The sequence below is a fragment of the Bacillus sp. FSL W8-0848 genome (assembly GCF_038007805.1).
Taxonomy (GTDB): domain Bacteria; phylum Bacillota; class Bacilli; order Bacillales; family Bacillaceae; genus Bacillus; species Bacillus glycinifermentans.
The window spans coordinates 3,383,558-3,441,228 of record NZ_JBBOYB010000001.1 but is presented as its reverse complement, the minus strand read 5'-3'; the positions used below and the strand labels follow the sequence as shown (position 1 = coordinate 3,441,228).

54 protein-coding genes (2 of these 54 running past the window's edge) are annotated in these 57,671 nt (G+C 43.4%); 47 read left to right on the top strand and 7 right to left on the bottom strand.

The window, feature by feature from the left end; all coding sequences use genetic code 11:
- Both NSQ39_RS18215 and NSQ39_RS18210 read right to left on the bottom strand, forming a co-directional pair.
- Positions 1 to 1,127 carry the 5' portion of a CDP-glycerol--glycerophosphate glycerophosphotransferase gene (locus NSQ39_RS18215; protein WP_046130108.1) on the bottom strand. 37 nt of this gene lie to the left of the window's left edge, so the window shows 1,127 of its 1,164 coding nt (coding positions 1–1,127); the start codon lies at positions 1,125 to 1,127; its stop codon lies beyond the left edge, outside the window.
- A 19-nt stretch (positions 1,128 to 1,146) separates the two neighbouring features.
- Positions 1,147 to 1,926 carry a WecB/TagA/CpsF family glycosyltransferase gene (locus NSQ39_RS18210; RefSeq protein ID WP_046130172.1) on the bottom strand — a complete coding sequence of 260 codons (780 nt, stop codon included), beginning with the start codon at positions 1,924 to 1,926 and terminating at the stop codon, positions 1,147 to 1,149.
- Positions 1,927 to 2,330: 404 nt separating this feature from the next.
- Between NSQ39_RS18210 and tagD the strand changes: the two genes are divergently transcribed.
- The 4 genes from tagD to NSQ39_RS18190 all read left to right on the top strand — a co-directional run bounded on the left by tagD (position 2,331) and on the right by NSQ39_RS18190 (position 9,505).
- Positions 2,331 to 2,720 carry a glycerol-3-phosphate cytidylyltransferase gene (tagD, locus tag NSQ39_RS18205; protein WP_023857183.1) on the top strand — a complete coding sequence of 130 codons (390 nt, stop codon included), beginning with the start codon at positions 2,331 to 2,333 and terminating at the stop codon, positions 2,718 to 2,720.
- 126 nt (positions 2,721 to 2,846) lie between these two features.
- A complete protein-coding gene (locus NSQ39_RS18200) occupies positions 2,847 to 4,388 on the top strand; it encodes a glycosyltransferase family 2 protein (protein ID WP_046130107.1) in 1,542 nt (513 codons plus the stop codon).
- Between the two features lie 48 nt (positions 4,389 to 4,436).
- Positions 4,437 to 6,572 carry a CDP-glycerol glycerophosphotransferase family protein gene (locus NSQ39_RS18195; protein ID WP_175075799.1) on the top strand — a complete coding sequence of 712 codons (2,136 nt, stop codon included), beginning with the start codon at positions 4,437 to 4,439 and terminating at the stop codon, positions 6,570 to 6,572.
- Positions 6,573 to 6,835: 263 nt separating this feature from the next.
- Positions 6,836 to 9,505 carry a glycosyltransferase gene (locus tag NSQ39_RS18190; RefSeq protein ID WP_216899229.1) on the top strand — a complete coding sequence of 890 codons (2,670 nt, stop codon included), beginning with the start codon at positions 6,836 to 6,838 and terminating at the stop codon, positions 9,503 to 9,505.
- 83 nt (positions 9,506 to 9,588) lie between these two features.
- Here the strand turns inward: NSQ39_RS18190 and NSQ39_RS18185 are convergent, their stop codons facing one another.
- The gene (locus NSQ39_RS18185) at positions 9,589 to 10,542 is read right to left on the bottom strand and encodes a hypothetical protein (RefSeq protein ID WP_236809611.1); all 954 of its coding nucleotides are present in this window, start codon (positions 10,540 to 10,542) and stop codon (positions 9,589 to 9,591) included.
- Positions 10,543 to 11,257: 715 nt separating this feature from the next.
- Here NSQ39_RS18185 and NSQ39_RS18180 point away from each other — a divergent pair.
- Both NSQ39_RS18180 and tagH read left to right on the top strand, forming a co-directional pair.
- On the top strand, positions 11,258 to 12,073 hold the full coding sequence (locus NSQ39_RS18180; protein WP_046130105.1) for an ABC transporter permease: 816 nt from the start codon (positions 11,258 to 11,260) through the stop codon (positions 12,071 to 12,073).
- Between the two features lie 20 nt (positions 12,074 to 12,093).
- Complete coding sequence (gene tagH, locus NSQ39_RS18175; protein WP_046130104.1) at positions 12,094 to 13,674, top strand: teichoic acids export ABC transporter ATP-binding subunit TagH; 1,581 nt, start codon at positions 12,094 to 12,096, stop codon at positions 13,672 to 13,674.
- Between the two features lie 51 nt (positions 13,675 to 13,725).
- Here the strand turns inward: tagH and galU are convergent, their stop codons facing one another.
- On the bottom strand, positions 13,726 to 14,604 hold the full coding sequence (gene galU / locus NSQ39_RS18170) for a UTP--glucose-1-phosphate uridylyltransferase GalU (RefSeq protein ID WP_046130168.1): 879 nt from the start codon (positions 14,602 to 14,604) through the stop codon (positions 13,726 to 13,728).
- A 222-nt stretch (positions 14,605 to 14,826) separates the two neighbouring features.
- On the opposite strand from galU, the gene wecB reads away from it, so the two are divergent.
- Complete coding sequence (wecB, locus tag NSQ39_RS18165) at positions 14,827 to 15,969, top strand: non-hydrolyzing UDP-N-acetylglucosamine 2-epimerase (RefSeq protein ID WP_046130103.1); 1,143 nt, start codon at positions 14,827 to 14,829, stop codon at positions 15,967 to 15,969.
- Between the two features lie 37 nt (positions 15,970 to 16,006).
- Here wecB and tagU read toward each other — a convergent pair whose 3' ends face one another.
- Complete coding sequence (gene tagU, locus NSQ39_RS18160; protein WP_046130102.1) at positions 16,007 to 16,933, bottom strand: polyisoprenyl-teichoic acid--peptidoglycan teichoic acid transferase TagU; 927 nt, start codon at positions 16,931 to 16,933, stop codon at positions 16,007 to 16,009.
- Positions 16,934 to 17,127: 194 nt separating this feature from the next.
- On the opposite strand from tagU, the gene NSQ39_RS18155 reads away from it, so the two are divergent.
- The 13 genes from NSQ39_RS18155 to NSQ39_RS18095 all read left to right on the top strand — a co-directional run bounded on the left by NSQ39_RS18155 (position 17,128) and on the right by NSQ39_RS18095 (position 32,553).
- Complete coding sequence (locus NSQ39_RS18155; RefSeq protein ID WP_216899233.1) at positions 17,128 to 17,445, top strand: hypothetical protein; 318 nt, start codon at positions 17,128 to 17,130, stop codon at positions 17,443 to 17,445.
- 35 nt (positions 17,446 to 17,480) lie between these two features.
- Positions 17,481 to 19,598, top strand: a complete 2,118-nt coding sequence (locus NSQ39_RS18150; RefSeq protein ID WP_046130100.1) for a SpoIID/LytB domain-containing protein — start codon at positions 17,481 to 17,483, stop codon at positions 19,596 to 19,598.
- A 91-nt stretch (positions 19,599 to 19,689) separates the two neighbouring features.
- Entirely contained in the window at positions 19,690 to 21,177 is a 1,488-nt protein-coding gene (locus NSQ39_RS18145) for an N-acetylmuramoyl-L-alanine amidase (protein WP_216899235.1), read from the top strand.
- Between the two features lie 243 nt (positions 21,178 to 21,420).
- Complete coding sequence (locus NSQ39_RS18140) at positions 21,421 to 22,074, top strand: sugar transferase (RefSeq protein ID WP_373688030.1); 654 nt, start codon at positions 21,421 to 21,423, stop codon at positions 22,072 to 22,074.
- Positions 22,075 to 22,097: 23 nt separating this feature from the next.
- Positions 22,098 to 23,546 (top strand): teichuronic acid biosynthesis protein TuaB, encoded by a 1,449-nt coding sequence (gene tuaB / locus NSQ39_RS18135; protein WP_175075795.1) that lies wholly within the window; start codon positions 22,098 to 22,100, stop codon positions 23,544 to 23,546.
- A gap of 2 nt (positions 23,547 to 23,548) precedes the next feature.
- The gene (gene tuaC / locus NSQ39_RS18130; RefSeq protein ID WP_046130166.1) at positions 23,549 to 24,730 is read left to right on the top strand and encodes a teichuronic acid biosynthesis protein TuaC; all 1,182 of its coding nucleotides are present in this window, start codon (positions 23,549 to 23,551) and stop codon (positions 24,728 to 24,730) included.
- A gap of 123 nt (positions 24,731 to 24,853) precedes the next feature.
- The gene (tuaD, locus tag NSQ39_RS18125; protein ID WP_175075794.1) at positions 24,854 to 26,185 is read left to right on the top strand and encodes a UDP-glucose 6-dehydrogenase TuaD; all 1,332 of its coding nucleotides are present in this window, start codon (positions 24,854 to 24,856) and stop codon (positions 26,183 to 26,185) included.
- A gap of 17 nt (positions 26,186 to 26,202) precedes the next feature.
- The gene (locus NSQ39_RS18120) at positions 26,203 to 27,132 is read left to right on the top strand and encodes an NAD-dependent epimerase/dehydratase family protein (RefSeq protein WP_046130096.1); all 930 of its coding nucleotides are present in this window, start codon (positions 26,203 to 26,205) and stop codon (positions 27,130 to 27,132) included.
- Between the two features lie 66 nt (positions 27,133 to 27,198).
- Positions 27,199 to 28,656 (top strand): teichuronic acid biosynthesis protein TuaE, encoded by a 1,458-nt coding sequence (gene tuaE / locus NSQ39_RS18115; RefSeq protein WP_046130095.1) that lies wholly within the window; start codon positions 27,199 to 27,201, stop codon positions 28,654 to 28,656.
- A 27-nt stretch (positions 28,657 to 28,683) separates the two neighbouring features.
- Entirely contained in the window at positions 28,684 to 29,361 is a 678-nt protein-coding gene (gene tuaF, locus NSQ39_RS18110) for a teichuronic acid biosynthesis protein TuaF (RefSeq protein WP_231947400.1), read from the top strand.
- 29 nt (positions 29,362 to 29,390) lie between these two features.
- A complete protein-coding gene (tuaG, locus tag NSQ39_RS18105; protein ID WP_046130094.1) occupies positions 29,391 to 30,149 on the top strand; it encodes a teichuronic acid biosynthesis protein TuaG in 759 nt (252 codons plus the stop codon).
- An 18-nt stretch (positions 30,150 to 30,167) separates the two neighbouring features.
- The gene (tuaH, locus tag NSQ39_RS18100; RefSeq protein WP_046130093.1) at positions 30,168 to 31,346 is read left to right on the top strand and encodes a teichuronic acid biosynthesis protein TuaH; all 1,179 of its coding nucleotides are present in this window, start codon (positions 30,168 to 30,170) and stop codon (positions 31,344 to 31,346) included.
- A gap of 142 nt (positions 31,347 to 31,488) precedes the next feature.
- The gene (locus NSQ39_RS18095) at positions 31,489 to 32,553 is read left to right on the top strand and encodes a glycosyltransferase family 4 protein (RefSeq protein ID WP_175075793.1); all 1,065 of its coding nucleotides are present in this window, start codon (positions 31,489 to 31,491) and stop codon (positions 32,551 to 32,553) included.
- 51 nt (positions 32,554 to 32,604) lie between these two features.
- On the opposite strand, the gene NSQ39_RS18090 is transcribed toward NSQ39_RS18095, so the two are convergent.
- Positions 32,605 to 33,696, bottom strand: coding sequence for an LCP family protein (locus tag NSQ39_RS18090; protein WP_046130091.1), 1,092 nt, complete (start codon positions 33,694 to 33,696; stop codon positions 32,605 to 32,607).
- A 14-nt stretch (positions 33,697 to 33,710) separates the two neighbouring features.
- Positions 33,711 to 34,349 (bottom strand): YigZ family protein, encoded by a 639-nt coding sequence (locus NSQ39_RS18085; protein WP_046130090.1) that lies wholly within the window; start codon positions 34,347 to 34,349, stop codon positions 33,711 to 33,713.
- A 219-nt stretch (positions 34,350 to 34,568) separates the two neighbouring features.
- Between NSQ39_RS18085 and NSQ39_RS18080 the strand changes: the two genes are divergently transcribed.
- From NSQ39_RS18080 to cccB, 27 genes are all read left to right on the top strand, one after another.
- Positions 34,569 to 35,726 carry a sensor histidine kinase gene (locus NSQ39_RS18080; RefSeq protein WP_046130089.1) on the top strand — a complete coding sequence of 386 codons (1,158 nt, stop codon included), beginning with the start codon at positions 34,569 to 34,571 and terminating at the stop codon, positions 35,724 to 35,726.
- Between the two features lie 82 nt (positions 35,727 to 35,808).
- Positions 35,809 to 36,498 carry a two-component system response regulator DegU gene (gene degU / locus NSQ39_RS18075; protein ID WP_046130088.1) on the top strand — a complete coding sequence of 230 codons (690 nt, stop codon included), beginning with the start codon at positions 35,809 to 35,811 and terminating at the stop codon, positions 36,496 to 36,498.
- A gap of 120 nt (positions 36,499 to 36,618) precedes the next feature.
- Complete coding sequence (locus NSQ39_RS18070; protein WP_175075792.1) at positions 36,619 to 37,461, top strand: DegV family protein; 843 nt, start codon at positions 36,619 to 36,621, stop codon at positions 37,459 to 37,461.
- Positions 37,462 to 37,579: 118 nt separating this feature from the next.
- Positions 37,580 to 38,989: a DEAD/DEAH box helicase gene (locus NSQ39_RS18065; protein WP_046130086.1), complete on the top strand. Its 1,410-nt coding sequence runs from the start codon at positions 37,580 to 37,582 to the stop codon at positions 38,987 to 38,989.
- 55 nt (positions 38,990 to 39,044) lie between these two features.
- The gene (locus tag NSQ39_RS18060; protein ID WP_046130085.1) at positions 39,045 to 39,347 is read left to right on the top strand and encodes a late competence development ComFB family protein; all 303 of its coding nucleotides are present in this window, start codon (positions 39,045 to 39,047) and stop codon (positions 39,345 to 39,347) included.
- The gene (locus tag NSQ39_RS18055) at positions 39,299 to 40,024 is read left to right on the top strand and encodes a ComF family protein (RefSeq protein ID WP_254416533.1); all 726 of its coding nucleotides are present in this window, start codon (positions 39,299 to 39,301) and stop codon (positions 40,022 to 40,024) included. Before NSQ39_RS18060 ends, NSQ39_RS18055 begins: the two co-directional genes overlap by 49 nt.
- Positions 40,025 to 40,081: 57 nt before the next feature.
- Complete coding sequence (locus tag NSQ39_RS18050) at positions 40,082 to 40,501, top strand: TIGR03826 family flagellar region protein (RefSeq protein ID WP_046130084.1); 420 nt, start codon at positions 40,082 to 40,084, stop codon at positions 40,499 to 40,501.
- Between the two features lie 79 nt (positions 40,502 to 40,580).
- A complete protein-coding gene (gene flgM / locus NSQ39_RS18045; protein ID WP_046130083.1) occupies positions 40,581 to 40,847 on the top strand; it encodes a flagellar biosynthesis anti-sigma factor FlgM in 267 nt (88 codons plus the stop codon).
- 21 nt (positions 40,848 to 40,868) lie between these two features.
- Complete coding sequence (locus tag NSQ39_RS18040) at positions 40,869 to 41,345, top strand: flagellar protein FlgN (protein ID WP_046130082.1); 477 nt, start codon at positions 40,869 to 40,871, stop codon at positions 41,343 to 41,345.
- A 17-nt stretch (positions 41,346 to 41,362) separates the two neighbouring features.
- Positions 41,363 to 42,886 (top strand): flagellar hook-associated protein FlgK, encoded by a 1,524-nt coding sequence (gene flgK, locus NSQ39_RS18035; protein ID WP_046130081.1) that lies wholly within the window; start codon positions 41,363 to 41,365, stop codon positions 42,884 to 42,886.
- A gap of 9 nt (positions 42,887 to 42,895) precedes the next feature.
- Positions 42,896 to 43,813 carry a flagellar hook-associated protein FlgL gene (gene flgL, locus NSQ39_RS18030; RefSeq protein WP_046130164.1) on the top strand — a complete coding sequence of 306 codons (918 nt, stop codon included), beginning with the start codon at positions 42,896 to 42,898 and terminating at the stop codon, positions 43,811 to 43,813.
- Between the two features lie 44 nt (positions 43,814 to 43,857).
- The gene (locus NSQ39_RS18025) at positions 43,858 to 44,424 is read left to right on the top strand and encodes a DUF6470 family protein (protein WP_216899237.1); all 567 of its coding nucleotides are present in this window, start codon (positions 43,858 to 43,860) and stop codon (positions 44,422 to 44,424) included.
- A gap of 21 nt (positions 44,425 to 44,445) precedes the next feature.
- Entirely contained in the window at positions 44,446 to 44,877 is a 432-nt protein-coding gene (fliW, locus tag NSQ39_RS18020; protein WP_046130079.1) for a flagellar assembly protein FliW, read from the top strand.
- Positions 44,871 to 45,095 (top strand): carbon storage regulator CsrA, encoded by a 225-nt coding sequence (gene csrA, locus NSQ39_RS18015; RefSeq protein WP_216899239.1) that lies wholly within the window; start codon positions 44,871 to 44,873, stop codon positions 45,093 to 45,095. Before fliW ends, csrA begins: the two co-directional genes overlap by 7 nt.
- 130 nt (positions 45,096 to 45,225) lie before the next feature.
- Positions 45,226 to 46,113, top strand: a complete 888-nt coding sequence (hag, locus tag NSQ39_RS18010) for a flagellin Hag (protein WP_046130077.1) — start codon at positions 45,226 to 45,228, stop codon at positions 46,111 to 46,113.
- Between the two features lie 279 nt (positions 46,114 to 46,392).
- A complete protein-coding gene (gene hag / locus NSQ39_RS18005) occupies positions 46,393 to 47,271 on the top strand; it encodes a flagellin Hag (RefSeq protein ID WP_065894695.1) in 879 nt (292 codons plus the stop codon).
- A gap of 278 nt (positions 47,272 to 47,549) precedes the next feature.
- Positions 47,550 to 48,437 (top strand): flagellin Hag, encoded by an 888-nt coding sequence (hag, locus tag NSQ39_RS18000; RefSeq protein WP_065894693.1) that lies wholly within the window; start codon positions 47,550 to 47,552, stop codon positions 48,435 to 48,437.
- Between the two features lie 186 nt (positions 48,438 to 48,623).
- Positions 48,624 to 48,962: a flagellar protein FlaG gene (flaG, locus tag NSQ39_RS17995; RefSeq protein ID WP_046129455.1), complete on the top strand. Its 339-nt coding sequence runs from the start codon at positions 48,624 to 48,626 to the stop codon at positions 48,960 to 48,962.
- Between the two features lie 16 nt (positions 48,963 to 48,978).
- A complete protein-coding gene (locus NSQ39_RS17990) occupies positions 48,979 to 50,463 on the top strand; it encodes a flagellar hook-associated protein 2 (RefSeq protein WP_046129456.1) in 1,485 nt (494 codons plus the stop codon).
- 21 nt (positions 50,464 to 50,484) lie between these two features.
- On the top strand, positions 50,485 to 50,886 hold the full coding sequence (fliS, locus tag NSQ39_RS17985) for a flagellar export chaperone FliS (protein WP_046129457.1): 402 nt from the start codon (positions 50,485 to 50,487) through the stop codon (positions 50,884 to 50,886).
- The gene (locus tag NSQ39_RS17980; protein ID WP_046129458.1) at positions 50,886 to 51,227 is read left to right on the top strand and encodes a flagellar protein FliT; all 342 of its coding nucleotides are present in this window, start codon (positions 50,886 to 50,888) and stop codon (positions 51,225 to 51,227) included. Before fliS ends, NSQ39_RS17980 begins: the two co-directional genes overlap by 1 nt.
- Before the next feature lie 9 nt (positions 51,228 to 51,236).
- Positions 51,237 to 51,614 carry a hypothetical protein gene (locus NSQ39_RS17975; RefSeq protein ID WP_046129459.1) on the top strand — a complete coding sequence of 126 codons (378 nt, stop codon included), beginning with the start codon at positions 51,237 to 51,239 and terminating at the stop codon, positions 51,612 to 51,614.
- A gap of 293 nt (positions 51,615 to 51,907) precedes the next feature.
- A complete protein-coding gene (gene hpf / locus NSQ39_RS17970) occupies positions 51,908 to 52,468 on the top strand; it encodes a ribosome hibernation-promoting factor, HPF/YfiA family (RefSeq protein WP_046129460.1) in 561 nt (186 codons plus the stop codon).
- A gap of 167 nt (positions 52,469 to 52,635) precedes the next feature.
- Entirely contained in the window at positions 52,636 to 55,161 is a 2,526-nt protein-coding gene (gene secA / locus NSQ39_RS17965) for a preprotein translocase subunit SecA (RefSeq protein ID WP_046129461.1), read from the top strand.
- A gap of 61 nt (positions 55,162 to 55,222) precedes the next feature.
- A protein-coding gene (gene prfB / locus NSQ39_RS17960) for a peptide chain release factor 2 (protein WP_099047125.1) occupies positions 55,223 to 56,324 on the top strand; the annotation gives its coding sequence in 2 pieces (ribosomal slippage) (positions 55,223 to 55,294 and positions 55,296 to 56,324; 1,101 coding nt in all).
- Between the two features lie 213 nt (positions 56,325 to 56,537).
- Positions 56,538 to 57,392, top strand: coding sequence for a YitT family protein (locus NSQ39_RS17955; protein WP_046129463.1), 855 nt, complete (start codon positions 56,538 to 56,540; stop codon positions 57,390 to 57,392).
- A 46-nt stretch (positions 57,393 to 57,438) separates the two neighbouring features.
- Positions 57,439 to 57,671, top strand: the 5' portion of a protein-coding gene (gene cccB / locus NSQ39_RS17950; RefSeq protein ID WP_046129464.1) for a cytochrome c551. 91 nt of this gene lie beyond the right edge of the window; only the first 233 of its 324 coding nucleotides appear in the window; its start codon is at positions 57,439 to 57,441; its stop codon lies off the right edge, out of view.

Below are 57,671 nucleotides of genomic sequence, written 5' to 3'. Positions count from 1 at the left end.
TGTTGTTCGATAAACTCGAGCAGCTTCCTGCTGGCATCGCCTTTTGAATACTCATTCCACTCATTTGAAAACCGTTTAACCTCTTCATGCGCATGGTGAAGGTTCTTTAATTCCTCAAGAAGCATGCCGCGGGTGATGCAGGCTTTCCCAGGGATCACCGCTTCATAGTCATCAATCAGTCCCCGCTTTTCATCATACTCCTTTAAATCATACGTATAAAAAAGCATCGGTTTATCCAGCAGGGCGTATTCGAAAGGGATCGAGGAATAATCCGATATCAGCACGTCGCTTGCATGCAGAAGATCCTTTAACGGAAGGTCTGAAACGTCCTTGATCATGCCTTCATATTCCTCAAGCCCTACATGTTCGCGGACAGCCGGGTGCAGCTTGACCCAAAGCAAAAATTCTCCCTTTAATTCTTCAGAGAGGTGCTCTTTTGAGAAAGGGAGTTTTACGCTTGTCATATTATAGTCTCTGTATGTCGGCGCATAAAGGATGACCTTTTGGCCCGAAGTTTCCAAAGGGCGTGTCTCAATTTTAAAATACTGATCAGTCAGGGGAACGCCTGTCCGCAATATCTGCTCATCCTTTACACCGAATGAGCGCCTGAAAATGTCTGCCATCTTCTCCGATCCGACAGCGATATAGTCAAATGAGGCGTATACTTTTTTAAACCTCTTCATATCTGCGGGCGTTCTGCGGCGGTTTCCGATATCCTCAAGGCCGAACTTCTTCAGCGCGCCGTTTGCATGCCAAATCTGGATGCACTTCGTCTGCGGCCGTTTGCAAAGCACGCTCGTCAGCAAAAAATAATTATCCGTAATCACGCATTTGCTTTTGAACATGCTGTAAACGGCCCGCATCAAATGAAAAGGATTTTTTTCATTTATGACGCATGATGAAACAGACGGGTATTCATTAGCAAGAGAAACCGCATGCCGGGTATACAGCACTTCCAATTCAAACGGACAGCCTGAGTCCTCATATTCATTTAGGAGCGCTCTTGCGTTATCCTGGAAGGAAACGAGAAGAACGGCTCTGTTTCGGGGCTTCACCCTTGCCAGCATAAAGCTGATCACCGAAAGGAAGCCGGAATAAAACATGACGAGCAAAGATCGTATATTCATGATTCAGCCTAATCTCTTTCTATGCATCGATTTGTTTTGACCGCTCTTTTACCTGTTCAGGATAGTAGCTCTGTTTTTGAACCTTTTCTTCTTTCAGAACAGTAAAAGCATATTTCGGGATATTGAGCATCCGTTTCCATCTTGAAGGGTTTGTCAAAAGCCGGTACAGCCATTCAAGGTTCAAGCGAATCAGGAAGTTCGGCGCGCGTTTTACCGTGCCGCTGAAAACGTCGAAACTTCCGCCAAGCCCGATTGCAATGGCCTGCGGAAACAGATGCTTATATTCATAAATAAACCTTTCCTGATGCGGATAGCCGAGAGCTACGAACACCATGTCAGGCTTGGCCTTCGCGATGCGTTTGGCCACCGCTTCTTTGTCCTTGGCATAGCCGTCTGAATAACCGACAATGCTGATGCCCGGGTATTCAGAAGAGATGCGGTCCACGACCGCTTGATTGACTTCTTTCTTCGCACCGTATAAAAAGATTCTTTTCTGTTTTTCGTTGGCGATCTTCAGCAGGTTGACAAACACATCATATCCCGCAATTCGTGATTTTAACCGGTTATTCGTCAGCTTTGACATCATCACGACGCCGATGCCGTCGGGCAGTATAAAATCCGCTGCTGACAAAACGTCGCAGTAGCTGCTGTCTTTCGCAGCTGCATATCCGATTTCTGGGTTGACGGTGGCGATATAAGCACCGACCCGCTGATTAATGTATGACTTCTCAAGATGATGCAAAAAGCCGGATAAATCGGCGTTTACATATGACAGGTTATAAATTCGCTCTGTTTGCAACATCGTCTCCTCCTTCCGATATAAAAGTCCAATTTATATTTAAACGAAATGAAAATGTCTAAGAAAAAAACAGCCCAAAAATTCCATCGGTCTAACGTATATTTTAACATAGATGATTCATAAAAGCTTAACAATATCTTTACAGCAGATTAAGATTTTTTACGCTGTCTTCAGACATCAGACGAAACGGGATGAATCTTAAAACAAAATTTGGAATTCCATTTGCTATTTACAATGCTTAACGTTTAATATGCAATGTGCTATAATAAATGATCAGTGAAGACATGCGGAAAAATTGTCTTTTTTTAGTGAAGAGTATACGTGTTTTTCGGATAGAGAAATTTCGGAAAGTTAATCATAGTTGCTTTTGAACGTTATAGATTAGGAAGGAGAGTACATTTAACATGAAGAAAGTCATCACATACGGAACGTTCGATTTATTGCATTGGGGACATATCAAATTATTGGAACGCGCCAAACAGTTGGGCGATTATCTTGTCGTAGCGATTTCTACGGACGAGTTCAACCTTCAAAAACAGAAAAAAGCTTATCATAGCTATGAGCACCGCAAGCTCATCCTGGAAACCATCCGCTACGTCGATGAAGTCATCCCGGAAAAAAGCTGGGATCAGAAAGTCCAGGATGTCATCGACCATGATATTGACGTTTTTGTCATGGGGGATGACTGGGAAGGAAAATTTGATTTCTTAAAAGAACACTGTGAGGTCGTCTATCTGCCGAGAACAGAAGGAATTTCGACGACAAAGATCAAAGAGGAAATCGCCGGCCTGTAATGGAAAGAGAAATAGAGTTCTTTCAAGAAGTACTTTTCCTGAAAAAGGAAAAGTACTTCTTGTAATTTTGAGCTTGTTTAGCTATATTTGTATTGCACAAATTCCTATGGATAGAGGAGAAAATAAATGAATATAAATCGTTTATTTAACTTTAAACGAACTGAAAAAGAGGAAGATATTCTTCAAAAACATGGTTTTCAGGTATTAAATAGAGATGCTTTAGAAGAGAAAAAAGAAGTGGCAGTAGTCGTTCCCGTCTACAATGCGGAAAAGTATCTCAAAGAAACGGTAGACTCGGTCATCAGACAAAATTTCGGTTTTCATCGCATATCTTTAATCTTGGTTGATGACTGTTCAACAGATCGTTCAAGGGAAATCCTGAACGAATATGCAGACCTTTATGGAAACATCACGGTCGTTCTTCTGGAAACCAATACCGGAACGCCGGCCCATCCGAGAAACCTGGGAATCGAATTGGCAAATGCGAAATACATCACGTTTCTTGATGCAGACGACTGGTTTGCCCCGAATGGAATTCTAAGTTTATATAAAATACTAGAAGAGAGTCAAGTCAACTACGCGGTAGGGAAAACCATACAGGTTGAAGCAGGCGGTCAAAAAATAATCGGCAAATATGAATCTGTGAAGAAAAGACTGAATGTTTCTCCGCTTTCGATTCCGCACATTTTTTATCATCTTGGCCCGCGCGCTAGAATGATGCGCCTCGATTTTATCAAGGAAAACAAGATCAGGTTTCCTGAAATGAAATTTGCGGAGGACAAGCAGTTTTTCATGGATGTTTTATTTAATTGCCGTGAAATTTCAACCACAACAGACCCTGTCTACTATCTGAACCGGCTGGATGAAAATAACGGTTCACTGACGAAACAGACAAATATTATAGAAAAAACAGACTCAAACATAGCCGTCATGAAATACGTTTTGAGTAAAAAACTGGACAAAGATATAGAGAAAATGGCTATCAACCGCCTGGTCGAATTCGATGCCATTACCCGTCTTTTTGACAGGCACCACTTCTTAAAGAGCGAAAGCAAAGAAGAGTATTATGAAAAGTTCAAAGAAATTCTGGGGATCTTAAAGAAAACAAAATACGATATTTCCGAAACGTTTTTCAAGCCGATGCATAAAATCGCCTTTGATCTATTGAAAGAAAAACGGTATGACGAGATCGAACAATTATTCCGCTGGTCGAAAAAGGAGCCTAATAAAAAAATCGTCATTAAAGGTGATACAGCTTACTATGAAGGCCCTTTAAAAGATGAAGCATATAAACTGATCGAAATACCGCTGTATGCAGAGGTAAACAGCCACGAATTTAACGATGATGTATTTGTCATGAATTTTTCCGCTTACGGCAAACAAAGAGTCAATATAAACGGGATACAGTTTCAGCACAGGGAAAAAGCCAATATTGATCATGATTTCAACGTGACTGCAGAAGATGACGGTTCCTACAGCCTGAAGCTGACCATTCAACAATTGGCTGACCTGCGCGCAGGTGGATATGTCATGTATCTTGTGTATAATGATTATGAAAGAATTAATTTAATAAAGGATACAGATGTTAAATCTGAGAAAGACATCAATCAAAAAACGTATATTTTTTATAAAACCGTAAAAGGCAATATTTCTTTGAAAATAAAGTGAAAAACGTTCTGCTAATTGGATTTGATAAAAGAGGAGTAGACTTATTTTATGGTTAATGCAGTTGCAATAAAATGCAATTTAATCGATCTAAAAATGAAAGATTGGCAGGTCCACCTCGTTTTCTCTTTTGAAAGCTCAGCCCCTGCTGAAGAAATTGGTCTGCTGGCAGTCAATCGGAAATCAAAGGAAGAGCTGCAGTTCCCCTGCGAAAAAGTGGGGGGATCGGAAGAACAGCGATACAAGACAGTCATCAATTTAGAGGACCTTTTAAGCCATGTCAGAGGGACGGGGTGTGTTGATTTCTATGCGACATATCGGATGACTGAGGACATGACTGACATCCTTCTGAAGAAAAGAATGAAGACAGAGTTTCAACCGATTGAACTTTCCTGGAAGCGGGATGATGAAGCAGGAGTTTTCTTCCTTCCGTATACGACCAAAAAAGGAAACTTTTCTTTGAAGGTTCTGACGAAAAAAGCCGTTGCTGAAGTTGAGCGTGTCGAATTAAATCCTGAAGGTGAATTGACGCTTAAGGGATATGCTTTTTTGCTTGACAGTGAAGGATTCGGCGTCAAGCAAAGACGGCTTGTGTTAAATGAAATCTCGGATTCAGAGGAAAAAAGGCTTTTCCAATTTCCTTTGGAGGAAGAAAAAAATGCCGGTTTTACCGTGCGAATCGGTCTTAAAAAGCTTTACGAAGAAAACGTTATGCCTGCCATGTTTCAGTTTCATATCGAATTTATAGGCAAAGACAAAGATCCCGAAACAGACGAGGAAGTCGTGAAACGAAGCAAAGCGTTAATGCTGAAAGATAAAGCGAATCCGCAAAACAGCCAATTTACGATTCTCGAAACGGAAAAAGGCCCGGCGCGTTTTCATGTCTATCCGCAAAAGAAAAAGAGAATGATGCGCTTAAGAATGAATGATTATACATTTAAAACAAGGGCTGTTTATTTCGTCGTCGGGAAAAAGAACAGGGCTGTTTCCTTTTTCCGCAGAAGAAAAAATAAACTGAAGAAGAAAATAGACAGAGGCGTGAAAAAGGCATATTATTTCACCTTCGGACTTGCTGCAAAACTGCCCGTCAAAAAGAAGACCGTCATTTTTGAAAGCTTTGCCGGAAAGCAGTACAGCTGTAATCCGCGGGCGATTTACGAATATATGAAAGAGAACAAACCGGATTACGACATGTATTGGAGCGTAAATCCGGATTATACGGATATCTTTGAGGAAAAAGGCATACCTTACATCAAAAGGTTTACCCTGAAGTGGCTGTTTGCCATGGCAAGAGCCGAATATTGGGTTGTAAACAGCCGCATGCCTTTATGGATTCCAAAGCCGAAGCACACGACATATCTTCAAACATGGCACGGCACGCCGCTAAAACGTCTTGCCGTCGATATGGATGAAGTCCATATGCCAGGCACCAACACGGAAAAATACAAAAAGAATTTCACGATGGAAGCATCAAAATGGGATTATCTAATCTCGCCGAACGCATACTCAACCGAGATCTTTGCCCGTGCATTCCAATTCAATAAAACGATGATCGAATCCGGCTATCCGAGAAACGATTTTCTCCATACGGACAACAATGCCGAAACGGTTCGCGCATTAAAAGAAAAAATGAAGCTGCCGGCTGACAAAAAAGTGATCATTTATGCGCCGACATGGCGGGATGATCAGTTTTATAAAAAGGGAAAATACAAATTTGACCTTGATTTGGATTTGGCGAAAATGAGGGAGGAAATCGGAGATGACTATGTGATCGTCCTCAGGATGCACTACTTGGTGGCTGAAAACTTCGACCTTGAGCCATACCAAGGGTTTGCATACGACTTCTCTTCATATGAGGACATCCGCGAGCTTTACATGGTATCCGATTTGCTGATCACGGACTACTCTTCCGTCTTCTTCGATTTTGCAAATTTGAAGCGGCCGATGATTTTCTTTGTTCCCGACATTGAGACATATCGCGATAAACTGCGCGGCTTCTACTTTGACTTCGAAAAAGAAGCTCCGGGCCCGCTCGTCAAAACGACGGACGCAGTCATCAAAAAAATCAGGGAAACGGAATCGCCGGACTACCGCCTGCCGGATATATTCGAGCCTTTCTATGAGAAGTTCTGTTATCTGGAGACGGGGAAATCGTCTGAGCGAGTTGTGGAGAAGGTTTTTGAATAGTTGAAACAAAAAGAGCCGTTGCATTTGCGATGGCTCTTTTGTCTATAACTAGGTAATTCCCCCCCCTGTAAACTGTCCCATAATTGGTCTTAACTTTTAAATAGAATTATGTTATTATAGTTCCCATGTATAAATTCAAAGATATGAACACATGTTTATTTTTCTTGGAAAGCGATTTAATTCTGTAGGTTCTTGTGCAGTCAATTTTGAAGAGAGCATAAAAATTTATTTTTTTATAAATAATCAATTAAAAGGGGATTATAATGAAGAAAAAAGTGAAAATAGCAAAAAGAAAAGTGAAATTTCTATTAGATCCATTTAGAACTTATAGAAATAATATTAACTTTAAACGTTCGGTCGATTATACTGTAAATTTTGAAAAAAATGATATCGATTCTAATATAATACTCTATGAATCATACCATGGCAAAGCTATGAATGACAATCCTTATGCATTATTTAAATTTTTAGTGAATGACGAGAAATATAAGAGATTTACTCATGTCTGGGCCTTAAATGATCAAGAGGACAACCCTTATGCCGAAAAGTACAAAAATTCAAAAAATGTAAAGTTTGTTAAAGTACATAGTGAAGAGTATATAAAGTATTTAACTAAAGCAAAATACTTAATTAATAATGTTACATTCCCTCCTTATTTCCAAAAAAAAGAGGGGCAGATATACGTTAACACTTGGCATGGAACCCCTCTAAAAACTCTCGGTAAAGATATGGAAGGCCCTATTGGGCAACATAAAAATATTCAAAGAAACTTTCTGCATTGTGATTATATTCTTTCACCTAATAAGTTTACTTCGGAAAAATTGATAGACTCGCATGACTTAAGAGGTCTGTATAACGGGGAAATCATTGAAGAGGGCTATCCAAGGATGGATTTAACTTTTGATACAGATAAAAACGAAATAAGAAAAACATTAGATAATATAATAGAGTTTGATCCAAATAAAAAAACTGTTCTTTATGCGCCAACGTGGAGAGGCGAGGTTGGGAATGTTTCCAATATTAATGAGGAGCTCATCAATCATATTACAGAGTTAAACGAGAAGCTTCCTAGTGATTATCAACTTATTCTAAAGGTACATACACTTTTATTTAAACACATCAAACATAATGAAGTATTGATGAAGAAATGTATTCCTGATTATATAGATACAAATGAATTATTATCAATTGTAGATATATTAATAACGGATTATTCAAGTATATTCTTTGATTACATGGCGACTAATAAACCCATCATTTATTTTATGTATGATAAAACACAGTATTTAAAAAAGCGTGGTATGTACCTGGATGTTAATACTCTGGCTGGTCCCATTTGTCAAACAACCGATGAAGTTGCAAAAAATGTAGAAAATATAGAGTATGTACAAAAAAAATATCACTCGATTTATCATGAAATGAATAAAAAATTTATGAAAAGAGTTGGAGATTCTACCGAAAAGGTAGTAAATATAATTTTTGATGAAAATAGAAAAAAAGATGATTGTATATTTGATGTTAAAGAGCCGGATAAGAAAAATATATTAATTTATTGTGGAGGATTTCTCAATAACGGGATAACTTCTTCAGCTATTAATTTATTGAATAATATTGATTATGATAGGTACAATGTAGTCGTAATTGATAAGGGTTCCTATGACTCTGAGTCTTCTTACAATATAAATAGGTTAAATGAAAAAACTAAGAGAGTTTATCGAGTTGGAAGCATGAATTTAACAATCAAGGAATGGTACTTGCATGGTTTAATGAATCGAAGAGGATATACTGAAGAACTTGCAAGAAGAAACCCCGGGGAAATTTATCAAAGAGAAATCAATCGTATGCTGGGGAATGCAAAGATTGATATTGCAATTGATTTTAGTGGCTATGTACCTTTTTGGACAATGATAATGGCTTTTGGTGATTTCTCTAAGAAAAGCATATACCAACATAATGATATGTATGCAGAAACGAAAAAGAAGATAAATGGGAAATATAAGCACAAACAGAAGTTGGGTATTGTTTTTTCGCTCTATAAACTATTTGATAAAGTTGTGTCTGTTGCAAAACATACTAGGGATTTAAATGTCAAAAGCCTAGAAAAATATGTAGATTCAGAAAAATTGGTTTATGTGCATAATTCTCTGAATGTAGAAAAAATAATTAATGCTGTCGAAAAACATGACTTAACTATTCAAAAATTTGACGGAGAAGAGTATATTATTCAAAAGGAAGAAGTAAATGGAGGACTTTTGAGTATAAAAGGCATTAAAGTTCCTAATGAAAATGGAATCAATTTCGTCAATATGGGAAGATTATCGCCAGAAAAGGATCAAGAGAAATTAATTAAGGCATTTTATCAATTAGTTAATAAATATGACGATTTAGATATTAAACTTTATATTATTGGTGATGGAGTTTTAAAGGGGAAATTGACTGAATTAGTTAAAAGAATGGATATTGAAGGAAAAGTAATATTCACAGGACAATTGAAAAATCCATTTTATTTAATCAATAAAGCAGATTGCTTTGTTTTATCTTCAAATCATGAAGGTCAACCCATGGTATTGCTGGAAACTCTAGTTTTAAACAAACCTATTATTGCTACTGATATTGCCGGATCTAGGAGTATATTGGAAGATGGATACGGAATACTTGCTCAAAATAATATTCAAGGCCTTTTGATTGAAATGGAAAAATTCGTCATGCGAAAAAGTTTCAAAGATAAAGTTTTAACAATAAAAGAAAGAATTAGTGGCCAAAATTGTAATCAAGCACTTTCTGAAATAAACGAATTACAAAAAGACCTTGATTATAAAAAGAAATATAAAAAATTTGACTACGAAAATTATAATATTCAGGCTATGCAAATGTTTTATAGGGAAGTTTGTTTTGAAGAAATTGAAATTCAATCTCAAAGTTTATCAGTCTGATCTTACACTAAAGCTATGCTATTAAATATAAAAGAAAACCCGAATGGAGATCGTAAATGTCTCATTCGGGTTTTTGAGATATTTTAAACAAACCACCGAATATGAAAAGGATACCATGACAATTCATCAGCATTTTTATTGGTAACCCCTAGAAGCTTTAGTCGTCCATTTGGTTGGACCTGCCAATATGCAGAGCTTGTATGAGACGAGACGTTTGTATATTGGAAGTTTCTATCAGGTGCTAAATCTTTTGGAAATTCGATATATTCACCAGCATTTCCGTTTGAAATACCTTTTATCGCACCTGATAGTTCCACTTCGTTTCCAATCCTTCTTATCCTAGGGATAGTGTCTTTGGCATATACTTTAGCGTTATTTAACAATTTAACATCATTATAAATATAGCCGGTAGCGTCTTCTTCTTCATTTTTAACGGCTCTATCAAAATTATTTTGTGCTGAACTATTATGTTTAATTTCGTAAAGATGATTTATAGCTGCTTCAAGGTCTTTTATTAACATATACTCCAACGATTTTTCATTGTCTATATTTGTGTACTTTAAATTCAAATTATTAATATCTAACGGCTCATATATCAATTCCTTTTTAAAAGCGTCTTTATCGGTGCTTTTATAAAGGTATAAAAATAATTCATCAGAAGTTAATTTCACATTTTTGTCTAGCAGGTATTTATATGAGTTTCTCCAATGGATACCTATTGTACTTTCAGCATTCAGAAGTTTAGGTTTGTTAAACATAAGTGAAATCCAATTCAGAATGTTTTTATTAATGAATTGACTTGTTGATCTATAAGGGAAATGTGCTATTTTTAAATTTAATTTACCATTTATTTTTTGCTTCCCTTTATAATAAACATAATGATTTCCATTGCCGATCTTATAGTCAATATAGTGCTTCTTATCATGACAAATCATCGATTTGGCAGATTGGTATTTTTTTCTTCTGTATCTGATTTTATCTAAAATATTTTCGTTAAATGGAACATCTTTAAAATACACATATTCTAGTCTATCCATTTGATATACATTTCCTGGGATAATATTGTTTTTTATTTCATTGATATCACCATAAATAAACTCATCCGCATCTAAAAAAATTATTGCTTCAAAATTAAATTCATTTGAAATTCTAGCATATGCATCTGTAGTTTTTTTGTTTTGTTCAAATGAAGGGTCGTTGTCTTCCCAAAGGGTTATCGGTAATCCTTCTTTTGATAAATTCTCTAATATTTTTTAGTGCCATCGTTCGGCCGATTAATAGAAATAAACATATGATCCAAGTATTTTAAATTATATCTAACGAATATTTCTATTATATCTGCCTCATTTTTAACCATTGTAAAAGAAACAATCTTTTTTTTATCATCCGTTCTTTTTTTTTTTGCATTTTAAGCAGCTCCTAGGTTTTTATTAGAAATGATATGTACTGGATTTTAATGGAGTACTGATCTTTTGAACTAATATTACTTACTATTCTAAACGAAAAAAAGAAATTAACAAGTTTTCGTAAAATTTTAAAAATTTTTATCTGAAGAGATTGTTAACAAATTTTATGACCAGCTAAACGAATAATAATCTTTTTCCCGCAAAAATAAATTATATGGTTGAATACCAATAATTAAAAAGTGGTCCTTAATGAAAAAAAACTTATGATCTGTTACAATAATGAGCGGTGCTTTTAAAAGTAAAGTTACATGCAAAAGCCCCAAATTTTAACCTAAGGAAGATTAGAATGAATGCATTGGTGAAGGTTCTAAAAGAGGTATTTTCTTCGCTTCCGCTGATTATGCGGCTTGCGGTTTATGAAACGAAGTCAAAGTATCAAATGAATTATTTGGGTGTTGTTTGGCAGTTTCTAAATCCGCTGATCCAGATTTTAGCTTATTGGTTTGTGTTTGGAACCGGAATTAAAGGCGCCAGGGCAGATGTTGACCATTACCCGTTTATTATTTGGATGCTTGCCGGCATCATTCCATGGTTTTTTATCAGCCCGACGATTCTTGATGGATCAAACAGTGTATATAAAAGAATTAACTTAGTGTCTAAAATGAATTTTCCGGTCAGCTCATTGCCTGCCGTTGTGATTGCTTCCAATTTATTCAGCTATTTAGCGATGACGTTCATCTATGTTTTAATACTTTTGGGAAGCGGGCATTTTCCAACGCTGCATTGGCTGCAATATTTTTATTATCTGTTCTGTATGCTCGCGTTTATGTTTTCGTTCAGTTTGCTTAATTCGACCATCAGCGTTTTAGTGAGGGATTATCAATTTTTGCTTCAGGCCGGGACAAGGCTGCTGTTTTTCCTGATGCCGATCTTTTGGGATGTGGCGCACAGCTTGGCGAACAGGCCGCATGTGTTGGCGGTCTTAAAATTAAATCCGCTTTTCTATATTATAGACGGCTTCAGAAACAGCTTTTTAAACGGGAATTGGTTTTTTGAAGATATAAACTATACCTTGTATTTCTGGATATTCACCTTGCTGTTATTGACGGTGGGCTCGATCCTGCATATGAAATTCAGGGACAAGTTTGTTGACTTTCTTTAATAAAGTAAGGAGATTATATGATGAAACTAAAAGTTTCGTTTCGAAATGTTTCAAAACAGTATCATCTGTACGAGAGACAGTCTGAAAAGATAAAAGCGCTGTTTTTGCCGGACAAAAATGATAAAGGGTTCTTTGCCGTGCGAAACGTCTCCTTTGATGTTTATGAAGGGGAGACCATCGGCTTTGTCGGAATCAACGGATCCGGAAAATCGACGATGTCGAATCTGCTGGCGAAGGTGATTCCTCCGACAACCGGTGAAATCGAGATGAATGGACAGCCGTCCCTGATCGCGATTTCTGCCGGGTTGAACAACCAGTTGAGCGGGAAGGACAACATCCGGCTTAAATGCTTGATGATGGGATTGACCAACAAAGAGATTGATGAGCTTTACGATAAAATCGTCGAGTTTGCCGATATCGGGGATTTCATCAATCAGCCTGTCAAAAGCTATTCAAGCGGGATGAAATCGCGCCTCGGTTTTGCGATCTCAGCCCATATTGATCCTGATATTTTAATTATTGATGAAGCATTGTCCGTCGGTGACCAGACGTTCTATCAAAAATGCGTCGACAGAATTAATGAATTTAAAGAGCGCGGAAAAACGATTTTCTTTGTCAGCCATTCGATCGGCCAAATCGAAAAAATGTGCGACCGCGTAGCCTGGATGCATTATGGCGAAATGCGCATGTTTGATGAGACCAAAAAGGTTGTCAAGGAATACAAAGCTTTTATAGACTGGTTCAATAAGCTGTCGAAAAAGGAAAAGAAAAAGTATCAAAAAGAACATATCGAAAGCCGGATGCGTGCTCAGGAAGAAGAGAAAACGGTCCGCCGTTATGAAAAAAAGAAGAAGCCTGAAACGATCGCAAATGTAATTCAAATTGCCGTTCTTACGGCACTGCTCATCGCAAGTGCGGCCGCGATGTTTGTCAACACCCCTTTGCGGACGGCTGCGTCATCAGGTGCGGAAACGAAAAAAATCGAAAAGCATCATGCTGAACAGAAAGCAGGGAATTTTACTGCGGTGAATCAGCCCGCATATGTGACGAATGATCGTCTTCAGACATACAGCGACAAAGAAATGAAACACAAAACGTCCGTTTCTTTGCCATTCGGAACAGCAGTGACGCTGGTGTCCCAAAATAAAAAACAGGTGAAGATTACGTTTAACGGAAAAAGCTATTTTGCTGTTAAAAATGGTATTTCTTTGGAGAAAAACTTTTCTCATGCCGGTTTGTCAGTGAATGCGTTTCAGCCGTACTTTACAGAAAAACATCGATCCTCATACGAATATTTTCTTTCGTTTCTAGGGAAAGACAAGGCAGTCTTGCAGTCAGGGCTTAGAGGAGAGGAAGTAAAAACGTTTGAGGACGGAAGAGACAGCTTCCATCTCGGTTATGAAAACGTCAGCTATGTGTTAGATGGCGGGAAGGCGGCGGAGGTTGTGTTTTATGATCTGCAGCCTGTCAGCCCGTCGTCGCTGCGGCTTCAAGAAGATCAGGTGACATTTGATAAGGATCAGAAGCGGTTTATCGTCAAAACAGATAAGCAGACGTTTATCGTCGACAATGAAAAGCATACGCTGAGCGTTATTCAGTAACATGAAAAACTGGCAGGATCTTCTTCCTGCCAGTTTTTGTTTTGCGCTGAATTAGATTTCTTCTTTGTTCAAGAGTCCTTCCATAAATGGAACAAGTTTTGATTTCAGCTCAGAATCCTGCATGGCGAATTCAAGCGTCGTTTGAATAAAGCCAAGCTTTTCACCGACGTCATATCGCTTGCCTTCAAAGTCGTATGCAAAAACGCGCTGAATTTCATTTAATTTTTGGATCGCGTCTGTCAGTTGAATTTCTCCGCCTGCTCCGACTTCCTGTTTTTCTAAATACATGAAGATTTCAGGAGTGAAGATGTAGCGGCCGAGGATCGCCAAATTGGAAGGGGCAGTTCCCGGTTTTGGTTTTTCAACAAAGTTCTTCACCTGGTATCGGCGTCCTTCTTTTGTGAGAGGATCGATGATTCCATAGCGGTGTGTTTCGTCTTCAGGCACCTGCTGAACGCCGATGATGGAAGAAAGGGTTTTCTCATATTCATCCATCAGCTGGCGCAGCCCAGGCGTTTCTGCCTGAACAATGTCATCCCCGAGCAAAACGGCAAAAGGCTCATTGCCGATGAAGTTGCGCGCACACCATACAGCATGTCCGAGTCCTTTTGGCTCTTTTTGTCTAATATAATGAATGTCAGCCATATTGGATGCTTTTTGAACCTTTTCAAGCAGTTCTTTTTTTCCTTTTTCTTCAAGGTTGCGTTCCAGTTCAGGCGCATGGTCAAAATGGTCTTCGATGGCGCGCTTTCCTTTACCGGTTACGATAATAATATCTTCAATACCGGAATCGATTGCCTCCTCAATTATGTACTGGATTGTCGGTTTGTCGACAATGGGAAGCATCTCTTTCGGCATTGCTTTCGTTGCCGGGAGAAAGCGGGTACCAAGCCCTGCCGCAGGTATAATGGCTTTTCTTACTTTTTTCATCAATAAAGCACCTTCCTTAATCTTTAAAGAATCTTTTTTGCAATGGTTTTCATGCTTTCTTTAAACTTTACCACAATTCGTGAGTTTTCACACGTATTAGCAGTATGAAGAAAGTCATTTGCTTATTCTTGACGAATGATGCAGCACAACAAGCATGTTATGATAAAATACAATCAATAATTGCGATAACGTATCGTCAGTGAAAAAGGAGAATATGCCGAAATGAAAAAACTTAAGATCATGACAGTATTCGGTACAAGACCTGAAGCGATTAAGATGGCTCCTCTTGTGCTCGAATTAAAAAAACACCCGGAGATTGAATCGTATGTAACGGTTACCGCACAGCACAGGCAGATGCTTGATCAGGTGCTTGACGCGTTTCATATTCGGCCTGATTTTGATTTGAATATCATGAAGGAACGGCAGACATTGGCCGACATCACGTCAAATGCGCTGACAAAACTTGACCGGCTTTTTCAAGAGATCAAACCTGATCTTGTACTTGTGCACGGTGATACGACGACCACGTTTGCAGGCAGCCTTGCCGCTTTTTATCACAGGATTTCAGTCGGCCATGTCGAAGCCGGATTAAGAACCGGGAACAAATATTCTCCATTTCCTGAGGAATTGAACCGCCAGCTGACAGGTGCGATTGCAGACTTTCATTTTGCGCCGACAAAGCAGGCGGAGGCCAATTTGTTAGCGGAAAATAAAAATGCAGATTCCATTTTCGTTACGGGAAATACAGCCATCGATGCCTTGAAAACAACGGTGCGGGAGGAATACTCGCATCCGCTTCTCGATCGGATGGATGGCAGCCGGATGATTCTGTTGACCGCGCACCGCCGCGAAAATTTAGGCGAGCCGATGGAAAACATGTTTCGGGCGATCAGGCGGATCACGGAAGAATTCGGAGACGTACAGGTTGTTTATCCGGTTCATTTAAATCCCATCGTCAGACAAGCTGCCGAGCTGCATTTCGGCGGTTCGGACAAGGTTCATTTAATTGAGCCGCTGGAGGTGATCGATTTTCATAATTTTGCTTCCAGAGCGCATTTCATTTTAACCGATTCCGGAGGTGTGCAGGAAGAAGCGCCTTCGCTCGGAAAACCTGTTCTCGTATTAAGGGATACGACAGAACGGCCTGAAGGCGTAAAAGCCGGAACATTAAAACTGGCCGGGACGAATGAAGAAGATGTATACGAGCTGACGAAGCAGCTGCTGAATGATCCTGATGAGTATCAAAGAATGTCAAAAGCGTCGAACCCATACGGTGACGGAAATGCGTCCAAGCGCATCGTAGCTGAGATTCTCTACCGGTTTGGCTATCGGACGGACAAGCCTCTTCCGTTTAATGAACATTAAAAACGAGCTCCGCATTTCGTGTGCGGAGCTCGTTTTGTTAATTGTTAAGCCCAAGGCTTTCTTTTAATTCTTTTGAAATCGATTCACGGTCGCTTTCGTAGACCTTATAGTAATAGATTCTGTTAATTTTGGTTCCCTGACCTTTAAGCTGGTGCTGCATGACATTGTTGCGCGCTGATTTGTAGTTTGACTGAATATCCCACATATCGTCAAACGTGAGATTTGTTTTCACGTTGTCTTCGATTACTTTAAACATATCGCCGAATTTCGTTACGGAAGAGATGTTCGCCCCTTTTTTGATGATGCCTTCAATGACCTGGCGCTGGCGTTCCTGTCTTCCGAAGTCGCCTTTTGGATCCTGTTTTCTCATCCGGGTGTAAGCAAGCGCTTCTTCCCCATTCAGCGTGATTTCGCCTTTCTTGAATGAATATCCGTCATAGCTGAAGGCAAACGTGCTGTTCACCGTAATTCCGCCGAGCGTATCGACAATATCTTTGAAGCTCTCCATATTCACTTTCACAAAGTAATCTACAGGCACGTCCAAAAAGTGTTCAACCGTGTCGACGGTCATTTGGGTTCCTCCGAAGGCATAGGAGTGGTTGATTTTGTCCATCTTTCCTTTGCCGATGATTTCGGTGTACGTATCACGCGGAATGCTCACCATTTCTGTTGTATTCGTTTTTGGATTCACCGTCATGTAGATAAGCGAGTCGGCCCGTCCTTTATCACCTTTCCTTTCGTCAACGCCCATGATTAAGACCGCGATTGGATCCTTGCTGTTGACGTCCACCTGCTTGTCCCGTTTATCAGACTTTCCGAGATCCTCATGAATGCTGGCGACGGTTGAGGCTGCTTTATTCCAAAGGTAGTATGCATAGCCGCCGGTACATAAAACGAATAAGCCAATAATCGTTAAAATAATGAAAAGGATTTTCCTTTTCTTTTTTCTTTTTTCAGCTCTCATCATTTTCCTCGCTTTAAAGTTTTTATAATCTGATTTGATTATAAATTTTAAAAATACTAGAAACAACTAATTTTTTCATATCTCTGGTTTTAATATTACAAGTAAATTAAATAGCACTTAAGAATGTTACAAAGAGCCGCATTCTTCTATAAAATTATAAATGTTTGTCGATAAAAAACAAGAGGTGATGAAAAATGAAGAAACTTGCGGCGTTTACGTTCTTTATGCTGCTCCTAGCCGGATGCGGCACTGCCGAACAGGTAAAGCAAGGCGAACAAACCGAGCAAACCAACCAAACCGACCAGGTTCAAACGGAGGACGGTACGTTCGTTGGACAGGCAGACTCTCATACGATTGAGGTGAAGATTAATAACGAGCCTGTCAGCTTAAACATTGTCGGTGACTACGAAGGTGACATCGATCAATTAAAAGACGGACAAAAAGTAAAAGTGACTTACAAAAAAGCCGAAAAAGGACAGCTTGAATTGAAAAAAATCGAAAGCGAGAAATAATTCAAGCCTGTCAATGAAGGGAGACATTTGGAGTCTTGAAAAAAACAAAGCAAGTGATGTTGTTTGCACTTATCATGATGTTGTTGATTACCCCTTCCGTTTCTTTCGCTGCGGATTCCATATCTGTCAAGCTGACCAACTATGTCGGCAATAAGACAAGTTTGGATATTTCAACCGCGGGATATTACAAAGTGACCGGCAGCAATGTCGCGGATACAAAACGATATGGCGGGGCAACGCGTTATGATACTGCAAACACCGTCGCTTCCAGCGAATGGAAAAACCCGTCTACTGTTATCGTCATGAACAAGGATGAGGAGCTTTTCAGAGATTCGCTCTCTGTCATTCCCTTGGCCAAAAAGTTAGATGCTCCGATACTGCTTTCTCAGCCGGACAAGCTTACATCAGCTACCGAAAGTGAAATCAAGAAATTAAATCCCGATAACATTTTGGTGATCGGCGGAGAGAAAAGCATTTCAAAAAGTGTCGAAAGCAAGCTGAAGAAATACGGAGCTACAAAAAGAATCAGCGGTAAGAACCGCTACGCATTATCAGAAAATATTGCAAAAGAGATGGGAAGCTATGATAAAGCGATTGTGGTAACAGGAAACGTTTATCAAGATGCGCTTGCCATTGCTCCTTATGCTGCTAAAAATGGGTACCCGATATTTTTGGCGGGTACGGATTATCTTCCTAATTATAAACTTCCTAAAAAAGTAATTGTGGTAGGAGGCACTTCAAGCGTCAGCAGCAAAGTAGAAAGCCAAATCAAAAAACAAGCCGATCAGATTACAAGAATTCCGGGCTCAACCAGATACGAGCTGTCTGCGAACATTATAAAATATTTAAACTTAAGCACTGACAAAGCAGTTGTTGTAAATGGCACTAAGTATGCAGACGTACTAATCGGCTCATCTATGGCAGCTAAACAAAACCGTCAGCTGCTGTTCGTCAAAAAAGATGAAGTGCCTTCAAACGCAAAATCCATATTTAAAGAAAAAGGGACGTATGCGTTTAATCTGATCGGAAGCACAAATTCGCTTTCAAGCAGCCTGCAAAGCAATCTGTCTAAGGAATTTTACTTAGTAGGCGGAAAATCTTATAACCTGAATGTCAGCAGCGGAAACATGAGTTTGAAAAATATCAGAACATTTGGAACCGCTGTTAAAATCCAGCCTGAAAAATACTCTACTTCAAACCGGATCAGCATTAACAATAAAGAATATTTAGGGACGGTCAATTTCACCGTGGAATCTGGAAAATACGTCAGACCAGTCAATGTTGATATTCCGTTTGAGGACTATTTAAAAGGGGTTGTGCCGAATGAAATGCCGGCAAGCTGGCCGTTAGAAGCGTTAAAAGCGCAGGCGGTAGCCGCTCGTACATATTCAGTCAGCAAAATCGGACAAACAGTTGCGGATACAACGGCGTTTCAGGTTTACGGCGGATACAGCTGGTCTTCAAACTCCAGCAAGGCTGTGGATCAAACGAAAGGAAAGGTTCTGAAATACAATGGCAGCCTGATCACTGCCGCCTATTCTTCAAGCAATGGCGGCTACACGGAAGCGAGCAGTGAGGTGTGGAGTTCAAAAGTTCCTTATCTGATTGCCCAAAAGGATTCCATGGATCCGCAAAACAGCTGGTCATTAACGCTGCCGAAAACACAAATTAATACCGGTTCTCTTAATATGAGCAGCGCCGACTCATGGTGGTCAAAAACGACAGAGGCGAATGCATCGCAGCTGAAAGGATTAAATAACTGGATCATTAAAAACAAAGAAACAAGTGCAGACGGCGTCAAAATTGCGGGCATCAGTTCCTTCTCCTTCAGCGGGAAAACACAAGGACAGCGCCCTAAGAATGCGTCGATCAAAGTCAATTACCTTGTGAAAAACGGATCAAAAGTGGCGAGTAAAACCGCAACGATTGATGTGTTAACGACGGATCTAAGAACGATGATAGGAGCTTCCGTTTTTAAAAGCACGTATGCGAGCGTGAAGGAAGAATCGAAACAGTTCGTCATTAGCGGAAAAGGATACGGCCACGGTATCGGCATGAGCCAATACGGAGCGAAAGCGAGAGCCGCGGCGGGGAATTCATATAGTTCTATTTTAAAATTCTATTATCCGGGGACGACGTTAACGAACTATTAAACTAACATTTTAAAGCGGAAACAGGAGGCAGCCTCGTCTCTTGTTTTCCTTTTTATTGCCGAATGATTTGAAATATTTGGAGGGGAAGATATTGCGATCATTATTAAAGGTCCTGACATTCAGCTTTTTAGGCCTTGTCCTATTTATACCTTCTGCGCTGGCAGACAATTCAGCAAACAGGATTTCCGGGAATACCCGCTATGCTACGGCAGTTGAGGCCTCTAAAAAGGGCTGGTCAACAGCCAGCACAGCAGTTATTGTAGGCGGGGATGCATATTCGGATGCGATTGCGGCCATCCCGTATGCTTATCAAAAAAATGCGCCTCTTTTATTAACAAATAAAACAAATCTTTCTTCGGAAACAAAAAACCGATTAAAAGAGTTAAAGACGAAGAATGTGGTGATTGTTGGAGGGACTCCTGCAGTATCGAACGGAGTAGCTACGCAAATTAAAAATTTGGGAATTTCGGTGAAACGCATTGCGGGAAGCACCCGGTATGAGACTGCAGCCAAAGTGGCCAACGCCATGTCAAGCACATCAAAAGCAGTTGTAGCAAACGGATTTGTATACCAAGATTCGATCGCTGTCATTCCATATGCGGCCCAAAACGGTTACCCTATTTTATTTACCAATGAAAAAACGTTAAACAGCGCTACTTCCGGAGCAATCAAAAGCAAAGGTATTAAACAAACGATTGTAGTCGGAGGAACAAACAGCATCAATGGCTCGCTGTATTCAAAGCTCCCGTCACCTACACGGATTACGGGAAAAAACAGATACGATCTCTCGGTTAATATTGCAAAGAAATTTGGTTTAAGTACGAGCAACACGTATATCACCAACGGCTTCCGCTTTCCTGATGCCGTCGTAGGAGCTGCCCTTGCTGCAAAACAAAACAAAGCGATCCTTCTGACAAATGGAGAAAATTTATCAAAGGAACCGAGAGCGTTCATCGGCGACAAAAATATTAAAACCTTCTCTGTAATAGGCGGAACGCCTTCTGTTGCTGCCAAAGTCGTCACTCAGCTTAAAAATCCGGCCGTCGGCAAAACGATCTTCATCGATCCGGGGCACGGTGACCAGGATCCTGGTGCAATCGGCAACGGCCTGCAGGAAAAGGATGTAAACCTGGATATCGCAAAACGGCTGAACAGCAAGCTGAACAGTGCGGGCGCTATTCCGGTGATGTCACGGTCAAACGATACGTTCTATTCGCTTGAAGAGCGGGTGAAAAAAGGAGCAAACGCGAACGCTGATCTGTTTATCAGCATTCATGCCAATTCAGCAGCCCCTTCAGCTGCCGGAACCGAAACATACTATGATGAAACGTATCAAAGCGCCAACAGCAAGCGGCTTGCCGAAGAAGTTCAGCCGCGGGTCGTCAGTGCGCTCGGAACAAAGGACAGAGGCGTTAAAACGGCGGGATTCTATGTGATTAAATATTCTAAAATGCCGAGCGTTCTAGTAGAAACGGCCTTTATCACGAATTCATCAGACGCGGGCAAACTAAAAAGCGCGACACTAAAAGATAAAGCGGCAAAAGGGATCAATGACGCCGTTTCTGCGTACTATAGATAGAAGACTTGAGAAGCCGATGTTTCGGCTTCTTTTTTTATGCCTTAAAATATAGTATGATAATTCCATTGATTCAAGAAAAAGGAGAGTCGATATCGCGGTTAACAAAAAATAAAAAGAATTTATAAAAAAATCACGCAATTAATATTCTTTAACAGGCCCTTTACATTGAGTTTACGTTCGTATGCTACACTGACGCAGAGATCACAAAGTACCAAACAAATCGTGAGGTGTATGTCAGTGAGCATGGACAAAAGCTTAAGAATGTATAATGAATATTCAAGCCAGCAAACCTATTCGTGCGCTCTATCTGAAAAAGCAGAACGTTATTTAAATGTAAAACGGGCAATGGATATCGTCCTTTCACTCATCGGACTCGCTCTTACACTGCCGGTGATCCTATTATTTTGTATCCTGATTTCTATAGAGACTCCGGGCTCTCCTTTATACCGCCAGGAACGCGTCGGCAAGGACGGAAAGCACTTTAAGCTGATCAAGCTGCGTTCCATGAGGATTGACGCTGAAAAGTCAGGGGCGAAATGGGCGGAGAAGGATGATCCGCGTATTACTGCGGTCGGATCTTTTATAAGAAGAACAAGAATCGACGAGCTTCCGCAGCTGATCAATGTGCTGGCGGGAGATATGAGCCTTGTCGGACCGAGGCCTGAAAGGCCGATGTTCACGGCGCAGTTTCATCATGAAATCCCGGGATTTAAAAACCGTTTAATTGTAAAGCCGGGGTTAACGGGGCTGGCGCAGGTAAACGGAGGCTATGACATCAGTCCGAGAGAAAAGCTGGTACATGATCTGTATTATATTCGAAATTTGACATTTCTTCTCGATTTGAAGGTTATGGTTAAAACAATTAAAGTAGTATTGACTGGTGAAGGAGCCAGATAATCCGCGAAAGTTAGGAAAAAGTTATGTCAACCATTACGAAACAAATTTTAAACGGTGCAAAATGGACAAGTGCCTCAACGTTGATCATCACGGTTATCCAGATTGTGCAATTTGCGCTGCTCGGCAATATGATGACAATCGCCGAATTCGGATTGGTCGGAATGCTGACGACCGTTACGGTGTTTACGCAAATCGTGCTTGACATGGGGTTCGGGGCCGCGCTGATTCAAAAAGAAACGGTCAATGAGCGTCAATTATCGACATTGTACTGGCTCAATATCATTACAGGGATCGCGCTGTTTGCCGGACTTTTTTTCCTGAGCCCGGTGATTGCGGGCTTCTATCAGCGGGATGAGCTTGTGCTGCTGATTCGCATATTGGCGGTGATGTTTTTGATCGCACCGGTCGGACAGCAATATCAATATTTGCTGCAAAAGGAACTGAGATTTCAAGTTCTCAGCAAAATCGAAGCCGGAGCAAATGCATTGTCTTTTGTTCTGCTGATCGTATTAATTATTCTGATCGATCCGATATTGGCCTACGTTTTGTCACAAGTTTTTCTAAATTCGTTTAAGGGTATCATGTTCTTTGCTGTATATTTAAAAAAATGGCGTCCTTCATTTGTTTTTGCGCCTTTGGAAGTAAAAGATTTTTTCTCTTTCGGCGCTTTTCAGCTTGCCTCAAGGCTCGTCAACAGGCTTGGGGCGAATATTGACATGATTTTAATCGGCCGGTTTCTCGGCGCGGAGGCTTTGGGAATCTATAACTTGGCTTATCAGATTATTACGATTCCCGTGATGAGGATCAATCCGATCATTACAAGGGTCGCCTTTCCCGTCTTTTCCAAAAATCAAAGCGATAATACGACATTGCGGGAAGGCTTTCTGAATATGACGAAGCTTCTTGCGCTTGTGTCGTTTCCGCTTCTGATCGGGCTGACGACCGTATCTGACCTGTTTATCGACGTCGTGTTTGGAGAAAAGTGGCTTCCCGCTGTCCCAGTTCTTAACATTCTGGCAATTGTCGGTCTGCTCAGGGTTCTGATGAATCCGAACGGATCGGTTTTGCTGGCAAAGGGGAGAGCCGATCTGGCCTTTTATTGGGACAGCGGCATTCTCGTCCTTTACGGGCTGTCGCTTTATGCCGCTGTGCTGACAAAGGATTTAACGGTTGCCGCCTGGACGTACGCCGCCATCAGCCTGATCAACTTTTTTATCGGAAGGTGGCTCTTGAAATATGTCATCGAGCTGAAACTCGGGGATTATTTCAAGACAATCGGAAAACCGCTCGCCTTAACGGCGTTAATGGCCGTCGTCGCTTTCTTCTTGAGCGCGGGCACTAGACACCTGCTTCCGGAAGCTGTACTCCAGCTGGCCGTTTCGGTCGGAATCAGCGCAGTCTTCTACGGTTTTTTGGTCGGAAAGGTTTACCAGCGTGCTTTGAGAGCTCAATTTAGCAGAAAGGGCGGTTGATGTTGAAGGTACTTTGGATGACTAGCGTTTACCCCAGCAGCAGAAAGCCGGGGGAAGGGGTTTTTCATGAAACACAGGTGCAGGCATTGCGAAAGCTCGGCATCGATGTGACCGTGATTTGTCCGCTGCCTGTAAATCCTGCGCCTCTCAGGGTGCTGAAAAAACAATACCGGAGCATTCGCAACGTTCCTGATTATGAGGAGCGAAACGGAGTTTCCGTCTACAGGCCGCCTTATACTGCGCTGCCGGGACAGCTGAAATGGGCTCAGCCGCATCACCGGATGGCTAAATCGATTCTCCGCACAATCGAACAAAACGGCCTCCTTCCGGATGTCATCCATGCTCATTTTGCGATGCCTTCCGGAGGAGCGGCTGCCGTTGTATCGCAGAGGATCTCCATTCCATACGTCCTGACGCTGCATGGGAGCGATGTCAATATTTATCCTCATTACAGCCGAAGCGCATATCGGGCGTTTCTAACAGCGGTGCAGTCGGCGGCAGACGTTTTGGCCGTCAGCGATACGCTCAAGGACAAAGCAAAAGAGATGACAGGAGTTGAAGGCTCGGTGCTCCCGATCGGGGTCAGGCTTGACCGGTTCCAAAAGCCCTCCGCTTCAAAAGACGAATTGCGGGAGAAGCTCAATCTGCCAAAGGAACAGACGCTGCTCGTCTATATCGGCCGTCTCGTGAAGGAAAAAGGAGTGCTTGAGCTGGCAGAAGCCGTTCGGCAGCTTGACGGCAACTACAAAGCGGTTTTTATCGGTGACGGACAGGAAAAGAATGCGCTCAGGGAAAAAGCGGGAGAGAAAGCGATTTTGACGGGTCAAGTTGCGAATGAGCAAATAGCGGAATACCTTGCCGCATCAGACATTTTTGTTCTTCCTTCATATTCCGAGGGAATGCCGACCGTCGTCATTGAGGCGCTCGCCCTGAAGGTTCCGGTTTTGTGCACAGCGGTCGGAGGTGTGCCGGATTTGTTTGGAAAGCACCGGCATCTGCTTATAGAGCCCCGTTCTGTCCCCGATTTAAAGCGGGCGGTTCTCGGCTATACAGAAGAAGGAAAATGGCGGGAAAACATTGCAGAGGAGCTGTATCAGACAGTTCGCTCTCAATATGACGCCGGGCAGAACTCGGAAGCGCTCGCGAAGCGGTATGAGCGTATTTTGCACGCTGCCCGCCTTTGAAAAAGAAAGAAGCCGTTTAAAGCGGAAGCATTGCGTCCATGATGGAAAATATAGATAGAAACAATCATCGCCTAATAAAGCTATTGGATAGAAGGGTTAGCTTATGAGAAGGGAATGATGATATTGAAAAGAATAGCTGTTATTGGAACAGGATATGTTGGGCTGGTATCTGGAACGTGTTTTGCCGAGGTGGGAAACACGGTTGTCTGCTGTGATATAGACGCTGAAAAAATCAGAGGTCTCTCGGCCGGTATCATGCCGATTTATGAAAACGGGCTAAAAGAGCTTGTTGATAAAAACGTAGATGAAAACCGTTTGTTCTTTTCAACTGACATTCCCAAGGCGATCAGAGAATCCGACATTATATATATAGCAGTCGGGACGCCGATGTCAGAGAGCGGAGAAGCCGATTTGACCTATGTAAAATCGGTTGCCGAAACGATCGGAAGACATTTAAACGGCTATAAAATCATCGTCAACAAAAGCACGGTTCCTGTCGGTACAGGAAAGCTCGTACAATCGATCATCGAGCAGGCCTCCCGGGGCGGGCATCCGTTTGATGTCGTGTCAAATCCCGAATTTCTTCGCGAAGGAACGGCCATTTATGACACGATGAATATGGAAAGAGCCGTCATCGGGGCAACAAGCGAAAAAGCCGCGGCAATCATTGAAGAGCTGCATGAGCCGTTTCAAACGACAATCGTCAAATCGAATCTTGAGAGTGCGGAAATGATCAAATACGCGGCAAACGCATTTTTGGCAACGAAAATTTCTTTCATTAATGACATTGCAAACATCTGTGAAAAAGTCGGGGCCGATGTGTCCAAAGTTTCCGAAGGGGTCGGGCTTGACAGCAGAATCGGCAAGAAGTTTTTAAAAGCGGGAATCGGCTTTGGGGGTTCTTGTTTTCCGAAGGATACGATGGCTTTGCTGCAAATTGCCAAATCGGTCGGCTATCCTTTTAAAATGATCGAAGCGGTGATTGAGACGAATCGAAAACAGCGCGCCCACATCGTTCAAAAGCTGCTCGACGTGTTTGGAGATCTCGAGGGCAGAACGATTTCGGTCCTGGGACTGGCGTTTAAACCGAATACAAACGATATGCGCTCATCACCGGCATTGGACGTCATTCCGATGCTCAAAAGCCTCGGCGCGCATGTCAAAGCCTATGACCCGATTGCGGTCCCTGAAGCGGAGCGTCTGCTCGGCAGCCAGGCAGTCTACAGCGATGACCTGTATGAAACCGTAACAGATACAGACGCGTGCCTCATTTTGACAGAATGGCCGGAGGTACAGCATATGAATATAACAAAATTGAAATCATGCTTAAACCAGCCTGTCCTGATTGACGGACGAAATCTGTTTGAGCTTGAAGAGATGAAAAGAGAAGGAATGATTTATCATTCAATCGGCCGCCCTGAGGTTCAGGGAGAGAAGATTTTAACAAAAGTTTAAAACGCGGGGTGTTATTCATGGAAAAAGTATTGGTGACAGGCGGATGCGGATTTATCGGATCACATATCGCAGAACAGCTGTTAAAAGAAAATTATCAAGTATCGATTCTCGACAATTTAACGACAGGGTATCTTTCAAACATTGACGGTCTTCCGGTGGATTTCCATCAGGAAGACATTACAAAGCCTGAAGCGATCGAGCTGATCAAGCGCATTAATCCTGATTATATTATACATTTGGCAGCACAGGTGAGCGTTGCGGAGTCAGTCAACGACTTTTTGAAGGATGAAAACATCAATATAAGAGGTTCATTGCATGTCATAAAAGCCGCCGGTGAATGCAGCGCGAAAAAAATCGTTTTTGCGTCGTCAGCCGCCGTTTACGGGAATCCCGAATATTTGCCTGTCGACACCCGTCACCAAACAAATCCCGGTTCACCGTACGGGCTGACAAAGCTTACGGTTGAACGCTATTTAAAGCTGGCCTATGACCTGTACGGAGTCGAATACTGTATTTTGCGGTACAGCAATGTTTACGGACCGCGCCAGGATGCAAAAGGAGAAGGAGGCGTCGTCTCGATCTTTTCCGACCTGTTGACGAGCGGCACGGCGCCGGTCATTTTCGGAGACGGAGAACAATCCCGCGACTTCATCTATGTGGGGGATGTGGCAGCGGCCAATGTTAAAGCGCTTAAAGCTCAATCAAACGTTTGTTTAAATGTTTCAAACGGCTTTTCCATCACGGTTAACGAGCTGTTTTCCGAAATGAAAAAAGCAACGAATTCGGCGCTTTCTCCGATCTATCAGGATGAAAGGCCGGGAGACATCCGCCACAGCACGCTGTGCAACGAAGAGACGAAAAAAATATTGAACTGGGAACCGCAAATGCCGCTTGATAAAGGGCTGGAGCAAACGATTTTCTATTATAGAAAAGAAATGAATGCATAAACATAATCGGCTGCTGGCTTTATGCCGGCAGCCCTTTTCCTAGCAGAAGCGGAAGGAGGGGGACAAATGAGTGTGAAACGTTCGGCGGTCAATGTGCTGATTTGGCTCGCAGCTTTGACCGCAGGCTTAGCTTTCACTCATCTTTTGGCTCAAACAAGCTCAAAAAAAATACTGTGTTTCTTTCTGTTATTGATCGCATTGGCCGTGATTCTGCTGCTCAAGCCTTATCTGTCATACGAGCAGCTGATGATGCCCGTCATCTATCTTCTCATTGCGGCGACCTTTGCCAATAATGCGTTTTTTTCGATCAAGCTCGGATTTTTCAGCCTGTTCCCGTACAGGATTCTTTTGATCGCTGCAGCTGTCTGGCTGATTTGGGAAATGCTGAACAGCCAAGATCCCATTGAACGTTGGAACCGCGTTCAAGTGAAGGGCATCCTTGCTTTTTTCGCTTTTTGGTTTTGTTATGGAATGATTTCGCTGCTTTGGGTCAAGTCTGTTACAGACGGATTGAAGTATTTATCATTGCTTGGGATGGGGATGTTTTTCGTTTTTCTGATCGTGATGTATTTTCAGAAGCTCGAACGGCTGCTCGCGTTTTATTACATATGGATGGTGATGACGGTCTTTTTGATGGTCATCGGACTGTATAACCATTTTACGCTGCACCATTTGCCAAGCTCGACGCTGTACAACGGGCCGCAGTATAAACAGCACTATCCGACATCCGTGTTTTTCAACCAAAACGATTTTGCGACGTTTTTGTCAATCAGCTTTTTCTTCTACGCCGCTTTTTTTAAAAATGTGAAAAACAGCTATTTGAAAATAGCAGGTTTGATCCTTGCGTGCTGCTCCTTGTATTTGATTGTTTTAACGGGCTCAAGGGCAAGCATTTTAGGGGTGATCGCGGGTCTTTTTCTTTACGCGTTCATTTTGCTGCCCCGTTTTTTGAAAAAGTGGGTCCTGATTGCCGCGGCCTGCGGGTTTGCCGCTTTTGCCGTGCTTTTTGCAGGGAAGATTACAAATGTCGTGTATACATTATTTCTAGCTCCTCAAACCGCGCACGATTTCAGTGAGCCGCTGCCGTCAAACGTCGCCAGGGCGAATCTTTTGAAGAATGCAGGGCATTATGTGCTCGACACATACGGGTTCGGCGTCGGTGCCGGAAACGTTCCTTATTATTTAGAGCACCACGCAATTTTTGATACCGATCAAGTGGTTGAGGTGCATAACTGGCTTGTCGAAATCATGGCGAATTTCGGGGTCATCATGATGCTCGGCTATGTAACGATGTACGGGTATCTCATGCTGTTATTGTATCGATTCTATAAAAGCAGGCTGACAAGCCGGTACAAACTTCTTTTGGAAGGGCTGCTCGCCGCCCTTATCAGCTTTCTCGTTTCAAGCATAAGCCCAAGTTCGATGTCAAATTTGTATTTCCATTGGGTGTTTCTTGCCCTGGTCATTGCGACCGTCAACACGCTTAGAATCAAAGGGACAGATGAAACCGAGCGTTTCAGGTAAGAATTTTAATAATAGGGAGAAATTCGTGTGAAACATTTAATGAAACGTATTGCAGGCAGAATCAAAAAGTATATCGTGCCGATTATCGCGCTTCCGCTTGTTCTGGGGCTGTTTGGGTATTTTATGCCGAAAGGCGCCGCTGCGCCGGCTGACTATACGGCAAGCGTCACCATCTCGACGGGGAATTACGGAGAATCGCTTTACAACAATGCAAAAGAGATTCCTCTATTGCTGAAAAATGATCCGTTTTTAAAAGAGGTTTTTCCCGAAATGGACGAAGAGGAGCTTGCAAGTATCAAGGAGGAGCTGGTGATCGACATCAGATCGGATTCGCTTTTTAATCTAAGCTATACAGGACCTGACAAAGAAGAAACATTGAATGTTTTGGAAAAAATCAAAGATGCTTATATGAAGGAAGATAAAAAGCTGTTTTTGAAAAGGGATCAAGTGATCGAAAAGAACATAAAAGCGCTTGAAGGCGAAACGGTCAGCGCTGATTCAAAAGTCGATAAACAGCGGTTTTTATATGAGCTGGAAACGAACAGGCTTGACTTGAAAGCGGCTGAAGAAATAGAGCCGTTAACCGCATTGGATAATGTAGCCGGCGGAATGTCTCCTAAAAAAAGAGCGGTACTGGGCGTTTTGATCGGTTTGGCGCTGTCGTTTTTTATCGTTGTTGTTCCGGAAGTTTTGAAAGAACGCTAAATTTTTGATTGGGGATGTGGAACAGGACCATGACGAGCCAAAAACCTTTAATCTCTGTCATTACACCTTCTTATAACGCGGAGGAATTTATCGAGAAGACGATTCAGTCTGTCATCGGCCAGACCTTTTCCGACTGGGAAATGATCATTGTGGATGATTGCTCGACAGACGGAACGAGAGATATGTTGAAACGTTATGAAGCAGAGGACGAGCGTATTCATGTCATCTATTTAAAGGAGAATGGCGGAGCGGCTGCAGCGCGCAATGCGGCCCTCAAAAAGGCAAAAGGCCGCTTTGTAGCGTTTTTGGACAGCGATGATGTTTGGAAAAAAGAGAAGCTTGAAAAACAGCTCGACTTTATGAGGAAGCATCAGCATGCCTTCACATTTACGGCCTACGAGCTGATCAGCCAAAACGGCGAGGCGCTGCATAAAACGATCGAAGCGCCTGAAAGCCTCACATATGATGACGTGCTGAAAAATACGATTATCGGCTGTCTGACGGTCATGCTTGACAGAGAACAAACAGGGGACATTCAAATGCCGGATATCAGGACCAGGCAGGATTTAGCGACATGGCTGTCCATTTTGAAAAGAGGCTTTAAAGCATACGGGCTGAACGAGCCTTTGGCAGAATACCGGCTCGTCGAAACGTCGATTTCGAGAAACAAGTGGAAGGCGGCTCAGAAAACCTGGTATGTATACAGGGAAATCGAGCGTCTGCATTTGATCAAGGCGACATGGTGCTTCGTCCATTATGCAAAAAATGCGGTAAAGAAAAGACTATAGCGCGGGAAGTGATGGAACGTGGGAGAGAAAAAAGCGATACACGTCGTCGTGGCGACGGGTGAATGGGGACAAGATCAATTAAGGTACAGAAGGCACCGCCTCGCTGAATTTCTGGCGGAGCAAAAAAATACGCGGGAAGTCATCTGGGTATGCCCGGCCGAAGAAGCCCCTTCAGAGGCGTTTACAAGGCTTCACAACGGCATTATGCAATTTGCGGTAAAGGACTTTTTGAAAAAGAAAATGTTCAGGTTCGCCCGCTACCGCGACGTCTTTTACCAAAAGAAACTGACGCCGTTGCTTGAGCGTTTAAAAGCGGCGGAAGGCGAGAACGTATATTTATGGTACACCTTCCCCGGTTTTCCGCTTTTGGCGGCGCTTTATGACTGGGAGCAAGTCATCTATGATTGCAGCGACCTTTGGGCGGCTCCGATCAGCGGAAAACAAAACCTCGCATCGGCTTTCAGGCAAAAGGTTATTTTTGAGGCGGAAAGCAGAATTATCAAAGCGGCAAATACGATTTTTTGCACTTCAGAATATTTGTGCCAAAATGTGAAAAACCGGCTGAACGGAGAGGACAAGCCGGTTTTTACAGTGGAAAACGGAGTCGAATACGACTTCTTCGCAGCGAATGACAAACGGGCGGACGTACTTGGCGAAAGGCAAGGCACCGTTTTAGGCTTTATCGGCGGAATTAAACCTAAGCTCGACTTTAAGCTGATCAAAAAAGCGGCGAGGGCGAAGCGGGACTGGACATTTTTATTTGTCGGCCCTGACGGAACGAATGGTGACGAGGATTTTAAAGACATGCTTGAAGAGGACAATGTTATCTGGACAGGCCCTGCAGCACCTGGAGACGTTCCGGCCTATATGAATGTCATCGATATCGGGATCATGCCTTATAAGTCTTCTCCGTATAACAATGCCGTTTTTCCTTTAAAGCTGTTTGAATTTTTGGCCGCGGGAAAGCCTGTCGCAGGCATGAACCTGCCTTCAACCGCAAAAGTGGAGAAAGAGAATGTATACCGGCATATGACGGGAAGCGATCCCTGCGCATTTATCGCCCTCTGCGAAGAGCTCGAGCGTTCGCATGATGACCCTTCGTCTGTGGAAAACCGCAAGAATACGGCGCGCAAAAAGGATTGGCGCCAGCTGTTTTTCATCATGCTCGGAAAACTGAATTTGAATAAAGATGCATAAGTTTACAGCGGATGATAATTTATGATGTTTCTTTTGGCTTGTGCTTGTTATAATAAATAATGAAATTGTATAATGGAGGAGTATGTCCAACTTTAATAACAATATAAACTATCCAGACTTCATTTAAAAAGGAGACTTCCTTATGTCTTATGAACGCACGGTTTTTGCGTTTTTTGTCTCTCTGATTGTTGTATTAATCATTACTCCGCTTGTAAAACGCATAGCAATGAAATCCGGGATCGTTGATCGTCCGGATAATCGAAAAATACACGAAAAAGTCATGCCAAGAATGGGCGGTTTAGCCATATTTATAGGAGTCTTGACCGGCTCTGTGGCCGGCGGCCTTTACGAAAACAGAATTACGGCTATTACGCTCGGCGCTTTTATGATTGTCATTTTAGGAATTATAGATGATAAATATAATTTAAGTGCGAAAGTTAAATTCATCGTTCAAATATTAGTCGCGTGCCTGATTGTCAGTACGGGGCTGAAAATGGAGTTTTTATCGATTCCGTTTTGGGACGTCCGTTTCGATTTGGGCTGGCTCTCATTTCCGTTAACGATTTTGTGGATCGTTGGAATCACCAATGCGATCAATTTAATTGACGGGTTGGACGGATTGGCGGCCGGGATATCCGTGATCGGCCTTTCGACAATTGCCGTCATGGCTTTTTCAGCCGACAAAATTTTGATTTTCTCATTATCGTTAGTCGTCATCGGCAGCACGCTAGGCTTTCTCTTCTATAATTTTCACCCGGCGAAAATTTTTATGGGAGACACGGGATCGCTCTTTCTCGGTTATGTGATTTCAGTCCTGTCGCTGTTGGGGCTGTACAAAAGCGTAACGCTTTTCAGCGTCGGAGTCCCGATCATCATTTTGGGCGTTCCTATATTTGACACGACGTTTGCGATCATCAGAAGGATATTGAACAAGCAGCCGATTTCGGCTCCTGATAAGTCGCATATCCATCACAGGCTGATGGCTTTCGGCCTGTCTCACAGAAAGGCCGTCATCGTCATATACTTAATCGGCATCATCTTCAGCCTATGCGCTATTATCCTGAAAACGGCGACTCTTTGGATATCAATCATCATCATCTTCGCCTTGATCTTGTTCATGCAGATCATCGCAGAGGTCACCGGACTCGTAAATGAAAAATACAAACCGTTCACAAAGTTTTATAAGCGGATGGTGAAAAGGAATTGACCTGAAATGCAAAACCCTGATTTCTTATTGAGAGATCAGGGTTTTTTTATTCTAATAAGAAGACGCGGACGCATCCGTAGAGCTGTCGGTGGAACTGTCCGTTCCGCCTGTTGTTGCGTCAGAGCTGTCAGACGATGTTCCGCTTGAGTCAGCGGTTGAACCCGGAAATAAATGATGGTTCAATTCATTCTGAACATTTGTCAGATTTTGCTCGTCTGCTTCAAAGTAATACACCCCGGCGATATTCAGATCCTGTCCGGTAATGCTTAGCGTCTCAATGTCGTCGCCTTTAAAGCCGCTGTATATTTCCTGAAGGGCCAAGGCTTGCGTAATTCTAAAGTTTGTTTTAATGTTTTTACTCGCCTTTTGGACAATCGTATCGATTTTGGCGAGGTTTTGCGGCTTGGAAATTTGATCGAGGGCAGCTTTCAGAATTTGTTTTTGCCTGTCGTTTCTTCCAAAATCCCCGCGCTTATCCTGCTTTCTCATTCTGGCGTAGGCCAGCGCTTGTTCGCCGTTTAAATGCATGTTTCCTTTTTTGAAATAAATTCTTTTCGTCTTGGAAACATCGCTTTTTTCGTCAAAATCAAACGGCACGTCTACATCGATGCCGCCGATTTCATCGATGACATCTTTGAATCCGTCAAAATCAACCGTTGCATAATAGTCAATCGGAATGCCTAAGAAATCTTCGACCGTTTCGATTGTTTCTTCTTTTCCGCCTTTTCCGTAGGCCGCATTGATCTTCGTTTTGGTTCCGGTTGTGTCACCGGCCAGCTGAACCCTTGTATCTCTCGGGATGCTCAGCATTTTCATCGTTTTTTGTTTTGGGTCGAGCGTTACGACAATAAGGGAATCGGTGCGGCCGCGTTCCCCTTTGGTCGCATAATTTTCCACACCCATAAACAAGATCGAGAACGGTTTTTTCTTGATGTCGACGACTTCATCGCGAAGCTTCGACTTCTCGCCCCGATCCAGTTGATCATAGGTGTCGTCAGCTGCAGAGATCGTGTTGTAAATCTTGTATATCCCCACTCCGCCAACCGCGAGAAGTGCGAGCAGCATAAGCAAGATAAACCGCTTGATAAGCTTCTTTTTCTTATTCTTCTTTTTGCGCACTTTCACTTTTACACGCTCAGCCATATATTTATTCTCCTTTAATGATAAAAAGCTTCCTCCAGATATATCTGAATGCCTTCTCTATTTTCGCTCTTGCCGTTTGTTAATTCGGTTATCCATTCTGTAAAAGCCTGCTTTTCGCTTTCTTTTACATACGTTTCAAATTCAACGTCGTCGGCATAGTGGATGTCCTTGATTTGATAAGGGGACTCGCGCAGCTCGTTTTCCAGCTTGCCGATCCATGTATAGCCCACTTTGGTATGCATCACGCGCATCAGTTTGCGTTCGACGACGCCGACATGGTTCAGCCCTTCTGATACGGATTTTCCGTAAGCGCGTATCAATCCTCCGGCGCCGAGCTTGATGCCGCCGAAATACCGTGTAACAACGGCGCAAGTATCCTTCAAATTGCGTTTCTTTAATACTTCAAGCATCGGGACTCCTGCCGTTCCGCTCGGTTCTCCGTCATCGTTCGCCTTTTGAATTTGGTCGTTTTCGCCGATGACATAGGCGGAACAATTATGAGTGGCATTCCAATGCTGTTTTTTTATGTTATGAATAAAATCCTGTGCTTCTTTTTCAGTACTGACACGGCTTAAATGACAAATGAACCGGGACTTCTCGATTACGATTTCATGGGTTCCTTCGCCGGAAACAGTGAGATAGCTTTGAAGCATGTCATTTTACCCCCTGACAAGCCATGCGGATGTTCATAAAATACGAACAGACTTAGAATTTTCACGCGCATTTTGTTATGATTAAAGAGATATGGAAGGGAGATCATAATAGAACCAAAAAACAGAATACGCATTCTTTCATTATAATTCGACACGAATTTCAGTTCAATGAAATTTATGATAAAACTACATGACAATGCTGTTACGGAGGGAAAATGGGTGAGCGTTTCCAAAATGGACTCCAAAGTCTTGGATTCAATAATAATGAAGATGTTAAAAACCGTTGACGGGAGCAAGGATGAAGTATTTCAAATCGGCGAACAGTCCCGTCAGCAATATGAAGGCTTGGTAGAAGAGCTGAAGCAGATCAAGCAGCAGGTCAACGAAGTCATCGATCTCGGAGACAGGTTGGAGGTGCATGCCCGGCATGCGAGGAACCGTCTGTCAGAGGTCAGCAGAAACTTTCATAAATTCAGTGAAACGGAAATTCGCGAAGCTTATGAAAAGGCGCACAAACTTCAAGTTGAGCTTACGATGATTCAGCAGCGCGAAAAGCAGCTGAGGGAGAAGCGCGACGATCTGGAAAGGCGTCTCCTCGGTCTTCAGGAAATCATTGAGCGTTCCGAAGGTCTTGTCAGCCAGATAACTGTCGTTTTAAACTATTTAAACCAAGATCTTCGCCAGGTCGGCGTTTTATTGGAAGACGCGCAGGCAAAACAGGATTTCGGCTTGCGGATCATCGAAGCGCAAGAGGAAGAAAGAAAAAGGGTCTCGCGCGAAATTCATGACGGTCCGGCGCAAATGCTGGCAAACGTGATGATGAGATCTGAATTGATCGAACGGATTTTCAGAGACAAGGGGACCGAAGAAGGCTTTCAGGAAATTAAAAACCTCCGGCAAAACGTTCGCAATGCCCTTTATGAAGTCAGACGGATTATTTATGACTTAAGGCCGATGGCTTTAGACGATTTGGGCCTGATTCCGACGCTCAGAAAATACTTGAACACGATCGAAGATTATCATGGCAAAGCGAAAATCCATTTTCATTGCATCGGGGAATCGGAAGACAGGCGGATTGCACCGCGATTTGAAGTGGCGCTTTTCCGGCTGGCTCAGGAAGCTGTCACGAATGCCCTAAAACATTCCGAATCAACCGAAATTCATGTTAAAGTAGAAGTGACGAAAGATTTTGTTACGCTGATTATAAAAGATAACGGAAACGGCTTTGATTTAAAAGAAGCGCAAAAGAAGAAAAACAAATCGTTCGGTCTGCTTGGAATGAAGGAAAGAGTCGATTTGCTTGAAGGTACGATGACGATCGACTCGAAAATAGGTCTCGGGACATTTATTTTAATTAAAGTTCCGCTGTCATTGTAAAGATAATTGTAAAATAGAGACAAAAGACATATTGACCATAAAAGCGCTGTGTAGAACAATGAAAAATGGGGAGGCGTAGCTTGTGACTAAAGTAAATATTGTAATTATTGATGACCATCAGTTATTCCGTGAAGGAGTAAAACGGATTTTGGATTTCGAACCTACCTTTGAGGTAGTGGCTGAAGGAGACGACGGTGACGAAGCGGCTCGCATTGTCGAGCACTATCATCCGGATGTAGTCATCATGGACATCAATATGCCGAATGTAAACGGAGTTGAAGCGACAAAACAACTTGTCGATATGTATCCGGAATCAAAGGTCATAATTTTATCGATCCATGATGATGAAAACTATGTGACACATGCGTTAAAAACCGGAGCACGCGGCTATCTGCTTAAAGAGATGGATGCCGATACACTGATTGAAGCCGTAAAGGTAGTGGCTGAAGGCGGTTCTTACCTTCACCCTAAGGTTACGCACAATCTTGTCAACGAATTTCGCCGTCTGGCAACAAGCGGCGTGTCATCTCACGCTCAGCACGAAGTGTATCCAGAAATCCGCAGACCTTTGCACATTCTCACAAGGCGGGAATGCGAAGTATTGCAAATGCTCGCGGACGGAAAGAGCAACCGCGGCATAGGAGAATCTTTATTTATCAGTGAAAAAACGGTTAAAAACCACGTCAGCAACATCCTGCAGAAAATGAACGTAAACGACAGAACTCAAGCAGTCGTTGTGGCCATCAAAAATGGCTGGGTAGAAATGAGATAAAAGTGGACTTGCCATCGGCAGGTCTTTTCTTTTTTTAGAAAATCAAACTTTATAATGAAAAACAACTGTTTTTCTTTTAAAATAGGAAAAAAAGTATCTTTCATAAGGAAGGTTTATTTTATGAGAACAGCAGTAGTAACTGACAGTACAGCCTACATACCGAAAGAACTGCGGGATAATCACAATATACACATGATACCGCTCAATGTGATTTTCGGAGAGGCTTCATACAAGGAAGAGGTCGACATGAGCTGGAAGGATTATTATAAAGAAGTTAAAGCTCATGAAGATCTCCCGACGACTTCCCAGCCGGCCTACGGCGAATTGATCGCACTGTATGAAAAGCTTGGCGAAACATATGATGCGGTAATCAGCATCCATCTTTCCAGCGGAATCAGCGGCACGTACAACAGCGCCGTGTCGGCGGATGGAATGCTGGAAAACGTCAAAGTGTATCCGTTTGATTCGGAAATCAGCTGCATGGCTCAAGGTTTTTATGCGATCGAAGCGGCTGAGATGGCGGAAAAAGGAGCACCGCCTGAAGAAATCCTCAGTCATTTGGATCATATGAAAACCTCGATGAGGGCTTACTTCATGGTTGACGACCTATCCCATCTGCAAAGAGGGGGCAGGCTGAGCGGAGCCCAGGCTTTTATCGGAAGCCTTTTAAAAGTGAAGCCGATTTTACACTTTGAGAATAAGCTGATCGTTCCATTTGAAAAAATCCGGACGAGAAAAAAAGCCTTAAACCGCCTGTTTGAACTCTTTGATGAGGATGCCGGAAAAGGCAAGCCTATGAGGGCGGTCGTCATCCATGCGAACCGGGAGAAAGAAGCCGATCAGATTATTGAAGAGCTGTCTCAAAAATATCCGCACGTCGAATTATACAAAAGCTATTTTGGTCCTGTGGTCGGCACGCATCTCGGCGAGGGGGCAATGGGCATTGCCTGGTATATAGTATAAACGCCAATCTCCGTTTGACAAAACGGAGATTTTTTGATTTTCCAAGGTGAAAACTCTGCAACTTTTTGATTTTGCCAGTTTTACAAAAAAACGGGCATGCAAGATACTAAATGTTAGATTGGAGGTGATCGTTATCGCTGGAAAGCAGCCCGCATCTGAATACTCCCGCAATTTACAGTCTTTGCTTGAATCCCGCCATCTTCTCAAAAGTGAACTTCCCTTTCCCGATGATGTGATTGATTGGCACATCCAAAAAGGCTTGATCAAAGCAGAAAAACCGATTGAAGAAACGACCAAAGGCTTTGTCTGCAAGCGGTGCGGCCAGGATCATCAGGCGCTTTTCGCCCGGTACCCTTGTTATGCATGCAATCAACAATGTGTCTACTGCCGTTCGTGCGTCATGATGGGCAGAGTAAGCGAATGTACACCCCTATTGACTTGGAAAGGCGGTGATCAATCTAAATGGCCGCCCGTCCGCATGGTTTGGGAGGGAATTCTTTCGGCGGGCCAGGAAAAAGCGGCAAGATCGATTATTGAAGCGATTCGAAAAAAAGAAGAGCTTTTAATTTGGGCGGTTTGCGGATCAGGCAAAACGGAAATTTTGTTTCAGGGAATCGAATTTGCTTTAAACCATGGCTTGAGAGTATGTATAGCCACTCCGAGAACGGATGTGGTGCTGGAGCTTGCCCCGCGCGTAAAGAAAGCTTTTGAAGGCGCAGAAATTGCCGCTTTATACGGAGGGAGTCCCGATAGAGGGATGCTTTCGCCTCTTATGATATCGACCACCCATCAGCTTTTCCGATATAAAGAAGCGTTCGATGTGATGGTCGTTGATGAGGTTGATGCGTTCCCGTACAGTTATGATCAAACATTGCAGTACGCCGTAGAAAAAGCAGGGAAACGGCAAAGCGCCCGAATTTATTTAACAGCCACCCCTTCCCGGGAAATGAAAAAACGAGCTGAAAGCGGGCGGCTCAAGGCCGCTCACATCCCGGCCCGGTATCATCGGAGTCCAATGCCTGAACCGTCATTTACGTGGTGCGGAAACTGGAAAAAGAGTCTCAAATGCCACATTATTCCTTTAGCCGTCAAAAGATGGCTTTTCAAACATAAAGAGCAAAAACAGCCGGTCTTTTTATTTGTTCCGTCTATTCCGGCGCTCAAATCTGTGGTTACCCTGTTAAAGAAGGAACATTTTCAAATCGAAGGCGTTTATGCCGATGACCCGGATAGAAATGAAAAGGTAAAACGGTTTAGGGATGGGACGCTTGATATCCTCGTCACGACGACCATTTTGGAAAGAGGCGTGACGGTCCAAAAAGCACAAGTCGGAGTGCTGGGCGCTGAATCGGCCGTTTTTGACGAAAGCGCGCTTGTCCAAATATCGGGAAGAGCCGGGAGGCACCCTCAATATACAACGGGTGACGTCCGTTTTTTTCACTTCGGCAAGACGGCGAACATGGTCGCAGCTCGCCGTCATATTCGCCGAATGAATAAAATGGCTTTACTGGAAAATTTGGTTGACTAGTCCGATAATCATGGTACAGTATACTCATAAGATGTGTATAAGGAGCGGTGCCTGAATGTTAGTCAATGCAAAGGAATCTGTTTTGGAAGAATTGTTTGATCAATATATTGATCAGCTCAATATGAGCTGCTTGTGTCAGAGATGCAGAGAAGATGTGCTCGCACTAGCCTTGAATGCGGTCAAACCGCAATATGTCACAGATCGTACGAAACTGGCATACATAAAGGCAGAGCTCGTTGACAAACAAAAAAATACATCGATGCTAGTCACTCTCGCAGAAGCGGCAAGAAGAGTCAATGAAAATCCGCATTGCGAACACAGAAAGAAAGGAAGGAAGGGTGTAAGCTGCTTTGTTTAATTTGTGAAGCTCCTCTTTCACATTCTCTTTCATGGCGTTCTTTTTTCTTTGCTCATGATGAGGAAAAAATATGCGGAGAATGTAAAGAGGGCTTTATCAAAATAAAAGGGACCGTTTGCCGTAAATGCGGGCGTCTGCAAGACGGCGAAAAGCTGTGCACCGACTGTCTGAAATGGGAAGCAAATCCGAAAACCCGCGGCCTCCTTGAGCAAAACCGCTCTGTATATCTTTACAATCCTTTCATGAAAGAAGTGCTCGCCCGTTTTAAGTTTAGAGGCGACGCTGAAATCGTCCACGCTTTTGCCCCTTCTTTCATCCGCACCTTTCAAGCGTGCTGCCGACATTCAGATGCCGTTATTGTCCCGATACCTCTCAGCGAAGAACGTAAAAAGGAAAGAGGCTTTAATCAGGCGGAAAGGCTTGCTTCCTTATTAAAAAGGCCTGTCATACATCCGTTGATCAGAACAGAAAATGAGAAACAGTCAAAAAAAAGCAGGACAGAGCGCCTTAAACAAAAAAACGTTTTTAAAACGGACAAGGGTTTTGTAAAAGGAATGAAAATTCTCCTGATCGATGACCTGTATACGACAGGGGCTACCATTCATCAAGCTGCCCAATGTCTGAAAGCGGACGGGGGAGCAGATTCGGTATCATCTTTCACTTTGATTCGAAGCTAAATCATTTATTTTCCCTGCCGATATAAATGATAGAATTTAAGGATAGGAGTCAAAATTATGAATCAATTGGCGAATTGTCCAAAGTGCAACGCATTGTTTATGAAAAACAGCTTTCAAACCATATGTAACTCTTGTCTGAAAGAAGAAGAACGTTCATTTGAGACAGTATACAAATTCCTGAAAAAGCAGGAAAACCGGCAGGCTACGATGATTCAAATCGTGGAAAAAACGGGAGTAGAGGAAGAGCTCATTCTGAAATTTATCAGACAGAAGCGAATCCACATCTCTAATTTTCCGAACCTGGGCTACCCGTGCGACAGATGCGGAACGATGATTCGGGAAGGCCGGTACTGTGCCGCCTGTGAACAAGACATAGAATCGCAGATGAGCCAATTAGACCAGATGGAGCGCCTCGAAAAAGAAAAGCAGAATAGTTCCAAAGGCACATACTATACCTTTCAGCCTAAAAACAACTGATTCCCTAAACTAACTCGAAGCTCAGACGATAAAATGAGTATGATCATAGACGACTATGACGGAAAGTGAGAGGAATCCCATGAAGATCAACCAATACGGAACACAATCTGTTAATCCTTACCATAAATCTTTTGATAAAAAAGCAACGCCTTCTCAAATAAATCCTCAGCAGGAGGATAAAGTTGAAATTTCGGCAAAAGCCAAAGAGCTGCAAAAAGGACCTGATTTAATGATGGAACGCCAGGAAAAAATCGCCCGGCTAAAAGCGGCAGTCGAAAATGGCACATACCAAATCGACCGTACGGGAATAGCCGAAAAAATGGTTAATTTCTATAAACAGCAATAAAGTAAGGAGGAAGACGAATCGGTGAAACGGGTGATACAAGAGCTTGAACGCCTTTGTGTTCTGCATGAACATTTACTGACGCTGTCCGAACGAAAAACGGAGGCACTGAAGAAGAACGAAATAAAAGAACTTTCTGAGATTTTGACAAAGGAACAAAAATACGTGCAGGCGATCGAACAAACCGAAGAGGCGCGGATTGAAGCAACAAAAGAATGCCTCGGAAGGGCGGACACCACGATCAGCACATGCATCAGCGAGGCTGAAGGCAGCGACAAAACGGTGTTGGAGCAGCTGTTTGAAAGGCTGTTACAGCTCGTCACCCGTTTAAAAGATGTGAACGGTTTGAATAAACAGCTGACCATTCAGTCGCTTCAATTCATAACGCTCACATTGGACATGCTTCTTCCGAAAGAAGGAAACGCAAACTACGGAAAAACGCAGGAGCCGAGCCAACCCAGGGGCTCAAGCAGGCTGTCCCTATTTGATTCAAAGGCTTAGAACGGAGGGAAAGAAAGATGACGATACCAACTTTTATGGGACTTGAAACCGCAAGACGAGGGCTGGCCGCCCAGCAGGCGGCTTTAAGCGTAACATCAAACAACATATCAAACGCCAATACCGAAGGATACACAAGGCAGCGTGTCGCTTTTCAAGAGACCACTCCTTATCCGGTCGTATCAAGAAACGCTGTCGGACTTGCCGGACAAATGGGGACAGGCGTTGAAGTCGGCGCGGTTGAAAGGGTCAGAGACAGTTTTCTCGACTACCAATATCGGACGCAAAACACCAGTTACGGCTATTACGATTCAAAGGCCGGCGCTTTAGCGCAAATGGAAAGCATCATGAACGAATTAAAAGACAGCGGTTTAAACAACGTGCTCAATTCTTTTTGGAAATCGATCCAGGAATTGACGAGCAATGCGAACGAGTCGAGCGCGCGTTCTGTCGTTGCTCAAAAGGGCCAAGCTGTGGCAGATACGTTTAACGAATTATACAAATCGCTGACAACCGTTCAAAAGGACTTGGGGGATCAGATCGAACAAAGCACGATCACCATTAATTCGCTCCTTTCCCAGCTGAACAGCCTGAACGAGCAAATCGCCAATGTCGAACCGAACGGCTATCTTCCGAATGATTTGTACGATAAGCGGGATCTGCTGCTCGATCAGCTTTCTTCAATGGCAAATATCAAAGTCAGCTACAATAAATCAGGCGGCAATTCGCTTGCGACCGCAGAGGGAACCGTTTCCGTCGACATTATCGGCAGCGACGGACAGTCTCTCGGCAAGGTTCTTGACGGAACAACCTTTACAACCAAGGAAGTGAAAGTCAATTATGACAATGATACAGGTCTGGTGACAAGCGTATCAATCGGCGGAACGGACATTAATGCAGACGCTTTTACAAGCAAAGGATCGCTGTTAGGCTTAATTGAATCCTTCGGCTACATGTCCGGCGGCAAAGAAAAAGGGACCTACCCTGAAATGCTCGCGAACCTGGATGAAATGGCGCTGGCCCTTGCAAAGGCGTTCAATGAAGTCCATCAAAACGGAGTGACATCCTCCGGTCAACCGGGCGGCCTTTTCTTTGAATTTACCGGTGGTGAGGCTGAGCCTGCAAAAGGAGCGGCAGCGAAAATAAAAGTAGCCGATGATATCATGAATTCCAATGGCCAAAATATTGCCTCATCGCTTAACGGAGAAACGAGCGATAACTCAAACGCGACAAATCTGGCAGCGGTTTTCACGAAAAAAATCGACATCGGCGGAAAGTCGACAACCGTTTTGGATTACTATGCGGGCATTATCGGCGAAATGGGCGTGAAAGCCCAGGAAGCGAACAGGCTTCTTTCCAATTCGGAGACGCAGCTCAATTCAGCAGAATTGAACCGGCAGTCGACGAGCGCCGTTTCGTTAGACGAAGAAATGTCCAACATGATTCAATTCCAGCATGCTTATAATGCTGCGGCAAGAATGATCACAGTGCAGGACGAAATCCTTGATAAGATCATCAACGGCATGGGTGTCGTAGGAAGGTAGGGATAAATGATGCGTGTAACCCAAGGTATGATCGCAAAAAATTCATTGCGTTATATCAATTCAAGCTACGGGAAACTGGATAAATTGCAATCGCAGATTTCATCGGGAAAAAAGATCACAAAAGCGTCGGACGATCCGATTGTCGCGATGAAAAGCCTGAAATACAATACGCAGCTCTCACAGGTGGAGCAATATAAAAGCAACGTTTCACAGGCTTACACATGGCTTGAGAATTCAGAAGATAACATCACAGAAGGTATAGACGTGATGGGGAAAGTTAGAGATTTGGTCGTTCAAGTGAAAAATGGTACGAATGGCGGAGCAGAGCTGGAGGCAACAGGGGTCGAAATCGGCCAATTAAAAGAACAGCTGATTCAAATCGCCAATACGCAGGTCAATGGACGCTACATTTTTAGCGGATCGAACTCAGATGTCGCACCGATCGTCAAAAATCCTGATGGTTCGTACACGTATAATTTTGAAAACTACACAAGCTCTTCCGACGTGAACTTTAACGTTTCCAGCAATGCGACATTGAAGGTGAACGCAAATCCGATTTCAGCCTTTGGCGGAACGTCAGGCAGCGGGCAAAATGTCTTTGAAATGCTGAATTCTCTTGAAACGGCTTTGAAATCGGGTTCACTTGACGGCATTGACTCTGACGCTGTTTTATCCGATATTGACCAGTTCACCAACACGATGAGCTCAGAACGGTCAGATATTGGAGCGCGCTACAATCGGCTTGAATTGATCGACTCCCGGTTAAAGTTGCAGGAAGAGACAGCCACAAAAGTGTTATCAGACAACGAAGATGTCGAGCTTGAAGAAGTGATCACCGATTTTATTACACAGCAGAGCGTTCACAGAGCTGCGCTTTCTGTCAACGCAAAAATCGTACAGCCGACATTGATTGACTTTTTAAACTAAAAGCGACTCTTTAAGAGTTGCTTTTTTTCAAGGAGGTAACCGTTATGCAGATGCCAAGGCTGATTATGGAAAGCGTCCAAGGAAGAATCGGTTTGACTACAACGCCGGCGGTCCAGAGCATCGAACAGCCGCACGCCGATTTGGAAATCGAGCAGCCCCCCGCTGACCTTGAGATTTCAGTGACGCCTTCAAAGCTAACGATTGACCAGACGAAAGCATGGGAAGACTTGGATCGGAAGCATATTTTTAAAAGGATAGAAGAGGCTGCACAGCAAGGCTATCAGGACTGGCTTGACGGGATGGCGCGAACCGCTGAAGAAGGCGATGAAATGATGAGGATCGAAAACAAAGGCGATCCAATCGCCGAACAGTCAAGAAGAAACTATGAGCCTGAGCAGGTTCAGATCGGTGTCCATTTTACTCCTTCGTTTGATAGAGTGAAAATCGCATATGAGCCGTCCCAACTCAATATTGAAATAACGCCGCATAAGGCGATCATCAATGCGACGCCTCACAAACCGGTCGTTGATTATACGCCTGGCAAAGTGAAGGTTGACATGCTGCAATATCCGGAGTTAAAAATAGATGTGGAATATCCAAACCAAAAGTAAATCAGCAAAGGATCGTGACCAATGATCATTAAAACAAAATACCATGGAGAAACGCAAATTCAAGAAGAGCAAATCATTATGTTTGCAAACGGCCTGCCGGGATTTTCTGATGAGAAGAAGTTCGTCATCCTGCCGCTTTCGGAAGACTCCCCGTTCGTCGTTCTCCAGTCGGCGGAAACGGCCGAACTTGCTTTCATCGTGGCAAGTCCGTTTGTGTTCTTCAAGGACTACGGCTTTGATCTTGATGAAACGACGGTTGAATTTCTTGAAATTGAAGCGGCCGAAGATGTTGAAGTGATGGCGATTTTAACGATAGAAGAGCCATTTGAAAAATCAACGGCAAATTTGATGGCGCCAATCGTCGTAAACCGCAAAAAAATGCTCGGCAAACAAGTGATTTTGCACGACTCCTCTTATCAAACAAAGCATCTGATAGGAGGGGAATCATGCTAGTCTTATCTCGCAAACTCAATGAAGCGATTCAGATCGGCGATGATATTGAAGTGAAAATCATCGCGATTGACGGAGACCAAGTGAAAATCGGCATCGACGCGCCAAGGCATATCGATATCCACCGCAAGGAAATTTATTTGTCGATTCAGGAAGAAAACAGCCGGGCGGCTTCACTTTCGAACGATCTTCTGGCGAAACTATCCTCACAAAAAAAGTGAGGATTTTTTTATTTTTGTTATAAACAATTTCAGGGTTTCTCCGATATAAAGTATGTAGCAGGAAGGACAGCCTGAATGCTTCAAAACATGCACATGGACGTGCAATCAAATTTCAAGGAGGAAATACAAAATGAGAATCAACCACAACATTGCGGCGCTTAACACGCTGAACCGCCTGTCTTCAAACAACAGCGCAAGCCAAAAGAACATGGAGAAACTTTCTTCAGGTCTTCGCATCAACCGTGCCGGAGATGACGCAGCAGGTCTAGCAATCTCCGAAAAAATGAGAGGACAAATCCGCGGATTAGAAATGGCTTCTAAAAACGCACAAGACGGTATCTCTCTTATCCAAACAGCTGAAGGTGCATTGACTGAAACCCATGCGATCCTTCAACGTATGCGCGAGCTTGTTGTACAAGCTGGAAACACTGGTACTCAGGACAAAGCAACAGATTTGCAGGCTATTCAAGATGAAATTACAGCTTTGACAGAAGAAGTAAATGGCATTTCTGATCGTACAGAATTCAACGGAAAGAAACTGCTGAATGGTGACTTCAAAAGTGGCACAGCAGATTTAGTCTTCCAAATTGGAGCGAACGCAGGTCAACAAATCAAAGTAAATATTAACGATATGGGTGCTGATGCACTTGGTGCAGTAGATGCTACTAATACTCTAGTGACTGGTCAAGCGGTTACAAATATTAATGTAACGGAATTCGCTAACGCTACTCCTGCTTTAACTTTTGACCAACAGCTTAAAATCGTTGATGATGCAATTAATACTGTTTCATCACAACGTGCAAAACTCGGTGCGGTTCAAAACCGTCTAGAGCACACAATCAACAACCTTGGTGCTTCTTCTGAGAACTTGACAGCTGCTGAGTCTCGTATCCGCGACGTAGACATGGCGAAAGAAATGAGCGAATTCACGAAGAACAACATTCTTTCTCAAGCTTCTCAAGCGATGCTTGCTCAAGCGAACCAACAGCCGCAAAACGTGCTTCAATTGCTTCGCTAATTGCATAAAAAAACTTAAGCTTGTCGGAAAAACCGTTTATTTGGTTTTCGACAGGCTTTTTTTGTTATATAAATCGGTTTTAAAGAAAAAAATTTATAAATCCTAATTAGATTTACTTGCCTGAAAATTTCGGATATAGAAAAATGTGCATTTTCATCTAAACAATCCCTCTTCGAGTCCGATATTAAAAATGTAACAGGCTGGAAGGACAACTGGCCTGTTTAAATCAAATAAGCACATAGACGTGCGATCAAACATATTTCAGGGAGGAAATACACAATGAGAATCAACCACAACATTGCGGCGCTTAACACGCTGAACCGCCTGTCTTCAAACAACAGCGCAAGCCAAAAGAACATGGAGAAACTTTCTTCTGGTCTTCGCATCAACCGTGCCGGAGATGACGCAGCAGGTCTAGCAATCTCCGAAAAAATGAGAGGACAAATCCGCGGTTTAGAAATGGCTTCTAAAAACGCACAAGACGGCATTTCTCTTATCCAAACAGCTGAGGGCGCATTGACTGAAACCCATGCGATCCTTCAACGTATGCGTGAGCTTACTGTTCAAGCAGGAAACACTGGTACTCAAGATAAAGCAACAGATTTGCAGGCTATTCAAGATGAAATCACAGCTTTAAAAGATGAAATCGATGGTATTTCGAATCGCACAGAGTTCAACGGTAAAAAACTACTGAATGGTGATTTCAAAACTGGTACAGCAGATCTAGTTTTCCAAATCGGAGCTAATGCTACACAACAAATCAAAGTAAACATTAATTCTATGTCTGCTACAGATCTAGGAACAGATAATACTACTTTAAACATCAAATCTTTAGACGTTACAAAATTTGCTGACAACGCAGCTGCTACACCTAATGATGGTTTCGATGCACAATTAAAAATCGTTGACGATGCGATCAACCAAGTATCTACTCAACGTGCTAAACTTGGTGCTGTTCAAAACCGTCTAGAGCACACAATCAATAACCTAAGCGCTTCCGGTGAAAACCTAACTGCTGCTGAGTCTCGTATCCGTGACGTAGACATGGCGAAAGAAATGAGCGAGTTCACGAAGAACAACATTCTTTCCCAAGCTTCTCAAGCGATGCTTGCTCAAGCGAACCAACAGCCGCAAAACGTGCTTCAATTGCTTCGCTAATTGCATAAAAAAATTTAAGCTTGTCGGAAAAACCGTTTATTTGGTTTTTCGACAAGCTTTTTTTGTTAATTAACCGGATTTGAAGGAGAAAACTTCTATAGAAATAATTAGCTTTATTTGTCTGAAAATTTCGGATATAGAAAAATATACATTTTTACCTAAACAATTCCTTATCCAGTCCGATATTAAATATGTAACAGGCTGGAAGGACACCCGGCTTGTTTCAATAAAAAGCACATAGACGTGCGCTCAAACATATTTCAAGGAGGAAATACAAAATGAGAATTAACCACAACATTGCAGCGCTTAACACGCTGAACCGCCTGTCTTCAAACAACAGTGCAAGCCAAAAAAACATGGAGAAGCTTTCTTCTGGTCTTCGCATCAACCGTGCCGGAGATGACGCAGCAGGTCTAGCAATCTCTGAAAAAATGAGAGGACAAATCCGCGGTTTAGAAATGGCTTCTAAAAACGCACAAGACGGCATTTCTCTTATCCAAACAGCTGAGGGTGCATTGACTGAAACTCATGCGATCCTTCAACGTATGCGTGAACTTACTGTTCAAGCAGGAAACACTGGTACTCAGGACAAAGCAACAGATTTGCAGGCTATTCAAGATGAAATTTCTGCATTGACAGAAGAAATTGACGGCATTTCTAATCGTACTGAGTTCAACGGCAAGAAATTGCTGGACGGCACTTTCAAAGATACCGGTGATGCAGCAACTACAAAAAGCTTAGTCTTCCAAATTGGAGCTAATGCTACTCAACAAATCTCTGTAAATATTGGAAATATGTCAGCTGACGCATTAGGTACTAGTGATACTTTAAACATTTCATCATTAGATGTAACTAAGTTTGCTGACACTGCATCTGACGCAGCTGGTGGTTTTAATGAACAATTAAAAATCGTTGACGATGCGATTAACCAAGTATCTACTCAACGTGCTAAGCTCGGTGCAGTTCAAAACCGTCTAGAGCACACAATCAACAACCTAAGCGCTTCTGGTGAAAACCTAACAGCTGCTGAGTCTCGTATCCGTGACGTAGACATGGCGAAAGAAATGAGCGAGTTCACGAAGAACAACATTCTTTCCCAAGCTTCTCAAGCGATGCTTGCTCAAGCGAACCAACAGCCGCAAAACGTGCTTCAATTGCTTCGCTAATTGCATAAAAAGATCCTGGCTTTTGCTAGGGTCTTTTTTATTTATAATGTCATGACAGGAATCCGATCAGTGGATTGCTGTTTTTTTATTTTGAATTTAAAAAGAGTTTTTTCCATAAATTTATTAAAATCTATCACTCGCTTAGCCGATATAAATTTTAGATCATAGCATAGGGGATGGTAAAAATTGTCGATCGGAAGACTGACATCTTTGGAACCTATTATTGATGCTTACAAGACGCAGATGATGAGCAAACAGCCGGAAGTTGGGGAAAAGGTGCAGCAGCATTCTTCAGAATTTTCATTTCCTCAGCTTGAAAAAACGGTACAGGGCGCCAATAAGCTTTTGGAGCCGTCGCAAGTTCATCTTCAGTTTGAGCTTCACGAAAAGCTGGGCGAGTACTATGTGAAGGTTGTGGACGATAAGACGGATGAAGTGGTTCGGGAAATCCCGCCTAAGCAGTGGCTCGATTTTTATGCGGACATGGCTGAATTTATGGGGTTAATAGTCGATAAATCAACATAGAAGAGGAGTGTTTCATATGGTAACGAGAATTTCAGGTTTGGCTTCTGGTATGGATATTGACGAGATCGTCAGCAAGTTGATGAAAACGGAGCAAGCTCCGCTTGATAAGCTGAAGCAAAAGAAACAGACGCTCGAGTGGCAGCGGGACAGCTATCGTGAAATCAATACGAAAATTAAAGACTTGCAGGAATTAACTTATACCATGCTTCGTCCGAGTACATACGGGGCGAAGAAAGTGACGAGTTCTGATGAGTCGGCAGTTACGGCGACAGGCACCACCAATGCAGCTTCAAGTACGATCCAGGTAAACAGACTTGCGACAGCCGCTACCTATAAATCTTCCAATCTTTCCGGCTACACCGGCAGCGATCAAACGCTGGCCTTTCAGGTGACAGCCCCTGGAGCAGCAGAAGCGAAAAAGATTGAAATCAAGGTGGCAAGCACGGACACATTAGATGACATCGTTTCAAAAATTAACAGCTCCGGTTTAGGTGTAACAGCGATTAAAGACAAGATTTACAACGGGTCGGAATATGTGGAAACGATCGCATTGACATCAAAAGCCACCGGTGCAGGCGGCAGCATTCAAGCTGCTGATGCAGCGACAGCAAGCTTCATGACAGATCAGCTCGGTTTTGCGCTTGACAGCGGCAACAAGCTGGTCGCCAGCCAGGAAGGGCAAAATGCAGAAGTTGTCATCAACGGATTGCAAATGGAGAAAACGTCCAACAATTTTACCGTCAATAATGTGACGTATACGCTAAAAAATACGACAAAAAGTGCAGTCTCATTAGACGTTTCTACTGACGTTGACACTATATTTAATCAAATCAAAGATTTTGTCACAAAGTACAATGATCTCGTCGATACGATCAACGGCAAGCTGACTGAGGAGAAATACCGCGATTATACACCGCTGACAGATGAACAAAGGGAAGCGATGTCAGATAAGCAAGTTGAGCTTTGGGAAGAAAAAGCGAAAAGCGGTCTGTTAAGAAACGATACTATTCTAAGCGGCGCAGCAAACCAAATGCGGACTGATTTTTATTCAAACGTTTCCGTAAATGGAGAATCGCTGCAGCTTACCCAGTTCGGCATTAAGACTTCAAGTTCATACAATCAGCGCGGTCATTTAGAGATAGATGAAGCTAAGCTGAAAGCGAAAATCAAAGAAGATCCTGATGCTGTGGCAAACCTCTTTATGGCGGGAACAAGCAGCAAGGATGAAAGCTATAACGAAAAAGGCATCGTGAGACGACTTCAGTCTGTATTGACAGATACGAAAAAAAAGATTGAAGACAAAGCCGGAAACGCTAACATGTCAACCAACGATTACTCGATCGGGAAAAATTTAAAACAAGTCGCAACCGATATTTCCACGTGGACGGATCGTCTGGCGCAAATTGAAAACCGCTACTATGCGAAATTCACCGCGATGGATAAAGCGATTCAAAAATTGAACGAACAAGCGACGTACATTACGCAAATGCTTGGACAATAATCGGAATCTGGAGGATCAAGAATGGCTTTAAACAATCCGTATGCAGCTTATCAGCAAAATTCGATTAACATGAAAAGCCCCGGGGAATTGACGCTCATGTTATACGACGGCTGCCTGAAGTTTATGAAGCTGGCCAAACAGGCGATCGAACAAGGGGATATGGAAATGAAAAATACGAACCTTGTGAAAGCGCAAAACATCATCCAGGAGCTGAATGTAACGCTAAATCGGGAAGTGGAGCTGGCCGGATCAATGGGTGCGATGTATGAGTATATCTACCGCCGTTTAATCGAAGCGAATATTAACAATGACAAAGACATTGTGACAGAAGTCGAAGGGTATGTGAAAGACTTCCGCGATGCGTGGAAGCAGGCGATTCAAATCGAGCGGCAAGGCCGGTTCGGAACAGGCGGGCACGTATAATGGGCAAAGCAGAGCTGTTGTATAACGAAACGAAAAACATGCTCGCGAAGGTGAAGGATGCCCCTGAAAGCGATGAGCTGCTTCAGGCAATTGAAGATTTTCTCCAGAAACGCGATGGCTTGATCAAAGAGATCAAGCCGCCGCTTTCTCATGAAGAAAAGCTTGAAATGAAGAAGGTGCTTGAGCTGGAACCGCTGGTTGCCGCCGAATTGAAAAGGCTGCAGCAGGATATCAAAAAAGAGCTGCTTCAGGCGAAGAAAAAACGGACCCTTCATCAGACGTACAGAAATCCGTACAACAATATAACGATTGACGGCACGTACTACGACAAGCGCAAATAGGTGATAGCTTTGACGAGCACCTCTGATTATATGCTTTTATCAACTTATTATCAGCTGCTTTTTACAGTTGAGGAAGGGCTTTGCTACCTGATCGAGGCGGACCGGAATTTTGAAAAAACAGAAGGCGAACGGATTTTTAACGACCTCATCTATGCGTTTTTTCACATCGACTCGTCGCACGCTCTTCTTCTTTCCATTATGAAGACGAGCTGTGCCGAGTCTTCGATCCGTTCCTTTGACAAAGTCTTCCGCGGGTTTGACAGCCTGATTTATTATACTTTTCCTTCTGCTGAATTTCAGGACTACTTGCAAAACCGGTTTCTGCCTCTTTATCGACATTGGATGGCCGGGATTCATCGATGTATGGAGCCGTTTGTCATTCATTAATTTCGGAAATCGAAAAAGATAAATTTGAAACAATTTTAAGGGCATGTTCATCATGCCCTGTTTTCTCAATAAATCATGCAAGCTTTCCTTAAGCAAACCCGTTCTGATTTCTTCAGGTCATGAATATATTTAGGATTTAATAAAGGGATTTCGGCTGCCCATCTATACATAAATGGACAAACTTCGTCAAAATTCACGGATTTTTCACATAATTTTTACGTTTCGGCAGGAATGAAGAAGGGAAAAGGCGAAATATATTTACATATCCTTAATATAAAGGAGGCGTTCTTTTGATGGAGTTCAACGTCAGAGGAGAAAACATTGAGGTGACAGCAGCATTAAGGGAACACGTCGAGAAGAAAATTGGAAAGCTGAGACGTTATTTTGAAAATGATGTCGATGCGATCGTCAACGTCAATCTGAAGTTCTACAATGATCAGGAATCAAAGGTTGAAGTGACCATTCCAATGACAGACCTCTCCCTCCGTGCCGAGGTTCATCACGAAGATATGTACAATGCAATCGATCTCGCAGCAAACAAACTCGAACGTCAAATTCGCAAGCATAAAACGAAAGTGAACCGGAAGTTTCGCGAAAAAGGTTTACCGAAGGATTTGTTTGCGGAAGGGAACGGCATCGGCACAGCTTTGCAGGAAGAAATCGACGAAGAACAGCCTCAGGTTGTCCGTCAAAAACGGTTTAATTTAAAGCCGATGGATAACGAAGAAGCGATTTTACAGATGAATATGCTTGGGCACAGCTTCTTTGTATTCACGAACGCCGAAACCAATCTGACCAATGTGGTTTATCGCAGGAATGACGGAAAGTACGGTTTGATCGAACCCACTGAATAATAAAAGAATGCATGCATCCCCCTCGGATTTTCCGAAGAGGGGGTTTTTTCCGTCTCCGGGCGGTAAATTGTTTGGAAATGACAAAAGGTGTGATATGATATTGCATATATGAAAATTACTGTTTGCCTGGCTAATAAACAAGGAAATTTACAGAGGAGCGTTATTCTATGCTTGGAATTTTAAATAAAGTATTTGATCCGAATAAACGCACGCTCAGCCGCTATGAAAAGAAAGCGAATGAGATTGATGCGCTCAAGGCTGAGATGGAAAAGCTTTCAGATGAAGCATTGAGAAATAAAACGATCGAGTTTAAAGAGCGTCTTGAAAAAGGCGAAACGCTTGATGATCTGCTGGCAGAAGCGTTTGCCGTCGTCAGGGAAGCATCGCGGCGGGTTACCGGCATGTTTCCGTTCAAAGTTCAGCTGATGGGGGGCATGGCCCTGCACGATGGAAATATCGCTGAAATGAAAACGGGGGAAGGTAAAACATTGACATCCACGATGCCCGTTTATTTAAACGCGCTTTCCGGAAAAGGCGTTCACGTCGTGACTGTCAACGAATACCTGGCAAGCCGCGATGCCGAAGAAATGGGTCAGATCTTTCAATTTCTCGGTTTGACTGTCGGCTTGAATTTGAACAGCCTGTCAAAAGACGAGAAGCGTGAGGCGTATGCGGCCGATATTACGTATTCTACGAACAATGAGCTTGGTTTCGACTATTTAAGGGACAACATGGTTCTTTATAAAGAGGAAATGGTGCAGCGTCCGCTTCACTTTGCGGTTATCGATGAGGTGGACTCCATCTTAATCGATGAAGCAAGAACGCCGCTGATCATTTCCGGACAAGCCGCGAAGTCGACGAAGCTTTACGTCCAGGCCAACGCGTTTGTGCGTACGTTAAAAGTCGAGAAGGATTACACATACGATATTAAAACGAAAAGCGTTCAGCTTACTGAAGAAGGCATGACAAAAGCAGAGAAAGCGTTCGGCATTGAAAACTTATTCGATGTCCGTCACGTGGCCTTAAACCACCATATCGCCCAGGCTCTTAAAGCGCATGCGGCGATGCATAAAGACGTTGACTACGTCGTTGAAGACGGACAGGTTATCATCGTCGATTCGTTTACGGGCCGTCTGATGAAGGGGCGCCGCTACAGCGACGGGCTTCACCAGGCCATCGAAGCGAAGGAAGGACTTGAAATTCAGAACGAGAGCATGACGCTCGCTACGATTACCTTCCAAAACTATTTCCGGATGTACGAAAAGCTGGCCGGTATGACGGGTACGGCGAAAACGGAAGAAGAAGAATTCCGCAACATCTACAACATGCAGGTTGTAACGATTCCGACGAATAAGCCGGTGATCCGCGACGACCGTCCTGATTTGATTTACCGCACAATGGAAGGGAAATTTAAAGCGGTCGCCGAGGATGTCGCCCAGCGTTATATGGTCGGCCAGCCAGTCCTTGTCGGGACTGTTGCGGTCGAAACGTCTGAATTGATTTCCAAGCTGCTTAAAAATAAGGGGATCCCGCATCAGGTGCTGAATGCGAAAAACCACGAACGCGAAGCCCAGATCATTGAAAATGCCGGGCAAAAAGGCGCGGTGACGATCGCGACAAACATGGCGGGACGCGGTACGGACATCAAGCTTGGCGAAGGCGTAAAAGAGCTTGGCGGGTTGGCTGTCATCGGTACGGAACGCCACGAATCCCGCAGGATCGATAATCAGCTGCGCGGACGTTCAGGCCGTCAGGGAGATCCCGGCATTACCCAATTCTATCTTTCAATGGAAGACGAATTAATGAAGCGGTTCGGAGCCGAGCGGACGATGGCGATGCTTGACCGCTTCGGAATGGATGATTCAACGCCGATCCAGAGCAAAATGGTTTCGAGAGCCGTTGAGTCTTCACAAAAACGCGTTGAAGGAAACAACTTTGATGCCCGTAAACAGCTTCTTCAATACGATGACGTCCTCCGCCAGCAGCGGGAAGTCATCTATAAACAGCGTTTTGAAGTCATCGATTCCGACAATCTTCGTTCGATCGTGGAGAATATGATCAAGTCTTCGCTTGAACGAATCGTCGACTCATACACTCCGAAAGAAGAATTGCCTGAGGATTGGAACCTTGAGGCACTTGCCGAACATATCAATGCGAACTTCCTTGATGAGGGCGCACTTGAAAAGAGCGACATTTTCGGAAAAGAGCCTGAAGAAATCACAGAGCTTGTCTTCGACCGGATCAAAACGAAATACGATCAAAAAGAAGAAAGATACGGCGCCGAGCAAATGCGCGAATTCGAGAAAGTGATCGTGCTCCGCGAAGTGGATACGAAATGGATGGATCATATCGATGCAATGGATCAGCTTCGCCAAGGCATTCACTTGCGGGCATACGCCCAGACGAACCCGCTGCGCGAATATCAGATGGAGGGCTTTACAATGTTTGAAAACATGATCGCCGCCATCGAAGATGACGTGGCAAAATTCGTCATGAAAGCTGAAATCGAAAACAACCTTGAGCGCGAAGAGGTCGTTCAGGGACAGACGACAGCGCATCAGCCGAAAGAAGGCGATGATGCAAAACAAGCCAAGAAAAAGCCGGTCCGCAAAGTGGTCGACATCGGACGAAACGCTCCTTGCCATTGCGGAAGCGGAAAAAAATATAAAAATTGCTGCGGTCGAACAGAATAAAAAGAGGGATTCATCCTCTTTTTATTTTGACCTGGCGGAAATACTCGATGAGGTGAAGGAAATGGAATTAACTGAAATCAGACAGGAACTCGAAAATATGGCTTCTCGTTTAGCGGACTTCAGGGGGTCTCTTTGACCTCGAAACGAAGGAAGCAAAAATCGCTGAATTAGAGGAACAGATGGCCGACCCGGACTTTTGGGGAGACCAGCAAAAGGCGCAGTCGATCATTAATGAAGCAAATGCTTTAAAGGACTACGTCAACACGTATAAAGAATTAAGCGAATCGCATGAAGAGCTGCAGATGACGCACGATCTTTTAAAAGAAGATCCCGATTCTGATCTGCAAAACGAACTGGAAAACGAGCTGAAAGGCTTGACTAAGAAATTCAACGAGTTCGAATTGCAGCTTCTTTTGAGCGAGCCTTACGACAAAAACAACGCGATCCTGGAACTGCATCCGGGAGCCGGCGGAACGGAATCGCAGGATTGGGGTTCAATGCTTCTCAGAATGTACACGAGATGGGCTGAACGCCGCGGTTTTAAAGTGGAAACCCTCGACTATCTTCCGGGGGATGAAGCGGGGATTAAATCTGTTACACTGCTGATTAAAGGCCATAATGCATACGGCTATTTAAAAGCTGAAAAGGGCGTCCACCGTCTTGTCCGCATTTCTCCGTTTGACTCGTCCGGACGCAGGCATACGTCGTTTGTTTCTTGTGATGTCATGCCTGAATTCAATGAAGAAATCGACATCGAGATCCGGACGGAAGACATCAAGGTCGATACGTACCGGGCAAGCGGGGCCGGCGGTCAGCACGTCAATACGACAGACTCCGCTGTCCGGATTACCCACCTGCCGACCGGCGTAATCGTGACATGCCAAACGGAACGGTCGCAAATCAAAAACCGCGAGCGCGCCATGAAAATGCTGAAGTCGAAGCTGTATCAGCGCCGGATTGAAGAGCAGCAGGCACAGCTTGACGAAATTCGCGGCGAGCAAAAAGAAATCGGCTGGGGAAGCCAAATCCGCTCTTACGTTTTCCACCCGTATTCTCTCGTCAAGGACCACAGAACCAATACGGAAATGGGGAACGTACAGGCCGTCATGGACGGAGATATTGACAGCTTTATCGACGCTTACTTGCGTTCCAAACTTTCTTAAACACCTGGCACATCCATTAAGGATGTGTCTTTTTTTGCGGCTAAACCCGCCGGCAATTGATCATCCTAACGTCATAAGAGTGTGCACGCAGGCAGACGGGCTTTGTTTCTCTGCCGCTTTATCCCATTAGCACGTTATTTGACTGTTATTTACTTACAGTAGGCAACATGCTATACTCTCGATTGGTATCAGACTTGGCGGGGGATGACATATATGACACTAGACAGAACAAGAAGCCGTTTTTTTGCCGTCATGCGCGATTACGGCTATATTCTTTTAGGTTCGGCGATCGTCGGTGTGACGTTTAACATGTTTCTGCTGCCGAACCGGATCGCAGCGGGCGGAGTCAGCGGGATCAGCACCATTTTACAGTCGTTCGGTTTTGAGGCGGCCTATGTACAATGGGCTTTTAATATTCCTTTATTTATAGCGGGCGTGCTCATCCTTGGAGGAAAATTCGGGGTTAAGACGCTCGTGGGCTCAGTCTTTCTTCCGCTTGTCGTCTATCTTACGCGGGACATCAGCCCGGCGACTCATAATGCGCTTTTGGCGGCGATCTTCGGCGGAGTCGGAATCGGAGCGGGCATCGGGATGGTCTTCCTCGGAAGGGGATCGACCGGCGGAACAGCGCTGGCCGCGCAAATTATCCATAAATTCACCGGGCTGTCCCATGGCAAATGTTTGGCATTGATCGACGGAACGATCGTGCTGTCGGCGATGCTCGTGTTTACTATCGAGCAGGGGCTCTATGCGATGCTCGGCGTTTATATTTCAAGCAAAACGATCGATGTCATTCAGGTTGGGCTTACCCGTTCCAAAATGGCGATGATCATCACGAACCGCGAAGAGGAAATTCGCAAAGCGGTGCTCGTAAAGATCGACAGAGGCGTTACGAAGATCTCGGCGGTCGGAGGCTATACGGACGATGAACGCCCCATCCTGATGTGCGTCGTCGGGCAAACCGAATTCACAAAGCTGAAACAACTGGTGAAACATATTGATGAGTCCGCATTTGTCATTGCAATGGACGCTTCCGAGGTTCTCGGAGAGGGTTTTAAACGCGCGTAATCGAGGTTATAATAGGAATTGATTTCTAAAAGGAGCTGACCTCAGGATGAAAACGAAGCTGTTTACACTGTTTTTGGCTGTTTCTTTTGTACTCGCTGCCTGCGGGGGAAATAATGAAAGCAAAGACAAAAATACAAGCGGACAGACGACTGCAAATGATGGCGAGGAAATTTATCAGCAAAACTGCACAGGCTGCCACGGAAAGGATTTGGCCGGCGGTTCTGCTCCGAGCCTGAAAGAAGTCGGCGGCAAGCTTAAAGAGAGCGAAATTAAAGACAT

Bases quoted from the DNA above. Each gene is read 5' to 3' on its own strand.
- tagD (WP_023857183.1), top strand. From the start codon at position 2,331: ATGAAGAAAGTCATCACATACGGAACGTTCGATTTATTGCATTGGGGA.
- NSQ39_RS18200 (WP_046130107.1), top strand. From the start codon at position 2,847: ATGAATATAAATCGTTTATTTAACTTTAAACGAACTGAAAAAGAGGAA.
- NSQ39_RS18195 (WP_175075799.1), top strand. From the start codon at position 4,437: ATGGTTAATGCAGTTGCAATAAAATGCAATTTAATCGATCTAAAAATG.
- NSQ39_RS18190 (WP_216899229.1), top strand. From the start codon at position 6,836: ATGAAGAAAAAAGTGAAAATAGCAAAAAGAAAAGTGAAATTTCTATTA.
- NSQ39_RS18185 (WP_236809611.1), bottom strand. From the start codon at position 10,542: ATGGATAGACTAGAATATGTGTATTTTAAAGATGTTCCATTTAACGAA.
- NSQ39_RS18180 (WP_046130105.1), top strand. From the start codon at position 11,258: ATGAATGCATTGGTGAAGGTTCTAAAAGAGGTATTTTCTTCGCTTCCG.
- tagH (WP_046130104.1), top strand. From the start codon at position 12,094: ATGAAACTAAAAGTTTCGTTTCGAAATGTTTCAAAACAGTATCATCTG.
- galU (WP_046130168.1), bottom strand. From the start codon at position 14,604: ATGAAAAAAGTAAGAAAAGCCATTATACCTGCGGCAGGGCTTGGTACC.
- wecB (WP_046130103.1), top strand. From the start codon at position 14,827: ATGAAAAAACTTAAGATCATGACAGTATTCGGTACAAGACCTGAAGCG.
- tagU (WP_046130102.1), bottom strand. From the start codon at position 16,933: ATGAGAGCTGAAAAAAGAAAAAAGAAAAGGAAAATCCTTTTCATTATT.
- NSQ39_RS18155 (WP_216899233.1), top strand. From the start codon at position 17,128: ATGAAGAAACTTGCGGCGTTTACGTTCTTTATGCTGCTCCTAGCCGGA.
- NSQ39_RS18140 (WP_373688030.1), top strand. From the start codon at position 21,421: ATGGACAAAAGCTTAAGAATGTATAATGAATATTCAAGCCAGCAAACC.
- tuaB (WP_175075795.1), top strand. From the start codon at position 22,098: ATGTCAACCATTACGAAACAAATTTTAAACGGTGCAAAATGGACAAGT.
- NSQ39_RS18120 (WP_046130096.1), top strand. From the start codon at position 26,203: ATGGAAAAAGTATTGGTGACAGGCGGATGCGGATTTATCGGATCACAT.
- tuaE (WP_046130095.1), top strand. From the start codon at position 27,199: ATGAGTGTGAAACGTTCGGCGGTCAATGTGCTGATTTGGCTCGCAGCT.
- tuaG (WP_046130094.1), top strand. From the start codon at position 29,391: ATGACGAGCCAAAAACCTTTAATCTCTGTCATTACACCTTCTTATAAC.
- NSQ39_RS18095 (WP_175075793.1), top strand. From the start codon at position 31,489: ATGTCTTATGAACGCACGGTTTTTGCGTTTTTTGTCTCTCTGATTGTT.
- NSQ39_RS18090 (WP_046130091.1), bottom strand. From the start codon at position 33,696: ATGGCTGAGCGTGTAAAAGTGAAAGTGCGCAAAAAGAAGAATAAGAAA.
- NSQ39_RS18085 (WP_046130090.1), bottom strand. From the start codon at position 34,349: ATGCTTCAAAGCTATCTCACTGTTTCCGGCGAAGGAACCCATGAAATC.
- NSQ39_RS18070 (WP_175075792.1), top strand. From the start codon at position 36,619: ATGAGAACAGCAGTAGTAACTGACAGTACAGCCTACATACCGAAAGAA.
- NSQ39_RS18060 (WP_046130085.1), top strand. From the start codon at position 39,045: ATGTTAGTCAATGCAAAGGAATCTGTTTTGGAAGAATTGTTTGATCAA.
- NSQ39_RS18050 (WP_046130084.1), top strand. From the start codon at position 40,082: ATGAATCAATTGGCGAATTGTCCAAAGTGCAACGCATTGTTTATGAAA.
- flgM (WP_046130083.1), top strand. From the start codon at position 40,581: ATGAAGATCAACCAATACGGAACACAATCTGTTAATCCTTACCATAAA.
- flgK (WP_046130081.1), top strand. From the start codon at position 41,363: ATGACGATACCAACTTTTATGGGACTTGAAACCGCAAGACGAGGGCTG.
- flgL (WP_046130164.1), top strand. From the start codon at position 42,896: ATGCGTGTAACCCAAGGTATGATCGCAAAAAATTCATTGCGTTATATC.
- NSQ39_RS18025 (WP_216899237.1), top strand. From the start codon at position 43,858: ATGCAGATGCCAAGGCTGATTATGGAAAGCGTCCAAGGAAGAATCGGT.
- fliW (WP_046130079.1), top strand. From the start codon at position 44,446: ATGATCATTAAAACAAAATACCATGGAGAAACGCAAATTCAAGAAGAG.
- csrA (WP_216899239.1), top strand. From the start codon at position 44,871: ATGCTAGTCTTATCTCGCAAACTCAATGAAGCGATTCAGATCGGCGAT.
- hag (WP_046130077.1), top strand. From the start codon at position 45,226: ATGAGAATCAACCACAACATTGCGGCGCTTAACACGCTGAACCGCCTG.
- hag (WP_065894695.1), top strand. From the start codon at position 46,393: ATGAGAATCAACCACAACATTGCGGCGCTTAACACGCTGAACCGCCTG.
- hag (WP_065894693.1), top strand. From the start codon at position 47,550: ATGAGAATTAACCACAACATTGCAGCGCTTAACACGCTGAACCGCCTG.
- NSQ39_RS17990 (WP_046129456.1), top strand. From the start codon at position 48,979: ATGGTAACGAGAATTTCAGGTTTGGCTTCTGGTATGGATATTGACGAG.
- fliS (WP_046129457.1), top strand. From the start codon at position 50,485: ATGGCTTTAAACAATCCGTATGCAGCTTATCAGCAAAATTCGATTAAC.
- NSQ39_RS17980 (WP_046129458.1), top strand. From the start codon at position 50,886: ATGGGCAAAGCAGAGCTGTTGTATAACGAAACGAAAAACATGCTCGCG.
- hpf (WP_046129460.1), top strand. From the start codon at position 51,908: ATGGAGTTCAACGTCAGAGGAGAAAACATTGAGGTGACAGCAGCATTA.
- secA (WP_046129461.1), top strand. From the start codon at position 52,636: ATGCTTGGAATTTTAAATAAAGTATTTGATCCGAATAAACGCACGCTC.
- NSQ39_RS17955 (WP_046129463.1), top strand. From the start codon at position 56,538: ATGACACTAGACAGAACAAGAAGCCGTTTTTTTGCCGTCATGCGCGAT.